42 protein-coding genes and 1 other RNA gene (1 of these 43 running past the window's edge) are annotated in these 57,671 nt (G+C 72.2%); 21 read left to right on the plus strand and 22 right to left on the minus strand.

Going from position 1 to position 57,671, the window contains the following annotated elements; genetic code table 11:
- Positions 1–126: 126 nt before the first annotated feature.
- The 5 genes from ACZ5ID_RS15170 to ACZ5ID_RS15190 are packed head-to-tail and all read right to left on the minus strand — an operon-like array spanning position 127 to position 5,586.
- Positions 127–1,437, minus strand: coding sequence for a DUF58 domain-containing protein (locus ACZ5ID_RS15170; RefSeq protein WP_468897505.1), 1,311 nt, complete (start codon positions 1,435–1,437; stop codon positions 127–129).
- Positions 1,438–1,447: 10 nt separating this feature from the next.
- The gene (locus ACZ5ID_RS15175; RefSeq protein ID WP_468897506.1) at positions 1,448–2,431 is read right to left on the minus strand and encodes an AAA family ATPase; all 984 of its coding nucleotides are present in this window, start codon (positions 2,429–2,431) and stop codon (positions 1,448–1,450) included.
- Positions 2,428–3,630 (minus strand): DUF4350 domain-containing protein, encoded by a 1,203-nt coding sequence (locus tag ACZ5ID_RS15180; protein ID WP_468897508.1) that lies wholly within the window; start codon positions 3,628–3,630, stop codon positions 2,428–2,430. The genes ACZ5ID_RS15175 and ACZ5ID_RS15180 overlap by 4 nt, the downstream gene beginning before the upstream one ends.
- Positions 3,627–4,343, minus strand: a complete 717-nt coding sequence (locus ACZ5ID_RS15185) for a DUF4129 domain-containing protein (protein WP_468897509.1) — start codon at positions 4,341–4,343, stop codon at positions 3,627–3,629. The genes ACZ5ID_RS15180 and ACZ5ID_RS15185 overlap by 4 nt, the downstream gene beginning before the upstream one ends.
- Before the next feature lie 4 nt (positions 4,344–4,347).
- Entirely contained in the window at positions 4,348–5,586 is a 1,239-nt protein-coding gene (locus ACZ5ID_RS15190; protein WP_468897511.1) for a DUF7847 domain-containing protein, read from the minus strand.
- Positions 5,587–5,740: 154 nt separating this feature from the next.
- Here ACZ5ID_RS15190 and mtnA point away from each other — a divergent pair, with 154 nt between their 5' ends.
- The 7 genes from mtnA (at position 5,741) to ACZ5ID_RS15225 (ending at position 14,397) form a co-directional block, all read left to right on the plus strand.
- A complete protein-coding gene (gene mtnA, locus ACZ5ID_RS15195) occupies positions 5,741–6,889 on the plus strand; it encodes an S-methyl-5-thioribose-1-phosphate isomerase (RefSeq protein WP_468897513.1) in 1,149 nt (382 codons plus the stop codon).
- Between the two features lie 4 nt (positions 6,890–6,893).
- Entirely contained in the window at positions 6,894–7,583 is a 690-nt protein-coding gene (gene mtrA, locus ACZ5ID_RS15200) for a two-component system response regulator MtrA (protein ID WP_188278465.1), read from the plus strand.
- 1 nt (position 7,584) lies between these two features.
- The gene (gene mtrB, locus ACZ5ID_RS15205) at positions 7,585–9,633 is read left to right on the plus strand and encodes an MtrAB system histidine kinase MtrB (RefSeq protein ID WP_468897515.1); all 2,049 of its coding nucleotides are present in this window, start codon (positions 7,585–7,587) and stop codon (positions 9,631–9,633) included.
- Complete coding sequence (locus ACZ5ID_RS15210; protein ID WP_468897517.1) at positions 9,623–11,512, plus strand: LpqB family beta-propeller domain-containing protein; 1,890 nt, start codon at positions 9,623–9,625, stop codon at positions 11,510–11,512. Before mtrB ends, ACZ5ID_RS15210 begins: the two co-directional genes overlap by 11 nt.
- 147 nt (positions 11,513–11,659) lie before the next feature.
- Entirely contained in the window at positions 11,660–12,418 is a 759-nt protein-coding gene (locus ACZ5ID_RS15215) for a ComF family protein (RefSeq protein WP_468897518.1), read from the plus strand.
- A gap of 313 nt (positions 12,419–12,731) precedes the next feature.
- Positions 12,732–13,421 (plus strand): ribosome hibernation-promoting factor, HPF/YfiA family, encoded by a 690-nt coding sequence (gene hpf / locus ACZ5ID_RS15220; RefSeq protein ID WP_468897520.1) that lies wholly within the window; start codon positions 12,732–12,734, stop codon positions 13,419–13,421.
- Between the two features lie 223 nt (positions 13,422–13,644).
- A complete protein-coding gene (locus ACZ5ID_RS15225) occupies positions 13,645–14,397 on the plus strand; it encodes a response regulator (protein WP_468897522.1) in 753 nt (250 codons plus the stop codon).
- 89 nt (positions 14,398–14,486) lie between these two features.
- On the opposite strand, the gene ACZ5ID_RS15230 is transcribed toward ACZ5ID_RS15225, so the two are convergent.
- Positions 14,487–15,656 carry a winged helix-turn-helix domain-containing protein gene (locus ACZ5ID_RS15230; protein WP_468897524.1) on the minus strand — a complete coding sequence of 390 codons (1,170 nt, stop codon included), beginning with the start codon at positions 15,654–15,656 and terminating at the stop codon, positions 14,487–14,489.
- 128 nt (positions 15,657–15,784) lie between these two features.
- Positions 15,785–16,441 carry a GNAT family N-acetyltransferase gene (locus tag ACZ5ID_RS15235; protein WP_468897525.1) on the minus strand — a complete coding sequence of 219 codons (657 nt, stop codon included), beginning with the start codon at positions 16,439–16,441 and terminating at the stop codon, positions 15,785–15,787.
- Between the two features lie 195 nt (positions 16,442–16,636).
- On the opposite strand from ACZ5ID_RS15235, the gene secA reads away from it, so the two are divergent.
- Complete coding sequence (gene secA, locus ACZ5ID_RS15240; protein WP_468897527.1) at positions 16,637–19,453, plus strand: preprotein translocase subunit SecA; 2,817 nt, start codon at positions 16,637–16,639, stop codon at positions 19,451–19,453.
- 28 nt (positions 19,454–19,481) lie between these two features.
- Here secA and ACZ5ID_RS15245 read toward each other — a convergent pair whose 3' ends face one another.
- Entirely contained in the window at positions 19,482–19,940 is a 459-nt protein-coding gene (locus tag ACZ5ID_RS15245) for an Rv3235 family protein (RefSeq protein WP_468897529.1), read from the minus strand.
- A gap of 267 nt (positions 19,941–20,207) precedes the next feature.
- Between ACZ5ID_RS15245 and ACZ5ID_RS15250 the strand changes: the two genes are divergently transcribed.
- Together ACZ5ID_RS15250 and ACZ5ID_RS15255 are read left to right on the plus strand one after the other, a co-directional pair.
- Positions 20,208–20,714, plus strand: coding sequence for a DUF6912 family protein (locus tag ACZ5ID_RS15250; protein WP_468897530.1), 507 nt, complete (start codon positions 20,208–20,210; stop codon positions 20,712–20,714).
- Between the two features lie 79 nt (positions 20,715–20,793).
- Positions 20,794–21,468 (plus strand): HAD family hydrolase, encoded by a 675-nt coding sequence (locus tag ACZ5ID_RS15255; protein WP_468897532.1) that lies wholly within the window; start codon positions 20,794–20,796, stop codon positions 21,466–21,468.
- 136 nt (positions 21,469–21,604) lie between these two features.
- Here ACZ5ID_RS15255 and ACZ5ID_RS15260 read toward each other — a convergent pair whose 3' ends face one another.
- The gene (locus tag ACZ5ID_RS15260) at positions 21,605–22,171 is read right to left on the minus strand and encodes a DJ-1/PfpI family protein (RefSeq protein ID WP_406554930.1); all 567 of its coding nucleotides are present in this window, start codon (positions 22,169–22,171) and stop codon (positions 21,605–21,607) included.
- Between the two features lie 503 nt (positions 22,172–22,674).
- On the opposite strand from ACZ5ID_RS15260, the gene ACZ5ID_RS15265 reads away from it, so the two are divergent.
- Positions 22,675–27,645 (plus strand): NAD-glutamate dehydrogenase, encoded by a 4,971-nt coding sequence (locus ACZ5ID_RS15265; protein WP_468897533.1) that lies wholly within the window; start codon positions 22,675–22,677, stop codon positions 27,643–27,645.
- A 55-nt stretch (positions 27,646–27,700) separates the two neighbouring features.
- Here ACZ5ID_RS15265 and ACZ5ID_RS15270 read toward each other — a convergent pair whose 3' ends face one another.
- The 5 genes from ACZ5ID_RS15270 to ACZ5ID_RS15290 form a co-directional block, all read right to left on the minus strand.
- On the minus strand, positions 27,701–29,503 hold the full coding sequence (locus ACZ5ID_RS15270) for a serine/threonine-protein kinase (protein WP_468897535.1): 1,803 nt from the start codon (positions 29,501–29,503) through the stop codon (positions 27,701–27,703).
- Positions 29,504–29,682: 179 nt separating this feature from the next.
- Positions 29,683–30,720, minus strand: coding sequence for a serine/threonine-protein kinase (locus ACZ5ID_RS15275; protein ID WP_468897537.1), 1,038 nt, complete (start codon positions 30,718–30,720; stop codon positions 29,683–29,685).
- 67 nt (positions 30,721–30,787) lie between these two features.
- Positions 30,788–32,044 (minus strand): glycosyltransferase 87 family protein, encoded by a 1,257-nt coding sequence (locus tag ACZ5ID_RS15280; RefSeq protein ID WP_468897538.1) that lies wholly within the window; start codon positions 32,042–32,044, stop codon positions 30,788–30,790.
- Between the two features lie 69 nt (positions 32,045–32,113).
- Positions 32,114–32,920, minus strand: a complete 807-nt coding sequence (locus ACZ5ID_RS15285) for an ABC transporter ATP-binding protein (protein WP_468897539.1) — start codon at positions 32,918–32,920, stop codon at positions 32,114–32,116.
- On the minus strand, positions 32,913–33,854 hold the full coding sequence (locus ACZ5ID_RS15290; protein ID WP_468897541.1) for an ABC transporter permease: 942 nt from the start codon (positions 33,852–33,854) through the stop codon (positions 32,913–32,915). The genes ACZ5ID_RS15285 and ACZ5ID_RS15290 overlap by 8 nt, the downstream gene beginning before the upstream one ends.
- A gap of 220 nt (positions 33,855–34,074) precedes the next feature.
- On the opposite strand from ACZ5ID_RS15290, the gene ACZ5ID_RS15295 reads away from it, so the two are divergent.
- Positions 34,075–34,701 (plus strand): TetR/AcrR family transcriptional regulator, encoded by a 627-nt coding sequence (locus ACZ5ID_RS15295; RefSeq protein ID WP_468897543.1) that lies wholly within the window; start codon positions 34,075–34,077, stop codon positions 34,699–34,701.
- 73 nt (positions 34,702–34,774) lie between these two features.
- Here the strand turns inward: ACZ5ID_RS15295 and ACZ5ID_RS15300 are convergent, their stop codons facing one another.
- The 6 genes from ACZ5ID_RS15300 to ACZ5ID_RS15325 all read right to left on the minus strand — a co-directional run bounded on the left by ACZ5ID_RS15300 (position 34,775) and on the right by ACZ5ID_RS15325 (position 46,647).
- Positions 34,775–36,346: a hypothetical protein gene (locus ACZ5ID_RS15300; protein ID WP_468897545.1), complete on the minus strand. Its 1,572-nt coding sequence runs from the start codon at positions 36,344–36,346 to the stop codon at positions 34,775–34,777.
- A gap of 58 nt (positions 36,347–36,404) precedes the next feature.
- On the minus strand, positions 36,405–38,660 hold the full coding sequence (locus tag ACZ5ID_RS15305; RefSeq protein ID WP_468897547.1) for a bifunctional glycosyltransferase/CDP-glycerol:glycerophosphate glycerophosphotransferase: 2,256 nt from the start codon (positions 38,658–38,660) through the stop codon (positions 36,405–36,407).
- A 165-nt stretch (positions 38,661–38,825) separates the two neighbouring features.
- Complete coding sequence (locus tag ACZ5ID_RS15310) at positions 38,826–39,704, minus strand: carbohydrate ABC transporter permease (RefSeq protein ID WP_468897549.1); 879 nt, start codon at positions 39,702–39,704, stop codon at positions 38,826–38,828.
- Positions 39,705–39,902: 198 nt separating this feature from the next.
- Entirely contained in the window at positions 39,903–41,282 is a 1,380-nt protein-coding gene (locus tag ACZ5ID_RS15315; RefSeq protein ID WP_468897550.1) for a carbohydrate ABC transporter permease, read from the minus strand.
- A gap of 7 nt (positions 41,283–41,289) precedes the next feature.
- Positions 41,290–42,615, minus strand: a complete 1,326-nt coding sequence (locus tag ACZ5ID_RS15320) for an ABC transporter substrate-binding protein (RefSeq protein WP_468897551.1) — start codon at positions 42,613–42,615, stop codon at positions 41,290–41,292.
- Positions 42,616–43,143: 528 nt separating this feature from the next.
- A complete protein-coding gene (locus ACZ5ID_RS15325; RefSeq protein ID WP_468897553.1) occupies positions 43,144–46,647 on the minus strand; it encodes an FtsK/SpoIIIE domain-containing protein in 3,504 nt (1,167 codons plus the stop codon).
- Positions 46,648–47,055: 408 nt separating this feature from the next.
- Here ACZ5ID_RS15325 and ACZ5ID_RS15330 point away from each other — a divergent pair, with 408 nt between their 5' ends.
- The 4 genes from ACZ5ID_RS15330 to ACZ5ID_RS15345 all read left to right on the plus strand — a co-directional run bounded on the left by ACZ5ID_RS15330 (position 47,056) and on the right by ACZ5ID_RS15345 (position 52,602).
- On the plus strand, positions 47,056–48,753 hold the full coding sequence (locus ACZ5ID_RS15330) for a serine/threonine-protein kinase (RefSeq protein WP_468897555.1): 1,698 nt from the start codon (positions 47,056–47,058) through the stop codon (positions 48,751–48,753).
- Between the two features lie 125 nt (positions 48,754–48,878).
- The gene (locus ACZ5ID_RS15335; protein ID WP_468897557.1) at positions 48,879–50,105 is read left to right on the plus strand and encodes a serine/threonine-protein kinase; all 1,227 of its coding nucleotides are present in this window, start codon (positions 48,879–48,881) and stop codon (positions 50,103–50,105) included.
- A gap of 69 nt (positions 50,106–50,174) precedes the next feature.
- Complete coding sequence (prfB, locus tag ACZ5ID_RS15340; RefSeq protein WP_358833505.1) at positions 50,175–51,278, plus strand: peptide chain release factor 2; 1,104 nt, start codon at positions 50,175–50,177, stop codon at positions 51,276–51,278.
- A 286-nt stretch (positions 51,279–51,564) separates the two neighbouring features.
- Entirely contained in the window at positions 51,565–52,602 is a 1,038-nt protein-coding gene (locus ACZ5ID_RS15345; protein ID WP_468897559.1) for a hypothetical protein, read from the plus strand.
- Between the two features lie 150 nt (positions 52,603–52,752).
- Here the strand turns inward: ACZ5ID_RS15345 and ACZ5ID_RS15350 are convergent, their stop codons facing one another.
- Entirely contained in the window at positions 52,753–52,944 is a 192-nt protein-coding gene (locus ACZ5ID_RS15350; RefSeq protein ID WP_406553190.1) for a hypothetical protein, read from the minus strand.
- Positions 52,945–53,213: 269 nt separating this feature from the next.
- Between ACZ5ID_RS15350 and ftsE the strand changes: the two genes are divergently transcribed.
- From ftsE to ssrA, 5 genes are all read left to right on the plus strand, one after another.
- Positions 53,214–53,903, plus strand: a complete 690-nt coding sequence (gene ftsE / locus ACZ5ID_RS15355; RefSeq protein ID WP_361381581.1) for a cell division ATP-binding protein FtsE — start codon at positions 53,214–53,216, stop codon at positions 53,901–53,903.
- 57 nt (positions 53,904–53,960) lie between these two features.
- Complete coding sequence (ftsX, locus tag ACZ5ID_RS15360; RefSeq protein ID WP_358833508.1) at positions 53,961–54,878, plus strand: permease-like cell division protein FtsX; 918 nt, start codon at positions 53,961–53,963, stop codon at positions 54,876–54,878.
- A gap of 89 nt (positions 54,879–54,967) precedes the next feature.
- Positions 54,968–56,140, plus strand: a complete 1,173-nt coding sequence (locus tag ACZ5ID_RS15365) for a S41 family peptidase (protein ID WP_468897560.1) — start codon at positions 54,968–54,970, stop codon at positions 56,138–56,140.
- 18 nt (positions 56,141–56,158) lie between these two features.
- On the plus strand, positions 56,159–56,656 hold the full coding sequence (smpB, locus tag ACZ5ID_RS15370) for an SsrA-binding protein SmpB (RefSeq protein WP_358833510.1): 498 nt from the start codon (positions 56,159–56,161) through the stop codon (positions 56,654–56,656).
- An 83-nt stretch (positions 56,657–56,739) separates the two neighbouring features.
- Positions 56,740–57,109: a transfer-messenger RNA gene (gene ssrA, locus ACZ5ID_RS15375) on the plus strand.
- A gap of 75 nt (positions 57,110–57,184) precedes the next feature.
- On the opposite strand, the gene ACZ5ID_RS15380 is transcribed toward ssrA, so the two are convergent.
- Positions 57,185–57,671, minus strand: the end of a protein-coding gene (locus ACZ5ID_RS15380) for an MFS transporter (protein WP_468897562.1). 803 nt of this gene lie beyond the right edge of the window; the window shows 487 of its 1,290 coding nt (coding positions 804–1,290); its start codon lies beyond the right edge, outside the window; it ends in the stop codon at positions 57,185–57,187.

Genomic DNA, 57,671 nt, shown 5'->3' on the forward strand with positions numbered 1-57,671 from the left:
CTGTGGGAGAGTAGGACGCCGCCGAACAATCTTTAGCCTCAACCCCCGTGCCCTTTTGGGCCGGGGGTTGAGGCATTTTTGCGTTCAGGACCCGATCAGGTCGCGCTCGTACCCGTGATGGCCGCGTCAGAGCCGTCCTGCGGCCTTCAGCTCCAGATAGGCATCCGCCAAAGCCGGAGCCAGCCCATCCGGGGTGGCATCCACGACGGTGGCTCCATGCCGCATCAGCTGTTCGGCCGTGTGGCGGCGCTCTTGCTGGGTGCGGCTGGCCGCAGCGGCTTCGTAGACGGCATCCACAGTGCCACGTGCCTCCGCCATTGCCTTGATACGCGGGTCTGCGATCGACGCGACCAGGACCGTATGGCGCTTGGTGAGCTGCGGCAGGACGGGCAGCAGACCTTCCTCGACCGGAGCCGCGTCCAGGCTGGTGAGCAATACGATCAGCGAACGCCGCGGGGCGTTGGCGAGGGCGGCGGCACTCAGACCTCGGGCATCCGTTTCCACGAGTTCGGGCTCAAGTGGAGCCATCGCGTTGACCAGAGCAGGCAGGAGTTCGCCGGCGGAGCGGCCCCGTACTTGGGCTCGTACGCGTCGGTCGTACGCGAGGAGGTCTACGCGGTCGCCGGCGCGGGAGGCGAGCGCCGCCAGAAGCAGCGCGGCGTCCATGGCGGCGTCCAGGCGGGGAATGTCTCCCACGCGGCCGGCCGACGTACGGCCCGTGTCGAGGACGATGAGGATGTGGCGGTCGCGCTCCGGGCGCCAGGTGCGTACGGCCACGGCGTTCTGTCTCGCGGTGGCGCGCCAGTCGATGGACCGGGTGTCATCGCCGGCGACGTACGAGCGCAGACTGTCGAACTCGGTTCCCTCGCCCCGGGTCAGCACGCTGGTGCGGCCGTCGAGTTCCCGCAACCGGGCGAGCCGCGACGGCAGGTGCTTGCGGCTGGTGAAAGGCGGCAGGACGCGCAGGGTCCAGGGGACGTGGTGGCTGCCTTGGCGGGAGACGAGGCCGAGGGGCCCGTAGGAGCGGACGGTGATCCGCTCGGAGCGGCGGTCGCCGCGGCGGGTCGGGCGCAGGGCCGTGGTGACCCGCCGGCGTTCGCCGGCCGGGACCGCCAAGGTGTGCCGGGAGGCGTCCTGTTCGGCCTGGGACGGCCAGCTGCTGGGCGGCCAGGCGTCGCGGAGCTTGGCCCGCAGCGGACGGCTTGAGGGATTGGTAACGGTGAGGACGACCTCGGCGGCGTCACCCAGTCGAACTGATGTATCACCGTTTCGGGTGAATTGAAGCTTTCGCACTGGCGCGGCGAGGGCGTAGTCGCACATCATTGCGAGTGTGAGGGGGGCGTTGACCGCGAGCATTCCCGCCCAGCTCGGGGCCCATACGCCGACAGGGACGGATCCGAAAGCAGCGAGCAGGGCAGTGCGTCCGGTGAGAGCCACGGCCGCCGCCTCAGCGGGGGACGGGGACGTGGGCGAGGACCGAGGTGATGACGGAGTCGGCGGTGACGCCCTCCATCTCCGCCTCGGGACGCAGCTGGATGCGGTGGCGCAGGGTGGGGAGGGCCAAGGCCTTCACGTCGTCGGGAGTGACATAGTCCCGGCCCGTGAGCCAGGCCCAGGCGCGAGCGGTGGAAAGCAGGGCGGTGGCGCCTCGGGGGGAGACACCGAGGCTGAGTGAGGGGGATTCACGCGTGGCACGACAGATATCGACGACATAGCCGGTGATCTCCGCCGAGACCGAGGTCTTGGCGACGGCGGCGCGGGCTGCTTCCAGATCGGCGGCTCCCGCGACGGGACGGACTCCGGCCGCCTGGAGGTCACGAGGATTGAAGCCCTCGGCGTGACGGGTCAGGACGTTGATCTCGTCCGCCCGTGAGGGCAGGGGCACCGTCAGCTTCAGCAGGAAGCGGTCCAGCTGGGCTTCCGGCAGGGGATACGTGCCCTCGTACTCAACGGGGTTCTGTGTGGCGGCGACCAGGAACGGCTCGGGAAGCGGGCGCGGCGTGCCGTCGACCGTGACCTGTCGCTCCTCCATGGCTTCGAGGAGGGAGGACTGGGTCTTCGGGGGAGTGCGGTTGATCTCGTCCGCGAGCAGCAGATTGGTGAACACCGGGCCGGCCTGGAAGGAGAACTCGGCGGTGCGGGCGTCGTAGATCAGCGAACCGGTGACATCACTGGGCATCAGATCGGGGGTGAACTGCACGCGCTTGGTGTCGAGTTCGAGTGAGGCGGCGAGCGAGCGCACCAAGAGTGTCTTGGCGACGCCGGGCACTCCTTCCAGAAGGACATGGCCGCGGCAGAGCAGGGCCACGACCAGGCCCGTCACGGCGGAGTCCTGGCCGACCACGGCCTTGGCGATCTCGGCGCGCAGGGCCTCCAGGGAGGCGCGGGCGTGATCCGGGTTCGCTGCGGTCGCCGGGGTTCGGTCGCTCATGAGGTGCGTACCTCTCTTTCGAGGGCGTCTAGTTCGTCCGCGAGGCGGACCAGTGCGGCGTCGTCGGCCGGGGCCGGGCCGAAGAGCAGGACACGCAGGTCCCGTTCGGCCGAGGGGATCCGGGCGGAGACGGCGGGGACGAGGAGTTCGGGCGCGTGCGCGGATGCGGCGGGCACGCCCAGGAGGGGGGCAAGACGGGTGCGAGCGGCCGAACGCAGGGCGTCGGACGCGCGGTCGCGGGCGTTGGCCCTGCGGTAGAGGCGGGCCCGGCCCTCGGTGGTCTCGGACGCGCGGACGGCGACCGGGAGGTGCTCGGTCACCAGCGGGCCGAGGCGTCGGGCGCGCCAGACGGCGGCGAGGACGGCCGCGAGCATGAGCTGAAGGGTGGCCCAGAGCCATCCGGACGGGACGAGGTCGAAGAAGCTGCGGTCACCGCCGTCGGTGGCCGAGACATCACCGAGCGAGGGGAGGTACCAGACCAGATGGGGGCGGGAGCCGAGGAGTTGAAGGGCGAGCGAGGCGTTGCCCTGCTTGTCGAGGCGGTGGTTGTAAAGGATGTCGGGGGCGCCGAGCAGGACGGTGTCACCGCCCTGGGCGCGAGCCGGTATCCGGAGCAGGGTCGGCAGTCCGCCCGCCGGGTAGCAGGCCTCGTCGGTCCGGTCCGGGGCGACGTAGCGGACGCCTCCGGTGTCGGCGCTTCCGGCGCGGGCTGCCACGGGCAGGGAGCAGTTCGGCTCGCGGTTGCCGACCGAGGAGGAACCCTCTTCCCGTACTCCGGGGGCGAGCACGGGAAGGGAGGGCGAGCCGGGGGCGAGCAGCACGGTTCGGCCGCCGGAGTCGGCGGCGGCGTCGTGGAGCCGGTGCTGCTGGGAGGTGGTGAGCAGATTGGGGGCGGTGACCAGGAGTGTGGTGTCCGGCCCCGTGGCCCGGGCGGCGGCGTCGAGGGTGGTGGTCACACGGGTGGAGACGCCCTGGGCCCTGAGGAGTTCCGCGACGGCGCGGCTGCCGTAGCGGTCCGCCGAGCGGGGATCGAGACGGCCGTGCTGGTCGCCGGAGCGGGTGGCGGCCAGGGCGATTCCGGCGACCAGGAGGATCACGGCGGCGAGCAGCAGTCCGCGGCTGCGCGTCCAGAGCTGACGAACCGTCGCGTCGGTGGACGTGGAGGCGGAAGAGGCGGCGGGCGCCCGGGTGCCGGTCATTCGGAGGCCGCCCGTGCAGCCGCTTGCGCCGCCGGGCGCTGGGCGAGGGCACTGAGATCCGGCTTCGTGCGTTCCAGGTCGGTGTCGAGGTCGCGCAGCCGGTCGTACGCGGCTCGGTTCGCCGTACGGCCGCCGTATGTGACGTCGTCGAACTCGCGCGCGGCGGCGCGGAGTCGGGCGGCGTGGCCGGGCAGGGAACGGCCCGCCTCGGCGGCGGCCTCGCCGGCGGTGCGGCCGGGGCGCGGGTCGAGGAGGGCGCGCTCCTCCAGGGAGCGGACGACCGCACGCATCCGTTCCTGGACGGCCTGGGTCCAGCGGCCGACGGCGGCGTGGGCCTCGGCCGTGGCGCGGTGCTCCGCCGCGCTGCGCGGACGGTCGTCGAAGACCGTGCCGAGGGTGGAGACAGCGCGCTGCGGCGTGCCCAGCCGCCACCACAGGGCGGCGATCAGGGCCAGGGCGAACACGGCGATGGCGACCAGCCCGAGCGCTCCACCCGGGGTCGCGCCCGAGGCGGCCTCGAACAGACCGCCGACCCAGTCCCAGAAGCGGTCGAGGGCGCGCTCCAGCAGGTTCGGGTCGTTCTCGTGGTACATCGGCTTGGACAGTTCGCGCCGTGCCGCCTCGCGGGCTGGCACACGTGGAATGTCCACCGGTGGTTCACCGGCCGCTCGGACCAGCAGCCGCACTGTGATCGCGCCCCCCGTCGCGGACACCGCATCAGCTCCCGGAGATCTCGTAGCCCGGCAGATTGGCGGCGCGGGCGAGGTCGAGGTCGAGGGCTTCGCGGCGGATGCGCTGGTCGATGTAGAGCAGCGCGGCCACGCCGGCGGAGATCGGGTAGGTGATCGCCGAGCCGATCACGGCGCCGATCCCGGTGATGATCAGGAAGGGCCAGCCGAAGTCGGAGGTGTTTCCGGAGAAGAGGCTGCCGGAGCCGCCGTCGTCGACGATCATTCCGGTCACGGTGAACGGGATCGCGATGATCATCGAGACGATGGACGTCAGGAGAATCGTCAGCAGTGTGATGCCGAAGATCCGCCACCAGGCGCCGCGCACCAGCTTGGCGGACCGGCGCAGGGACTTCATCAGGCTCTGGCGCTCCAGCATCAGCGCGGGCGCGGCGAGGCTGAACCGGACCAGCAGCCAGATCACGAGTACGAAGGCGGCCAGCCCGCCGAGCGCGGCCAGTGCCGCGCCGGCGTCGGACCCGATGAGCACGCCGGGCAGGACACCGACGCCGACGACCGCGCCGGCCATCAGGGGCAGCAGCACCAGCAGGCCGAGCAGGGGCAGCAGCCTCGGCCGGGCCTCGGTCCAGGCCTCCCGCAGCGTCACCGGTCGCCCCAGCACGGAGCGGCTGATGACGACGGTGAGGACCGCCGTGACGAAGAGCGTGCCGACGAGCGCGAGGGCCCCGACGGGCAGCAGGCTGAGCATGCTCGACCGCAGCGAGTCCATGGCCTGGTCGAGGGCCTCGGTGCCGGTGGCGTTCGCGTCGATCTCCGGCGGGTCCGGCAGCAGATAGCGCTGGACGAGGATGTCCGCGATCTGGGTGATCACGGCGACCGTGAGGGTCAGCCCGAGGACGGTGCGCCAGTGGGCGCGCATCGTCGACACCGCGCCGTCGAGGATCTCACCGACCCCGAGGGGGCGGAGCGGGATGACACCGGGCTTGGCGGCGGGCGCGGGGCCCCAGCCGGAGTTCCAGTGGCCGCCGGGAGCCGGAGGCGGGCCCCAGCCGCCCTGCTGGGGCCCAGGAGGGCCCGGCGGGGGCGGGGGCGTGCCCTGGCCCGGGGTGGCGGCCGGAGGCGACCACTGGCCCGCCGGAGGCTGGTTCCGGGACCACTGCGAGGACGCGCGGGCCCGGTCGGAGGGCTCGGGCTGCCCGGGCGCGCCGGTGTCCTCGCCATCGGAGGGGGCCGATCCGGGCGAAGCCCAGCCCGGAGAGTCGTTCACGGTCGTCCACCTCGTGGATTGGTCGTGGGACCAGCTCGACGAGCCGGCTCCTTGGGGTCGGCAGCCATCGTGCCATGCGGTTCCGGGCCGTGGACCGGCCCCGTATCTCGTTAGCACCTTCAATTGTCGGTGGCTCACCGGGCAGACTGGGCGGATGGCTGATCACGAGGTGCGATCCACCGTGGGCTCCGAGCCGTCGGGACTGGAACAGCTGCGCTGGGACGAGCCGCCGGAGGGGCCGGTGCTGGTGCTCCTCGACCAGACCCGGCTGCCTGCCGAGGAGGTGGAGCTGGTCTGTACGGATGTGCCGGGGCTGGTGCGCGCCATCCAGACGCTGGCCGTCCGCGGGGCGCCGCTGCTGGGTATTGCCGGGGCGTACGGGGTGGCGCTGGCCGGGGTGCGCGGCTACGACGTGCAGGAGGCCGCGGCTCTGCTGGCGGCGGCGCGGCCCACCGCGGTGAACCTCGGGTACGGGGTGCGGCTGGCGGTCGGGGCGTATCAGGCGGCGCTGGACAGGGGCGCGGGTCCCCAGGAGGCGGGGGCGGCGGCCCTGGCGGCTGCGAGGGCCCTGCATCGGGCGGACGCGGAGGCCAGTGTCAGGATGGCGGCCCACGGCTTGGCCCTGCTCGACGAGCTGCTGCCCGGCGGAAGCCACCGGGTGCTCACGCACTGTAATACCGGGCGGTTGGTCTCGGGGGGTGAGGGCACCGCGTTCGCGGTGGCGCTGGCCGCGCACCGGGCGGGCCGGCTGCGGCGGCTGTGGGTCGACGAGACGCGGCCACTGCTCCAAGGGGCCAGACTGACGGCGTACGAAGCGGCACGCAGCGGAATGGCGTACAGCTTGCTGACCGACAATGCCGCGGGGTCGCTGTTCGCGGCGGGGGAGGTGGACGCCGTGCTGGTGGGGGCGGACCGGATAGCGGCCGACGGGTCGGTGGCGAACAAGGTGGGGAGCTATCCGCTCGCGGTGCTCGCCAAGTACCACCACGTGCCGTTCATCGTGGTGGCGCCGGTCACGACGGTGGATCTGGAGACTCCCGACGGGGCGTCGATCGAGGTCGAGCAGCGTCCCGGGCAGGAGGTGACGGAGCTCACCGGACCGCAGGCTCCTGCGGCCGGGTGGGGGGCGGGTGTCGGGCTGCCCGTGGCGCCGCTGGGGACGCAGGCGTACAACCCCGCGTTCGATGTGACGCCCCCCGAGTTGGTGACGGCGATCGTCACCGAGGAAGGTGTTCTCTCACCCGTCACCGGCGGCGGTCTGAGAGAGCTGTGTGCCAGGTCACGCCAGGTAACGATTAGCTAATGGGATGATGACGTTTATGAAGGGACGCGTCCTTGTCGTCGACGACGACACCGCGCTGGCCGAGATGCTCGGCATTGTGCTGCGTGGAGAAGGTTTTGAGCCGTCGTTCGTAGCGGACGGCGACAAGGCACTGGCGGCATTCCGTGAGGCCAAGCCGGACCTGGTACTGCTGGACCTCATGCTGCCCGGACGGGACGGCATCGAGGTCTGCAGGCTGATCAGGGCCGAGTCCGGCGTGCCGATCGTGATGCTCACCGCCAAGAGCGACACGGTGGATGTGGTGGTCGGCCTGGAGTCCGGGGCGGACGACTACATCGTGAAGCCGTTCAAGCCGAAGGAGCTGGTCGCCCGTATCCGGGCGCGCCTGAGGAGGTCGGAGGAGCCGGCGCCGGAGCAGCTGGCGATCGGCGATCTGGTGATCGACGTGGCGGGTCACTCCGTGAAGCGGGACGGGCAGTCCATCGCCCTGACCCCGCTGGAGTTCGACCTGCTGGTCGCGCTGGCGCGCAAGCCGTGGCAGGTGTTCACCCGTGAGGTGCTCCTGGAGCAGGTGTGGGGGTACCGGCACGCGGCGGACACGCGGCTGGTGAATGTGCATGTGCAGCGGCTCCGCTCGAAGGTCGAGAAGGACCCCGAGCGTCCGGAGATCGTGGTGACCGTCCGTGGTGTCGGTTACAAGGCCGGACCGAGCTGACATGTCCCGCGGCGGTGCTGCTCCGAAGCCCGGGAAGCCCGGGGTCCGTGGGGGGCGGGCTGCTGGTGTGGGACGGAAGACGTCATGGGGCGGGCGGATCCTTCAGGAGGGTACGCCCGGCAGCCCCGTGCTGAGGTTGTTCGTGCGCTGGGTGCGGCGTCCGCTGCTGCCCGCGGTGCGGTTGTGGCGGCGCAACATCCAGCTGCGGGTGGTCGCCTCCACCCTGCTGATGTCGCTGGGTGTGGTGCTGCTGCTCGGGTTCGTTGTCATCGGTCAGGTGCGCAACGGGCTCCTCGTCACCAAGGAGAAGGCGTCCGAGAGCCAGTCCGCGGGCGGCTTCGCCGTGGCCAAGGACAAGGCCAGTGCCCCGGCGGCGCCGGGCGGACAGGACGACGGCGGCTCCGACGGACGGGCCGGCAGCTCGGTGACCTGGCGCAGCGAGCTGGTGACCCAGCTCGCCAGCGGTGGCCAGGGCGCGTTCTACGTGGTCGCGCTGAGCGCCGACTCCGAGGACTCGGGCTCCAGCAACCGGGGCCCGCGCGCCTCGGGCGGTGTGGACCCGGTCGCGAGCGTCCCGCAGAGCCTGCGGGAGGATGTCGACCAGGGCACGGGAGCGTACAAGACGTACGCCTCGATCAAGTACCTCGACGGCCAGGAGCCCAAGCCGGGGCTGGTCATCGGGACCAAGCTGAAGGACGTCGACGGCCAGGCCTACCAGCTGTACTACCTCTTCCCGCTGGCGCAGGAGGAGAAGACGCTGAGCCTGGTCAAGGGCACCCTCGCGACCGCCGGGCTGTTCCTGGTGGTGCTGCTGGGAGCGATCGCCTGGCTGGTGGTGCGCCAGGTCGTCACCCCGGTCCGGATGGCGGCGCAGATCGCGGAGCGGCTCTCCGCGGCCAAGCTGCAGGAACGGATGAAGGTCACCGGTGAGGACGACATCGCGCGCCTCGGCGAGGCCTTCAACAAGATGGCGCAGAACCTCCAGGTCAAGATCCAGCAGTTGGAGGAGCTGTCGCGGATGCAGCGGCGGTTCGTCTCCGATGTCTCGCACGAACTGCGGACGCCGCTGACGACCGTACGGATGGCGGCGGACGTCATCCACGAGGCGCGCGTCGACTTCGATCCGGTGACGGCGCGGTCGGCGGAGCTGCTGGCCGGGCAGCTGGACCGGTTCGAGTCGCTGCTGGCGGACCTCCTGGAGATCAGCCGGTTCGACGCGGGCGCGGCGGCCCTGGAGGCCGAGCCGATAGACCTGCGGGACGTCGTACGCCGGGTGATCGAGGGTGCCGAGCCGCTCGCCGAGCGCAAGGGCAGCCGGATACGGGTGGTCGGCGACGAGCAGCCGGTGGTGGCCGAGGCCGACGCCCGGCGGGTCGAGCGGGTGCTGCGCAACCTCGTGGTCAACGCCGTGGAGCACGGCGAGGGCCGGGACGTGGTGGTGCGTATGGGCTCGGCCGGAGGCGCGGTGGCCATCGCGGTGCGCGACTACGGAGTGGGCCTCAAGCCCGGCGAGGCGACGCGGGTGTTCAACCGCTTCTGGCGGGCCGACCCGGCCCGGGCCAGGACGACCGGGGGCACCGGTCTCGGCCTGTCGATCGCCGTCGAGGACGCCCGGCTGCACGGCGGCTGGCTCCAGGCCTGGGGCGAGCCCGGCGGCGGCTCCCAGTTCCGGCTGACGCTGCCGCGCACGGCCGACGAGCCGCTGCGCGGATCTCCGATACCGCTGGAGCCGGAGGATTCGCGGGCCGCGCGCGAGCGGGCCCGGCTGGGCGCGGCGCCCGAGCAGGGCAACGGGCTGCGGCTGGCGAGCGTGCCGGTCCAGCCCGCCGCCACCCGCTCCTCGCTGGGGGTGCCGCCCGGGCCGCCGGCCGCGCCGCGCACGTCCGGGCCGGCCGCCGATCCGACCGCGCTGCCCGGTGGCGGCGGGGCCAGGGTGGTGCCGCGGGTCACCGACGCGCGCGTGGAGGGCGAGTCCGTACCATCGCAGGCTGCTGACAGAGCGGCTGCCCCGGCAGCCGCCGACCAGGAGGAATCGTCTCGTGGGCGCTGATCGGGGGAGGGGCCGCGGCCGTCGGCTGCGGTCGGCCGCGCTGCTGGGCTGCGGCGGTGTGCTGGTGGCGGGGTGCGCGTCGATGCCCGACAGCGGTGATGTGCACGCGGTGCAGGCGTCGCAGCGCGCCGACTCGCAGGTGCAGGTGTACGCGGTGCCGCCGCGTGAGGGGGCGGCTGCCGACGAGATCGTCGACGGGTTCCTGGAGGCGATGACCAGTGACGACCCGCAGTTCGCGACGGCGCGCAAGTATCTGACGCCGCAGGCCGCGCGGGCCTGGAAGCCGGATCAGGCGACGACGGTGCTGGCCGACGGGCCGAACCCGCAGCCGAACCGGACCAGCGACAAGGGCGACAGCTCCAGCTTCACGTTCACGGTGACCGGCAAGCCGGTCGCCGTGGTGGACAAGCAGCACGCCTACCAGCCGGCCGGAGCGAAGTCGACGTACAACGAGACGATCCATCTCGTACGGCAGAACACGGCGAGCGGCAAGGAGTGGCGCATCGACACGCTGCCGGAGGGGCTGCTGCTCGGCCAGTCGGACTTCCAGCGCATCTACCGTTCCGTCAACAAGTACTACTTCGCGTCGGGTCAGGACCGGCTGGTCGCCGATCCGGTGTACGTGCGTCAGCGCAACGACCCCGAGACGCAGATGAACCTGGTCACCCAGACGGTCATGGCCGTGCTGGAGGGGCCGACCAACTGGCTGCGGCCGGTGGTGGGTTCGCGCTTCCCGAGCGGGACGGCGCTCAAGGACGGCACCAAGGCGCTCGCGTTCGACGACCGCAACGCGCTCAAGGTGCCGCTCAGCGAGCGGGCGTCCAACGTCGGCGGCGGCCAGTGCCGCAAGATGGCGGCCCAACTGCTGTTCACGCTGCGGGATCTGACCGCGACACGGGTGGGCCAGGTGGAGCTGGACCGGGCGAACGGCTCGCAGCTGTGTGTGCTCGGCGGCGACCAGGCCGAGCAGTACGCGCCGGAGCGCGCCACGCCCAAGCCCGGCCAGTACTTCCTGGACGCGCAGGGGCGGCTCGCGCGGATGCGTGCCGGTGAGGGCGCCGGCGCGGACGGCGCCGACAGTGCCGAGAGCGCCGACGGTGACGTGGTCACCGAGCTGGTCCCCGGGCCGTTCGGCCGGGCCGAGCAGCGGCTGCGTTCGGTCGCGGTGGAGCGGCGCGAGAGGCGGGCGGCGGGCGTGACGAACGACGGCCGCTCGCTGTACGTGGCACCCATCATGTCCGACGGCGAGCTGGTGAAGACGCCGGTGACGAGCCAGAGCAAGGACCCGAAGGACGGTCTCTCGGCGCCGAGTTGGGACGGCCGCGACGATCTGTGGGTGGCCGACCGGGACCCGGCCCACCCCCGGCTGCTCCACCTCGACCACGGCCAGGGACAGCCTCAGGAGGTCGATGTCGCCGGTCTGAACGGGGCGCACATCGAGCAGGTGCGGATGTCGGCGGACAGCGTGCGGATCGCGCTCCTGGTGAACGAGGGCGGCCGTACGACGCTGCGGATCGGCCGTGTGGAGCGGATCGGCGACCCGGACCATCCCCAGGTCTCCGTGGTGGAACTGCGCCCCGGAGCGCCCCAGATGGAGGATGTGACGGCCGTGTCCTGGGCCGGCCGCAGCCGCCTCGTCGTGGTCGGCAAGGAGACCGGCGGCCTCCAGCAGCAGTTGCGCTACATGCAGACGGACGGCTCGCTGTCGGCGGCGGGCAATCTGCCGGGCGCCAACCGGGTGACCGACATCGCCGCCGCGGACGACGAGCGGCTGCCGCTGGTGGCGCACTCGAAGGAGGACGGCATCGTCCGACTGCCGCCGGGCGCCAACTGGAAGACGGCGGTCAAGACGGGCTCCTCCCCGGTCTACCCGGGCTGACGACCCCGCCCGCCCCGGGCGGGCGCACGACCACCCGGGGCGGCCCGGTGCTGCCGTTCCACGGCTGGGCCGACCGGTGGCCTGCCCACCCCCGGCGGTTTTCCACAGGGGTGGCCGGGCAGCCTCGCTGTTGGCAGAGTGGGTGCCATGCGGGGATGGTGGCAGGAGATCTCCGGGCTGGTGCTGCCGGTTGCCTGCGGCGGCTGCGGCAGTCCCCGTACGGCGCTGTGCGAGCGGTGCGCGGCGGCGCTGCTCGGTGTGCGGGCGCGGCGGGTCCGGCCTGCCCCCGAGCCCGCGGGACTGCCGGTGGTGTACGCGGCGGCGGTCTACGAGGACGCCGTGCGGGCGGTGCTCCTCGCCCACAAGGAGCGGGGTGCCCTGGGGCTGGCCGGGGTCCTCGGGCAGGCGCTCGCGGGTGCGGTGCGGTTGGCCGCCGCAGCGCCCCGGGACGGGCCGCTGCTGCTCGTGCCGGTGCCGTCGGCGCGGCGTGCGGTGCGGGCGCGCGGGCATGATCCGGCGCGCCGGATCGCCCTGGCGGCGGCGGGCGAGTTGCGGCGTACGGGTACGGACGCGCGGGTGGCGGCGGTGCTGCGTCAGCGGCGTGCGGTGGCGGACCAGTCGGGGCTGAGCGCCCGGCAGCGGCTGGCGAATCTGAGCGGGGCGCTGGAGGTGTCGGCCGGTGGTGACCGGCTGCTGGAGGGCGGCCGGGTGGTCCTGGTGGACGACCTCATGACGACGGGTGCCTCGCTGGTGGAGGCGGCCCGGGCGGTCGCGTGCGCGGCCGGCGGGACGGGTGGCGCGGCGGGCCGTTTCCCGGCGCACGCGGTTCCGGGATTCGCGCAGCGGACGGCGACGGCCGCGGTCGTCGCGTCGACCCCGGCATCCTTCGAAATAAACCGGAACTGACGGGGAACCCGCATCGTTGCAGGTAGTAAGAGGCATGAAACGCCTGAATGGAGGTACGTGCTGGTAGCGGGTGCCGACATCCGTCCGAGCGAGCTATGTTCGGTTATGAGGAATGGCGAAAGCGGCCTCACGGAATGCACGGCCTCGCTTCTGGGTACTTCCCCGAACCTGAAGTCGGTGGGGTGGCGATCTTCCCCACGGGGGAGGAGGAGGTGAAAGTCGCCCAGTCCGAGACTCCGGTGCCCACCGGAGTCTGGTGCAAGAGGGAGACGCTCCGCGATTGAGTCGGAGCGATCCGGGAACGGAGTTCTGCGTGGACATCGTCGTCAAGGGCCGCAAGACCGAGGTACCCGAGCGGTTCCGCAAGCACGTGGCCGAGAAGCTGAAGCTGGAGAAGATCCAGAAGCTCGACGGCAAGGTAATCAGCCTCGACGTCGAGGTGTCCAAGGAACACAACCCGCGGCAGGCCGACCGTTCCGACCGAGTGGAGATCACGCTGCACTCGCGTGGCCCGGTGATCCGGGCGGAGGCGGCGGCTGCCGATCCGTACGCAGCCCTCGACCTGGCTCACAGCAAGCTGGAGGCGCGGCTGCGCAAGGAGCACGACAAGCGCTACACCCGCAGGGGCAACGGCCGGCTCTCGGCCGCCGAGGTGGCCGACGTGGTCCCGGGCGTGGCCGAGTTGAACGCGAACGGCGAGCCGGTGGGCGTATCGCAGGAGGACGGCGTTCCGGTCACCCGGATGGGATCGGTCGAAGTCCAGGGCGAGGGACCGCTGGTGGTCCGCGAGAAGACCCATGTCGCCGCCCCGATGACGCTCGACCAGGCGCTCTACGAGATGGAACTGGTCGGACACGACTTCTACCTCTTCGTCGACTCCGAGACGAAGCATCCCAGCGTCGTCTACCGGCGGCACGCCTACGACTACGGCGTGATCCACCTGGAGACGGACCCGCTGGCCGGTGAGGACGCGAGCGGCGCCGGCGGAGCGCTCGGCGGGTGATCTGGCGGGCGGCGCGCTGAACGAAGCCGTGCGGCGCGCCGTACCAGAGAGCGGTGGTGCCCCTGGAGCGCCTTGTGCGCCCCCAGGGGCACCACTGTGCGACCTCTGGAGCGCCGCTTGGTCGGCCGGGCATGAAATCATGGCGTCGCACACCAACCGCTGCTCCCCGGAGCATGGTTGGCAGCCACACCAACTTGGGCCATGGCCTTCAGGGGGAGGAACGATGGCAGACAGCTTCGGGCCGGTGCACGCCGGGTCGGCCCCGGACGGTTCTGACGGGGCTCCCACCGGCATGGAAGCGGCGGGTTCGCGCAAGGAGCCCATCCGGGTCCTGGTCGTGGACGACCACGCGCTGTTCCGCCGGGGCCTGGAGATCGTGCTGGCCGCGGAGGAGGACATCCAGGTCGTCGGCGAGGCGGGCGACGGGGCGGAGGCCGTGGACAAGGCGGCGGACCTGCTGCCCGACATCGTGCTGATGGACGTACGGATGCCGCGGCGCGGCGGCATCGAGGCCTGCACCTCCATCAAGGAGGTCGCCCCCAGCGCGAAGATCATCATGCTGACGATCAGCGACGAGGAGGCCGACCTCTACGACGCGATCAAGGCGGGGGCGACGGGCTACCTCCTCAAGGAGATCTCCACCGACGAGGTGGCGACCGCCATCCGGGCGGTCGCGGACGGCCAGTCGCAGATCAGCCCGTCGATGGCGTCGAAGCTTCTCACCGAGTTCAAGTCGATGATCCAGCGCACCGACGAGCGCCGGCTGGTGCCCGCGCCGAGGCTCACCGACCGTGAGCTCGAAGTGCTCAAGCTCGTGGCGACCGGGATGAACAACCGGGACATCGCCAAGGAGTTGTTCATCTCCGAGAACACCGTGAAGAACCACGTCCGGAACATCCTGGAGAAGCTTCAGCTGCACTCCCGGATGGAGGCGGTGGTGTACGCGATGCGCGAGAAGATCCTGGAGATCCGCTAGCCCGCCCCACCGGTGCGCCCTTCCACCCGGCCCGCCCGGTGCGGGACGGCGACCCGTGGCCCACGCCGGGTCAGCGCCCCGGGAAGGGCTCAGAGCGCCGCTATCGCCGCAGTCAGCTCACGGGCGAGCCCCGGAGTGTCGGCGCGCTCGATCCGTACGGCGTCGCAGTCCACCCACCGCGCCGCCTCCAGCAGGGCCTGCGCCATCGGGGCTATCGCCTTGGGCGTCTCCAGGGAGACCTGCTTGGCCACCAGGGTGCGGCCCTCGCGGGCCGGGTCGGCGCGGCCGAGCAGCCTGCCGCCCGCCAGCAGGGGCATCGCGAAGTATCCGTACACCCGCTTCGGCTTCGGGGTGTAGGCCTCCAGACGGTGGCTGAAGCCGAAGATCCGCTCGGTGCGCGCGCGGTCCCAGATCAGCGAGTCGAAGGGTGAGAGCAGCGTCGTACGGTGGCGTCCGCGCGGCTCGGTGGCCAGCGCCTGCGGGTCCGCCCAGGCCGCCTTGTCCCAGCCCTGGACGGTGACCGGCACCAGACCGGAGTCGGCGATCACCGCGTCCACCTGCTCGCCCCTGAGGCGGTGGTAGTCCGCGATGTCCGCGCGGGTGCCCACGCCGAGGGAGCGGCCCGCCAGCGCGACGAGCCGGCGCAGGCACTCGGCGTCGTCCAGCTCGTCGTGCAGATGGACGTCCGGAATGGCGCGCTCGGCCAGGTCGTACACCCGCTTCCAGCCGCGCCGTTCGACGCACACCACCTCGCCGTACATCAGCGCGCGTTCGACGGCGACCTTCGACTCCGACCAGTCCCACCACTCGCCCTTGTTCTTGGCACCGCCCAAGTCCGTCGCGGTCAGGGGGCCTTCGGCCCGCAGCTGCTTGATCACCTGCTCGTACGCCCCGTCCGGCAGGTCGTGGTGCCACTGCGGGCGGGTGCGGTAGGCGCGGCGGCGGAAGGCGAAGTGCGGCCACTCCTCCACGGGCAGGATGCAGGCGGCGTGCGACCAGTACTCGAAGGCGTGGGCGCCCGTCCAGTACGCCGACTCCACCGCTCTGCGGCCCACCGCGCCCAGACGGGCGTACGGAATCAGCTCGTGCGACCGGGCGAGGACCGAGATCGTGTCGAGCTGGACCGCGCCCAGGTGCCGCAGCACGCCCCGGACCCCGCCCTTGCGGTCGGGCGCGCCCATGAAGCCCTGGGCGCGCAGGGCGATGCGACGGGCCTCGTCGGCGGAGAGTTGGGCGGTGGGGCGCGGCAGGCTGGTCATGCTCCGCACGATAGACGGCGGCACTGACAATCCACCCGGGCGCAGGCCCCCCGGGAAGCGTCCGCGCCCGCCCCGCGCTACGGGCGGCAGGCCGTGGCTCACCCCGGCTCAGGCCCGCCGCGCTGCCCTCACGTGCGGGCCGGCAGGTACGCGCGCGTGGTGGGCAGGCCCAGGTCGCCGGGGAGGAGGCCGCCCACCCAGCTGTCGCGTCGGGTGCCGCCGTGGACGAGGCCCGCGCGCAGGGTGCCCTCCACGGTGAAGCCCGCCTTCTCGGCCACCGCGCGCGAGGCCTTGTTGCCGACCTCCGCCCGCCACTCCAGGCGCTCGACGCCGGCCGACTCGAAGGCCCAGCGGGCGGCGGCAAGGGCCGCCTCGGTCATATAGCCGCGGCCCCGGTGCTCCTTGGCCGCCCAGAACCCCAGTTCGGCGACGTTCTCGCCGCGCCGCATGAGGCCGACCATCGCCACCAGCGCGCCTTCCGTCTCCGACGTCCTTGGAGCCTCCGCTCCCTCCGCAGACACCCCGGCCCCACTGTCCCCATGGACCCCATCAGCCCCGGGGGTGACTCGCAGACGTACCGCGAAGGTGTAGTCGGAGTCGTCCCGCCAGCCGTTGGGGGCGAAGGTGCCGGTGAAGGCCTCGGCGTGCTCGCGCAGATAGGGGGAGGGGACGGTGGTCCAGCGCTGGATGTCGGGGTCCTGACAGGCCGCGTAGGTGTCCTCCGCGTCCTGCGGGCCGACGGGGCGCAGCAGCAGGCGCTCGGTGCTGAGGGTGACTGGGTCCATCGGCTGATTCTCCGTGCGGGACCTGAACGGACGCCAGGGCTTTTCGTGTTTCCCGGCACCTTCCGGGCGCCCGGTCCGTTGTCGTCATGGCAGACCTCCCGGCGCGGGCGGGTCCTCGCATACGATGGCCGTTGCCCAGAAGTAATCAACCGTACTCGACCGCGCCAGGCCCGACCGGCAAGGAGACCAACCCCCGTGTCCGTCCTTTCAAAGCTCATGCGTGCAGGCGAAGGCAAGATCCTGCGCAAGCTGCACCGCATCGCGGACCAGGTCAACTCCATCGAAGAGGACTTCGTGAACCTCTCCGACGCCGAGCTCCGTGCCCTCACCGACGAGTACAAGGAGCGGTACGCGAACGGGGAGAGCCTGGACGACCTGCTCCCGGAAGCCTTCGCCACCGTCCGCGAGGCCGCCAAGCGTGTCCTCGGCCAGCGTCACTACGACGTCCAGATGATGGGTGGCGCGGCGCTGCACCTCGGCTATGTGGCCGAGATGAAGACCGGTGAGGGCAAGACCCTCGTCGGCACCCTTCCCGCCTACCTCAACGCGCTCTCCGGCAAGGGCGTGCACCTGATCACGGTCAACGACTACCTGGCCGAGCGCGACTCCGAGATGATGGGCCGGGTGCACAAGTTCCTCGGCCTCGAGGTCGGCTGCATCCTGGCCAACATGTCGCCCGCCGAGCGCCGCGCGCAGTACGCCTGCGACATCACGTACGGAACGAACAACGAGTTCGGCTTCGACTACCTGCGCGACAACATGGCGTGGTCCCAGGAGGAGCTCGTCCAGCGCGGTCACAACTTCGCGATCGTCGACGAGGTCGACTCCATCCTGGTCGACGAGGCGCGTACGCCGCTGATCATCTCCGGCCCGGCCGACCAGGCCACCAAGTGGTACGGCGACTTCGCCAAGCTGGTCACGCGCCTCACCAAGGGCGAGGCGGGCAACCCGCTCAAGGGCATCGAGGAGACCGGCGACTACGAGGTCGACGAGAAGAAGCGCACCGTCGCCATCCACGAGCCCGGCGTCGCCAAGGTCGAGGACTGGCTGGGCATCGACAACCTCTACGAGTCGGTGAACACCCCGCTCGTCGGTTATCTGAACAACGCCATCAAGGCGAAGGAACTGTTCAAGAAGGACAAGGACTACGTCGTCATCGACGGCGAAGTCATGATCGTCGACGAGCACACCGGCCGTATCCTCGCCGGCCGCCGCTACAACGAGGGCATGCACCAGGCGATCGAGGCGAAGGAAGGGGTGGACATCAAGGACGAGAACCAGACGCTCGCCACGATCACCCTCCAGAACTTCTTCCGCCTCTACGACAAGCTCTCCGGCATGACCGGTACGGCGATGACCGAGGCCGCCGAGTTCCACCAGATCTACAAGCTGGGCGTCGTGCCGATCCCGACGAACAAGCCCATGGTCCGCAAGGACCAGTCGGACCTGATCTACCGGACCGAGGTCGCCAAGTTCGACGCGGTGGTCGACGACATCGCCGAGAAGCACGAGAAGGGCCAGCCGATCCTGGTCGGCACCACCTCGGTCGAGAAGTCCGAGTACCTCTCGCAGCAGCTCTCCAAGCGCGGCATCCAGCACGAGGTGCTGAACGCCAAGCAGCACGACCGGGAGGCGACGATCGTCGCCCAGGCCGGCCGCAAGGGCGCCGTCACCGTCGCCACGAACATGGCCGGCCGAGGCACCGACATCAAGCTCGGCGGCAACCCGGACGACCTCGCCGAGGCGGAGCTGCGCCAGCGCGGCCTGGACCCGGTCGAGCACGTCGAGGAGTGGGCGCAGGCGCTGCCCGCCGCCCTGGAGAAGGCCGAGCAGGCCGTCAAGGCGGAGTTCGAAGAGGTCAAGGAGCTCGGCGGCCTCTACGTGCTGGGCACCGAGCGCCACGAGTCGCGCCGTATCGACAACCAGCTGCGCGGTCGCTCCGGCCGTCAGGGCGACCCGGGCGAGTCCCGCTTCTACCTGTCGCTGGGCGACGACCTGATGCGCCTGTTCAAGGCGCAGATGGTCGAGCGCGTCATGTCGATGGCCAATGTGCCGGACGACGTGCCGATCGAGAACAAGATGGTGACGCGCGCGATCGCGTCGGCCCAGTCGCAGGTCGAGCAGCAGAACTTCGAGACGCGCAAGAACGTCCTGAAGTACGACGAGGTGCTCAACCGCCAGCGCGAGGTCATCTACGGCGAGCGCCGCCGCGTCCTGGAGGGCGAGGACCTGCACGAGCAGGTGCAGCACTTCATGGACGACACCATCGACGCCTACATCCAGGCGGAGACCGTCGAGGGCTTCGCCGAGGAGTGGGACCTGGACCGGCTGTGGGGCGCCTTCAAGCAGCTCTACCCGGTGAAGGTCACCGTGGAGGAGCTGGAGGAGGCGGCGGGCGACCGCGCGGGCATCACCGCCGAGTTCATCGCCGAGTCCATCAAGGACGACATCCACGAGCAGTACGCGGCGCGCGAGGAGCAGCTCGGCTCCGAGATCATGCGTGAGCTGGAGCGGCGCGTGGTCCTCTCGGTGCTCGACCGCAAGTGGCGCGAGCACCTCTACGAGATGGACTACCTCCAGGAGGGCATCGGCCTGCGGGCCATGGCGCAGAAGGACCCGCTGGTCGAGTACCAGCGCGAGGGCTTCGACATGTTCAACGCCATGATGGACGGCATCAAGGAGGAGTCCGTCGGCTACCTGTTCAACCTGGAGGTCCAGGTCGAGCAGCAGGTCGAGGAGGTGCCGGTCGAGGACGCGGCGCCGTCCGACAAGCCGTCGCTGGAGAAGGAGCCCGCCGGGGCGCGTCCGGAGATCCGGGCCAAGGGCCTGGACGCCCCGCAGCGCCCGGACCGGCTGCACTTCTCCGCGCCGACGGTGGACGGCGAGGGCGGTGTCGTCGAGGGTGACTTCGACAACGGCGACGAGCCGGCCCGCTCCGAGGCCGACGGTATGACCCGCGCGGAGCGCCGCAAGGCCCAGAAGAGCACGGGCGGCCGTCGCCGCAAGAAGTAGCGGCACCGCGCGCCCGTGAGGCGCGCGGTCACCGGATGGGGCCGGGCACCGTACGGGTGCCCGGCCCCACTTCTACGGCCGCGCACCGCCAGCGCAGGTCGGCGCCCTGCTCCAGCCGGAAGGCCATGGCGCGTACGTGGTCGCCGGCGCCGATGCGCGCGAAGGCCTCGATGACGCCAGGCCGGGGGACGTACTCGTCGCAGTGGCGCACCACCGGCCGGCACGAGGCGCGCAGCGGGCTGGCCGGGGCCAGGAGCACCAGCTGCTCGTACGCCTCGCCGACGGTGTGCCCCAGCATCCAGTGGACCGGCCGGTGGCCGCTGAGGACGGCGAGCAGGCGCTCCGCGAACCAGTAGCGCGGCAGCCGCCCGCGCCGTGTGGGGGCGGAGGCCGGGCCGGGCCTGCCGGGCCCCGCCAGGTCGCCGCGCCCCGCGGGCCGGGTCCTGTCGGTCCGCGCGGCCGTCCTCGTCCTGTCGGTCCTGTTCATCTCCGTCGCCCCCTTTGATACCGGCCAGTAGCTTTCCGTTGGGGATCTTGTACGGGGGCGGTGGCGCCGGTCGCAAGGGCGGCTGGAGGGGCGCGGTGCGGCCCGGAGGATTCACCTATCTGGGTGATGCGGGGCCCGGCGGGGCCGGTGGCGCCACGGAATCCGGCACACCGCCCCACGGGGCCGCCGACGCCGTGCGGGCAACCCGAAGGGGGACTCCCCCACGTATCCTGAGGGCGTCTTCCGACCAGAAAAGAGCGGCCTGCCATGCGCGTGTACCTCCCCCTGACCCTCCCCGGTCTCGCGACGGCGCACACCGCGGGAGAGCTCGGGCCCGGCCCGCTGACCGCCTATGCCGTCACCCCCGGCCTGCGCGAGTGGTACGTCTCGGACGACATCGAGGAGCTGGAGTACGCGGCGCTGAGCCGGGCCGCGGCGGCGTCGCTGCGGCTGCTCGCCGTCGACCCGAGGGCCCCCAGGCGCCGGGTCGTGGTCGCCGTGGACGTACCCGACGGAACCGCCTCGGCCGACCCGGACCGCGGCCTTGAGGCGAGCGCGCTGGGCGAGGTGCGGATCGCGGGGCCGGTGCCGCTGGCCAAGGCGGCGGCGGTGCACGTGGACGCGGACGACGCGGTCGGCGATGTCGCCGCGGCGGCCGACGCGCTGGGCGCGGCGGACCAGGGCGACGACGACGCCCAGTTCACGGTCGACGGTGCCGAGGACCACGAGCTGCTGTGGTTCGGGGTGCAGGAGATTCCCAACCTCATCGGCTGACGGCCGGCTGACCCGCGCTTTCGCCTCCCGTCTGGGCTCGGGCGGATCCGTTGTCAGTGGGGGTGGGTACCGTTCTGGCATGGGGAAGCGCACGACGCATCTGGTCTGGGACTGGAACGGCACACTGCTCGACGACATCGCGGCGGTCATCGAGGCGACCAACGCCGCCTTCGCGGAGCTCGGCCTCGCGCCGATCACGCTGGAGCGCTACCGCGAGCTGTACTGCGTGCCGATACCCCGCTTCTACGAGCGGCTGATGGGGCGGCTGCCGACCGACGCGGAGTGGCTCGTGATGGACGAGGCGTTCCACAAGCACTACTGGCTGCGGGCGGACGCCTGCGCGCTCACCACGGGCGCGGCCGAGCTGCTCGCCGCACGGCGGGCGGCCGGGCTCAGCCAGTCACTGCTGTCGATGGCCCCGCACGAGCACCTGGTGCCGATCGTGCGGCGGCACGGCATCACCGAGCACTTCCTGCGGGTGGACGGGCGCACCGGCCCCTCGCACGGCAGCAAGGCCGAGCACATGGTGCGGCATCTGACCTTGCTGCGCGAGGCGGGCGAGGGGATATCCCCGGACCGGATCGTGGTGATCGGGGACGCGGTGGACGACGCCGTGGCGGCTGCTCACGTGGGCGCGCGTGCGGTGCTGTACACAGGGGGATCGCACAGCCGCGCCAGCCTCGCGCTGGCGGGCGTGCCGGTGGTGGACACGCTGGCGGAAGCGGTTCGGACGGCGGAGGCGCTGGCGGGCTGAGGCCCCTTCGTACGTACACGGCGGGCCCGGGGGCGGCCCCGCCGTCCCGGGGCGCCCCGGGACGGCGCGCACGGCCTCAGGGGGCGCCCAGGCGTGCCCGGAGCCGGACCGTGCCCCGGAGCCCCCCGCCCGCCGCCTACGTCACCGGCGCCTTCGCCCGCAGCACCGTGAGGAACTCCCGCATCCAGGTGGAGTGGTCCGGCCAGGCGCGGGCGGAGACCAGGGTGCCGTCGACGACGGTTTCCGTGTCGCGGAAGCTGGCCCCGGCGGCCTGCATGTCGAGTTCGAGGGCGGGGTACGCGGTGACCCGGCGGCCACTGAGGCCGCCGACCGCCGCGGTCAGGAGGGGGCCATGACAGATCTGGGCGACCGGCTTGTCCGTGTCGAAGAAGGCCTTGAGGAGCTTGCGCAGCTCGGGGTCGTTGCGCAGGTACTCCGGCGCCCGGCCGCCCGGGATCACCAGGGCGGCGTACTGGCCGGGGTCGACCTCCGAGAACGCCAGGTCGGCCGGCCAGGTGTAGCCCGGCTTCTCGGTGTAGGTGTCGAAGCCCGGCTCGAAGTCGTGGATGACGAACTGGAGCTTCTTGCGGGCGGGGGCGGCGATATGGACGTCGTAGCCCTCCTCGCGCAGCCGCTGGTAGGGGTAGAGGACCTCCAGCGACTCCGCCGCGTCGCCGGTCACGATCAGGATCTTGGCTGCCATCGGTGCTCCCGGAGTCGACCGTGCGTGCCTGGTTCGTACAGGGTGCGCGGGGTGCTTCGTCCCGCTGTGCCTCGGGCTGTGCGCGGTGCGTCGCGCTGCGTCCCGAGGCGTACCGTGCGTACGGGGCAAACGTGCCCCGGCCCGGCCGGTTTGCCAAGAGGGCGTCAGGACGGTCCGCGTCGCTGTCCAGAGTGTCAAACTTCGGGCCCTGCTTTTGTACACATACGGCTCATGACGGTTCGGGGGGGCGGGGCGATAGCCTTGACCCGTGATCAGCGCGATATCCCGCAGGGGCACTGCCGCCCCTGCCCTGCGCCCGGAGTGCCACAGTGCCCGGGCCCTCGCTGATTCCCGTATCCCGGGCCCTTCGCCGAAAATGGCCAATAACGACCCGGGCATCTCTCATCGCGGCATAACGTCGACTCCGACCGGACACCCCGCGTCGTGGCGTTGCGCCGCTTCTACCTACGTCACGCAATGGCGCGCGACAGGAGCCAGAGGACATGCAGACCAAGCTGGACGAAGCCAAGGCCGAGCTGCTCGCACGGGCGGCCCGGGTAGCTGAGAACAGCCCGGTGGGGGGCCCCGGCGGTCTGGGGGGCGCCCCCCAGGACCGGGCAGCCACCACCGGGGCCGCGGGGGAGGAAGGTCCTGCCCGGGACGCCGTCCTCGGGTACCTCCAGCGCTACTACCTGCACACCGCTCCCGAGGACCTGGCCGACCGCGACCCGGTTGACGTCTTCGGCGCAGCCCTGTCGCACTACAGGTTGGCCGAAAATCGCCCCCAGGGCACGGCGAGCGTGCGGGTGCACACCCCGACGGTCGAGGAGAACGGCTGGACGTGCAGTCACTCGGTCGTGGAGGTCGTGACCGACGACATGCCCTTCCTGGTGGACTCGGTCACCAACGAGCTCTCCCGCCAGAACCGTGGCATCCACGTCGTGATCCATCCGCAGGTGGTGGTCCGCCGCGACGTCACCGGCAAGCTCATCGAGGTCCTGGACATCCCCGCGCAGGCCGGTGGTCTGCCGCACGACGCGCTCGTCGAGTCCTGGATCCACGTCGAGATCGACCGGGAGACCGACCGCGCCGACCTGAAGCAGATCACCGCCGACCTGCTGCGGGTGCTCTCCGACGTCCGTGAGGCCGTCGAGGACTGGGAGAAGATGCGCGACGCCTCGCTGCGCATCGCCGACGAGCTCCCCAAGGAGCCCAAGGCGGGCGACCTGCGCGACGAGGAGGTGGACGAGGCCCGGGAGCTGCTGCGCTGGCTCTCCGACGACCACTTCACCTTCCTCGGCTACCGCGAGTACGAGCTGCGCGAGGACGACTCGCTGGCGGCCGTGCCCGGCACCGGCCTCGGTATCCTGCGCTCCGACCCGCAGCACGGCGGCGACGACAGCCACCCGGTCAGCCCGTCCTTCGAGCGGCTGCCCGCCGACGCGCGCGCCAAGGCCCGCGAGCACAAGCTCCTGGTGCTCACCAAGGCCAACAGCCGGGCCACCGTGCACCGCCCCTCCTACCTCGACTACGTCGGCGTGAAGAAGTTCGACGACAACGGCAACGTGGTCGGCGAGCGCCGCTTCCTCGGCCTGTTCTCCTCGGCCGCGTACACCGAGTCGGTCCGCCGCGTCCCCGTGGTGCGCCGCAAGGTCGCCGAGGTGCTGCGCGGCGCCGGGTTCTCGCCCAACAGCCACGACGGCCGCGACCTGCTCCAGATCCTGGAGACCTACCCGCGCGACGAGCTGTTCCAGACCCCGGCCGACCAGCTGCGCTCCATCGTCACCTCGGTGCTCTACCTCCAGGAGCGGCGCCGGCTGCGCCTCTACCTGCGCCAGGACGAGTACGGGCGCTACTACTCGGCGCTGATCTACCTGCCCCGCGACCGCTACACCACGGGTGTGCGGCTTCGGCTCATCGACATCCTCAAGGAGGAGCTCGGCGGCACCAGCGTCGACTTCACCGCCTGGAACACCGAGTCGATCCTGTCCCGGCTCCACTTCGTGGTGCGGGTGCCCGCCGGCACCGAGCTGCCCGACCTCACCGACGCCGACACCGAGCGCATCGAGGCCCGGCTGGTGGACGCCGCCCGCTCCTGGGCCGACGGCTTCTCCGACGCGCTGAACGCCGAGTGCGGCGAGGAGCGCGCCGCCGAGCTGCTGCGCCGCTACGGCCACGCCTTCCCCGAGGGCTACAAGGCGGACCACTCGCCGCGCGCGGCGGTGGCCGACCTGGTCCACCTGGAGCAGCTCACCCACGGCCGCAAGGACTTCGCGCTCTCGCTGTACGAGCCGGTGGGCGCGGTCCCCGGCGAGCGCCGGTTCAAGATCTACCGCATCGGTGAGCAGGTCTCGCTCTCCGCCGTGCTGCCGGTCCTCCAGCGCCTGGGCGTGGAGGTCACCGACGAGCGCCCCTACGAGCTGCGGTGCGCCGACCGTACGCACGCGTGGATCTACGACTTCGGTCTGCGCCTGCCCAAGAAGATCATCGGCACCGGCGACTACCTCGCGGACGACGCCCGCGAGCGCTTCCAGGAGGCCTTCGCCGCCACCTGGACCGGCGCCGCCGAGAACGACGGCTTCAACTCGCTGGTGCTGCGCGCCGGGCTCAACTGGCGCCAGGCGATGGTGCTGCGCGCCTACGCCAAGTACCTGCGCCAGGCCGGTTCGACCTTCAGCCAGGACTACATGGAGGACACCCTCCGCGACAACGTCCACACCACCCGGCTGCTGGTCTCGCTCTTCGAGGCGCGGATGTCGCCCGGCCGCCAGAGCGCGGGCACCGAGCTCATCGACGGACTGCTCGAAGAGCTGGACGGGGCGCTCGACCAGGTCGCCTCGCTCGACGAGGACCGCATCCTGCGCTCCTTCCTCACCGTCATCAAGGCGACGCTCCGCACGAACTACTTCCAGAAGAACGCCCAGGGCGAGCCCCACGCGTACGTCTCGATGAAGTTCGACCCGCAGGCGATCCCCGACCTGCCGGCGCCCCGCCCGGCGTTCGAGATCTGGGTGTACTCGCCCCGCGTCGAGGGCGTCCACCTGCGCTTCGGCAAGGTCGCGCGCGGTGGGCTGCGCTGGTCCGACCGCCGTGAGGACTTCCGTACGGAGATCCTCGGCCTGGTCAAGGCGCAGATGGTGAAGAACACCGTCATCGTGCCGGTCGGCGCCAAGGGCGGCTTCGTCGCCAAGCAGCTCCCGGACCCGTCCGTGGACCGCGACGCGTGGCTGGCCGAGGGCATCGCCTCGTACAAGACGTTCATCTCGGCGCTGCTCGACATCACCGACAACCTGGTGGCCGGCGAGGTCGTGCCGCCCGCCGACGTGGTGCGCCACGACGAGGACGACACCTACCTGGTGGTCGCCGCCGACAAGGGCACCGCGACCTTCTCGGACATCGCCAACGACGTGGCGATCAGCTACGACTTCTGGCTCGGTGACGCCTTCGCCTCCGGCGGCTCCGCCGGATACGACCACAAGGGCATGGGCATCACCGCGCGCGGTGCCTGGGAGTCCGTCAAGCGGCACTTCCGCGAGCTCGGCCACGACACCCAGACCGAGGACTTCACGGTCGTCGGCGTCGGTGACATGTCCGGTGACGTGTTCGGCAACGGCATGCTGCTCTCCGAGCACATCCGCCTGGTCGCCGCCTTCGACCACCGCCACATCTTCATCGACCCCAGCCCGGACGCGGCCGTCTCCTACGCCGAGCGCCGCCGGCTCTTCGACCTGCCGCGCAGCTCCTGGGCGGACTACAACAAGGAGCTGCTGTCCGTCGGCGGCGGCATCCACCCGCGTACGGCCAAGTCGATCCCGGTCAACGCGCAGATGCGCGCGGCCCTGGGCATCGAGGGCGGCGTCACCAAGCTGACGCCCGCCGAGCTGATGCAGGCGATCCTGAAGTCGCCGGTGGACCTGCTGTGGAACGGCGGCATCGGTACGTATGTGAAGTCCACCGCCGAGTCCAACGCGGACGTCGGTGACAAGGCCAACGACGCGATCCGCGTCAACGGCGAGGACCTGCGGGTCAAGGTCGTCGGCGAGGGCGGCAACCTGGGGCTGACCCAGCTCGGCCGGATCGAGTTCGACCGCAACGGCGGCAAGGTCAACACCGACGCGATCGACAACAGCGCGGGCGTGGACACCTCCGACCACGAGGTGAACATCAAGATCCTGCTCAACGGTCTGGTCACGGACGGCGACATGACCGTCAAGCAGCGCAACAAGATCCTCGCCCAGATGACGGACGAGGTCGGCCACCTGGTGCTGCGCAACAACTACGCGCAGAACACCGCCCTGGCCAACGCGGTCGCGCAGTCGCCCTCACTGCTCCACGCCCACCAGCGGTTCATGCGCCGCCTCGGGCGCGACGGCCACCTGGACCGGGCGCTGGAGTTCCTGCCGACCGACCGCCAGATCCGCGAGCTGCTGAACAACGGGCGCGGACTCAGCCAGCCCGAGCTCGCCGTGCTGCTCGCCTACACCAAGATCACGGTGGCCGACGAGCTGATCCACACGGATCTGCCGGACGACCCGTACCTGCAGAAGCTGCTGCACGCGTACTTCCCGAAGCAGCTGCGCGAGAAGTTCCCCGAGGCCATCGACGGCCACGCGCTGCGCCGCGAGATCGTCACGACGGTCCTGGTCAACGACACGGTGAACACCGGCGGTTCGACCTTCCTGCACCGGCTGCGGGAGGAGACCGGCGCGTCCATGGAGGAGATCGTCCGGGCGCAGACCGCGGCCCGCGAGATCTTCGGTCTGAGCGCGGTGTGGGACGCGGTGGAGGCGCTGGACAACCAGGTCGACGCCGACGTCCAGACCCGGATCAGGCTCCACTCGCGCCGGCTCGTCGAGCGCGGCACGCGCTGGCTGCTCAACAACCGGCCGCAGCCGCTCCAGATCGCCGAGACCATCACGGACTTCACCGAGGGCGTCGAGAAGGTCTGGGGCGAGCTGGCGAACCTGCTCAAGGGCGCGGACCTGGAGTGGTACCAGTCGATCCTGGACGAGCTCACCGAGGCCGGGGTGCCGGACGAGCTCGCGCGCCGGGTCGCCGGGTTCTCCTCCGCGTTCCCCTCGCTCGACGTGGTGGCGATCTCGGGCCGCACCGGCAAGGACCCGCTGGCGGTCGCCGAGGTGTACTACGACCTCGCGGACCGGCTGCGGATCACCCAGCTGATGGACCGGATCATCGAGCTGCCGCGGGCCGACCGCTGGCAGTCCATGGCCCGTGCCTCCATCCGCGAGGACCTGTACGCGGCGCACGCGGGGCTCACCCAGGACGTGCTCGCGGCCGGTGACGGTGTCGCGTCGCCGGAGCAGCGCTTCAAGGCCTGGGAGGAGAAGAACGCGGCGATCCTCGGCCGCGCCCGCACCACCCTGGAGGAGATCCAGGGCTCGGACGCCTTCGACCTGGCGAACCTGTCGGTCGCGATGCGGACCATGCGGACGCTGCTGCGCACGCACAGCTAGAAGCTCCCCGGTGAAAGGGGGCGCCCACCACCAGGTGGGCGCCCCCTTTCCGTTGTCAGCGCGTGGCTTTCCAGAGGGTGACCGTGCCCTCGAACGTGGGGATGTTCTTGTCCGTGGACGGCGTCACCTTGGTGATCTTCCACATGGCCAGATTGCCCTTGGTGGTCACCGAGCACATGGTGTCGCCCGCCTTGATCAGGTGGTCGTCGTTGAGCGCCTGCGCCGAGGCGGAGTTGGGCAGCGGGTTCTGCAGCGCTCCGTCACGGCACTCCTGCGGCGTGGTGCCGTTGGCCTTGCCGAGGGCCTGCCGGAAGTCCAGCCGGTCGTCGCGCGCCTCGAACTCGGTGTTGTCGTAGGCGAGTTTGCCCGTCGGGTCCACGGCCGGCACATCGAAGTCGATCTGCGTGGTGGAGAGCGACTCCGGCGTGCGCACGGTGATCGGCTTGTCCTGGAAGATCACCGTGTACGTGACGTTGGCGGGCGGCACCGAACTGTCCTCGCTCGGGGTGTCCGAGGGCGTGGCCACGACCGGGGACTGCTTCGGCGGGTTCGTGCCGACGGGCGAGGACGAGGAGCCGCCGCCCTTGGCCTGGCCGCCGTCGCCGTCCCCGTCCTTCTTGGTGAGCCAGACCGCGGCGGCGGCGCCCGCGCCGACCGCGAGGACCAGGGTGGCCGCCATGAGGACGGTACGGAGCCGGCGCTTCGGCTTCTTCTGCGGCGCTGTCGGCGCCGGGGCGGGGGTCTGGGCGTGAGCGGCCTGGCCCGGGGCGGGGATGGAGGGCTGCTGCGCCGTGCCGGGACCCGGCCCGTACCCCGTGTCGTACGGGGCGCGGTAGCCTGCGCCGTACCCCGGCACCGGACCGCTCTGGGGGCCTGTCTGCGGGCCTGTGTGCGGGGCGGTGGTCGGCGGCGTGTGGGTGGCCGGGGGCGGTGCCTGGGGCGCCCGAGGGGCCGTATAGGGCGGGGCCGGGGGCATCGCCGGGGACGCCGGGGCCGTGGTGGGCGGCAGCGGGGGCTGCGCCGGGGTGGGCTTCGGCGGCGTCGCGGCGGCCTGCTCGCTGCGGGCGATCTCTGCCGCCACCGCCTGGGGCAGCCACCCCTCGAAGTCGCGCAGGGCGCGCCCCGACGCCTGCTCGCAGAGCGGGGCGAGGTCGGCCGGGGTGATGCGCCGCGCCGGATCGGCGGTCAGCGTGCACTCCAGCAGGGGGCGCAGCTCCGCCGGGTAGCCGCTCAGGTCCGGCGGCCGGTGCGCGGAGTTGGCGATCTGCGCGGCCACGGTGATGGCGCCGCCGTCGCCGTACGGATGGCGTCCGGTGGCCGCGACCGCCGCGATCAGACCGAGCGAGAACACGTCGGTGGCGGGCGTCAGGGGCTCGCCCAGCGCGTGCTCGGGCGACATGTACTGCGGCGTGCCGATCATGCCGCCGCTGGCGGTGAGCTGGGTGGCGTCGGCGGCGCGCGCGATACCGAAGTCGATCACGTAGGGGCCGCCGGAGCCGAGCAGGACGTTGCTGGGCTTCAGATCGCGGTGGATCACCCCGGCGGCGTGGACGGCGGTCAGCGCCTGGGCCGCACAGCCGACGAGCTGGAAGACGGCCGCCAGGGGGAGCGGGCCGAACGAGGTCAGCGCGTCGTGCAGGGAGAGGCCCGGCACGTACTGGGTGGCGAGCCAGGGCTGGGCGCCGCTGGTGTCGTGGTCCACCACCGGAACGATGTGGTAGCCCTGCACCCGGCGGGCGGCCTGCACCTCCTGCTCGAAGCGGCGCCGGAAGTCGGCGTCCTGGCCGTACTCCCTGCGGATCACCTTGAGCGCGACGGGCTGTCCGCCGCGGGTGTGCGAAAGGTAGACCGTGCCCATGCCGCCTTCGCCGATCCGGGCGAGGAGCTGGTAGCCGGCGGTCTCGCGCGGGTCCTCGGGTCCCAGTGGCCTGAGTGTTTCACCGGTTCTGCTGATGGTTCCTCCCCCGGTCGCGGCACCCGACGTGCCGTCAACTGCTGCTGCGGGCGCAGAGCCTACGCGCGCGGCAGCCGCCATAACTACTCAGCTCCGGAACGCCTGCTCCCGCGCACCCGCCGGATGAATTCGGCCGCGTCGGCGTCGCGCACGGTGAGCGGCGCGGTCGGGGGCAGCGCCGGGACCGTCGGCGCGTCCGGCAGCGCCATCCGCAGCCGGGCCGCCGCCTCGGTCGCGGTGATCGCGGCCAGATGCGGCGCGGGCAGCCAGTCCGCGAAGTCCAGCGGTCCGCGGCCGGACAGCCGGCGGCACAGCGACGCCAACTCGGCCGCAGCGGGCCGCTCTTCGGGCCGGGCGGCCAGACAGAGCCGCAGCACCCCGCGCAGCGGCTCGGGGTACGGAGAGAGGTCGGGCGGCTCGCGGTCGGTGCCCGCGATGCGCGCGGCGACGGCGAGGGCGCTGCCCCGTCCGTACGGATGCTGCCCGGTGGCGGCGAGGCCCGCGAGCAGCCCGAGCGCGAACACATCGGCCGCGGGGGTGAGTTCGCGACCGAGGGCGTGCTCGGGCGACATGTACTTCGGGGTGCCCACCAGCCGTCCGGTGGTGGTGAGCCGGACCGCCCCGGCGGCCCTGGCTATGCCGAAGTCGAGCAGCCAGGGCCCGTCGGCGGCGAGCAGCAGGTTGCCGGGCTTCACATCGCGGTGGATCACCCCGGCGTGGTGCACGGAGTCCAGCGCGCGGGCGGCGCAGGCCAGCAGGTGCAGGACGGCTGCGGGCGGCAGCGGTCCGTGCTCCTCAAGGGCGTCGTCCAGCGGGACGCCCGGGATGTAGCGGGTGGCGAGCCAGGGGCGCGGGCCCTGCGCCGAGTGGTCCAGGACGGGGGCGACATGCGCCCCGTACACCCGCTGGGCGGCCTCGACCTCGCGTGCGAAGCGGCGGCGGAACTCCTCGTTCTCCGCGTACTCCCTGCGGATCAGTTTCAGGGCCACCGGCTGGCTGCCCCGGGTGCGGGAGAGGTAGGCCGTGCCCATGCCGCCCTCGCCTATGCGGGCTTCCAGGACATAGCCGGAGACCTGGCGCGGGTCGTCCGCGCGCAGCGGCGGAAAAAGGGTGCCTGGCACCTCGATCCCCCTTCCCCCAGGGCCTCTTGCGGTGCTGCCGAGGCCTTCGTGCCGATGGGGAAGGAGACTATCGCGGCCCACTGACAACGGGCCCCGCGGTCGTCGCGGTCCACAGCCTGCGGCACGAGAGCAGCGCGGCGCCGAGCAGCAGCGCGTTGCGCAGGACCATCAGCGAGGTGCCGACCGCGGTCCCGGCCATGACCTGGCCGTACAGGGTCGGGAAGGCGAGGGCGCTCAGGGCCGCGGCGGGCAGCATCAGGAGCGCGACGGGCCGCTGGCTGGTCTGCCGGGAGGCCAGGCACACGGCGGCCAGGCCGAGCAGCCAGACCAGGTACTGCGGGCTGATCACCCGGCTGGTCACGGTGAAGAGCAGGACCGCGCACAGCGCCGCGTCCGCCGGGGTGGCCGCCGTCCAGCGGCGCGCCCTGAGCCGCCACAGGAGCAGCCAGCAGAACGCCAGCACGGTCAGGGCGAGGGCGAGCCGGGCCACCGAGGAGACGTACGGGCCGGTGAACTCCATGGCGCCGTACCGGTAGACGACCCGGCCCGGCCAGTGCGCGAGGAGGTGGGCGAGCTGGAGGCCGGTGCCGCCGAGGGACTCGATCTGCACGCCCCGGCTGCCCTGCTGGCGCAGGAAGTCCAGGGTGTGGGTAAAGCCGAGGGCGAGGACGGCGAGCAGGGCGGTGGCGGCGCCGAGCGCCGCCGTCCAAGACGCGCGCGTGGTGCGACCGCGCGGGGTGCCGATCAGGGTCAGCGCGGGCCACACCTTGACCAGCGCGCCGACCCCGGCGAGCGCCCCGCCCAGGCGCGGTCTGCGCCGTACGCAGAGCAGGGCGGCCACGGCCGGGGCGGTGACCAGGACGTCGTAGCGTCCGTAGGGAAGGTGGAGCAGCAGCGGCAGACCGCCCACCCAGGTCCAGGCGCCCGCCGCGCTGCCGCCGGGCCGTGACCCGGCCCGTACGAGCGCGACGGTGATCAGCGCGTCGGCGGCCAGGGTGAGTGCCACGAACGCCTGGAAGAAGGTGAGGAACGGCAGCAGCGCGGGCGCGAGGATCACCGCTCCCGCGCCCGGCGGGTACTGCCAGGTGGGGTCGCCGTACGGGAAGTGGCCGGCGGTCAGCTGCCCGTACCACTGGCGGTACAGGACGTACACCTCGCCGCTCACCCCGCCGACGCCGAGGGAGTCGTCGACGAGGAGGAAGAGCATCAGCGCGCGCGTGGCGAGCCAGGTGGCGGCGAGGGCGGCGTACCGGGTGCGGCGGTCCGCGGCGCCCGGGTCATGGGCGAGGGGCGGGGCGGGGACAGGCAGCTGCTGGGTCGTCATCGCCCAGAAGTTTAGTCCGGTTTGAGATATTTATTCGTATCGGTGTGACCCTATTTTTTCCGGTTGTGGTTATTTCTTCCCGGTGTGCTCCTCGTACGCCTCGACGACCTCGTCGGCCGGACCGTCCATCCGCAGGACGCCCGACTCCAGCCAGATGGCCCGGTCGCAGGTCTGCTTGATGGTGCCGTTGCTGTGGCTGACCAGGAAGACGGTCCCTGCCTCGGCGCGCAGCTCCTCGATCCGCTCCTGGCTGCGCCGCTGGAAGCGGGCGTCACCGGTGGAGAGCGCCTCGTCGATCAGCAGGACGTCGTGGGACTTGGCGGCGGCGATGGAGAACCGCAGACGGGCGCCCATGCCGGAGGAGTAGGTGCGCATCGGGAGCGAGATGAAGTCGCCCTTCTCGTTGATCCCGGAGAACTCGACGATGTCGTCGTAACGGTCCCGGACCTCTTCGCGGGACATGCCCATGGCGAGGCCGCCGAGGGTGACGTTGCGCTCCCCGGTGAGATCGTTCATCAGCGCCGCGTTGACGCCGAGCAGGGAGGGCTGGCCCTGGGTGAAGATCCGGCCCCGCGCGGTCGGGAGCAGGCCCGCGACGGCCTTCAGGAGGGTCGACTTGCCCGAGCCGTTGGAGCCGATCAGCCCGATCGCCTCACCCTTGCGGGCGACGAAGCTGACGCCCTTGACGGCGTGCACCTCGCGGATGCCCGGGACGGTCCTTCGGGAGGCGATCCGGCTGAGCGCGGAGGTCGCGCTGCCCCTTCCCCCGGTGGAGCCGCCGTTCACCTTGTAGACGATGTGGACGTCGTCGGCGATCACGGTGGGAGCGCCGAGCGCGGTGGGGGCGCCGGTCACGGCGGGAGTGCTGTCAGCCACGGCCGTACTTCTCCTCTGCCTTCCAGAAGTAGATGAACCCGGCGACCAGGGCGAGGAGCGCCCAGCCGCCCGCGACGGCCCAGACATGCGCCGGGAGCTGCTTCGCCTTGAAGCTGTGGATCAGGGCGAAGCGCATCAGGTCGATGTAGACGGCCGCCGGGTTGTACTGGAGGACCTTCACCAGGCCGTGCGGCAGCGAGCTGCGGGTCATCAGCTGCGGCAGGCTCCACATGACGCCCGAGACGTACATCCAGGTGCGCAGGACGAACGGCATCAGCTGCGACACGTCCGGGGTCTTGCTGGCGACCCGGGCCATGGCGAGCGAGAGGCCGGTGTTGAACATGGCCTGAAGGATCAGCGCGGGCACGGCGATCAGCCAGGAGAGCGCCGGGTAGACGCCGACGGCGAGCAGGATCATGGCGAGCGCGGCGATGGAGAACAGCAGTTGCTGGAGCTGCTGGAGCGCGAGCGCGATGGGCAGGGACGCGCGCGGGAAGTGCAGGGCGCGCACCAGGCCCATGTTGCCGGTGATCGCGCGCGTGCCCGACATGATCGAGTTGGCGGTGAAGGTCCACACGAAGACACCGGTGACCAGGAACGGGATGTAGTCCGGGACGCCCTGCTTGGTGCCCATCAGGATGCCGAAGATGAAGTAGTAGACCGTCGCGTTGAGCAGCGGTGTCATCAGCTGCCAGATCTGGCCGAGCTTCGCCTCGCTGTACTGCGCGGTGAGCTTGGCGGTGGCGAACGCCGAGATGAAGTGGCGGCGCTCCCAGAGCTGGTGGACGTACTCCTTCAGCGTCGGCCGGGCGCCGCTCACCGTCAGGCCGTACTTGGCGGCCAGTTCGGCGGCGCCCAGGCCCTGGTCGGGGTCGGCGGGCCGGGTGTCCTGCGCGGGGGCCGGCGGGGCCGGCGGGGCTGCGGTCTGGCTCACAACGATCGCTTTCGACGTGGCTTCGCGGGCGGGCGGGCGGTCCGGGCAGGGAGGCATGGCTCGGCCCGGCGCGGGTCCGGATCGGGTGCTCCGGAACCCGCGGGTGGCCGGGTGGTGAACCTGCGGTTACGACGGGACGGGTCCGTATCGTCGTAACGGTGAGAGTAGGACGCCACTACGTCGCAACGCAACCGTCTCGTCCTATCGCTATGCTCAAGACATGACCAACTCGGACGCCCCGGCCCCCGCCGAACCCCAGCGCCGCGCCCCGGCCGGTGCCGCCGTGCTGCGCTCGGACGTGACCGAGGCCATCCGCAAGGCCGTGTTCGAGGAGCTGGCGGCGGTCGGGTTCGCCCGGATGTCGATCGAGGGCATCGCGCGCCGCGCCGGAGTGGGCAAGACGGCCGTGTACCGCCGCTGGAAGTCCAAGCTGAGCCTGGTCCTCGACCTGGTGTCCGCGTTCGCCGCCCAGGGCCTCCCGGTGCCCCACACGGGCTCGCTGTACGGGGACATCCGGGCGCTGCTGGCGGTGGCGTCGCTCGCCCTGCGCCACCCGGTCGCCTCCCAGGTGATCCCGGACCTGCTGGTCGAGTCCGTCCGGCACCCCGAGATCGCCGACGCCATCAAGGAGGCGCTGCTCGACGGGCAGAAGGGCGTCGCGGCGGTCGTCGTACGGGAGGCCGTGGAGCGCGGCGAGCTCGCCGAGGGCGCCGACCCGGACCGTGCCCTCGACCTGATCGTGGGGCCGCTGTACTGGCGGCTGGTGGTGGTCCGGGGCGATCTGCCGAAGGGCTACCTGGACGATCTGGCGACCTCGGCGGTGGCGGCCCTGAAGGCGACGGGCTGAGCCTTCCCCCGGGCGCGGGCCGCACGCCCCGCCCCGGACGGTCCCCGGACGGCCGCCCCCTGCGGCGGACCGCTCAGTACGCCACCCGGGCCAGCACCTCTCCGCTGCGCGGGCTGAACGCGACCACCACCGCCTCCTCGGGGAGGTGCTCCCGCGGCGTGAGCAGCAGCCAGCGCACTCCGTAGCGCCGGGCGATGGCCGCGCGCGCGTGGCGGGACGTCGACGGGGACAGATAGCGCGTCACGTCCGCCTTGCGGCGCAGCCGTTCGGACTCCGCGAGCGCCGGATCGGGCCAGACCGGCGCCACCAGGAAGGGCCCGTACCCGGGCAGCGAACGCACTACGTAGTACCCGTCCGCCAGAACCGTCTCACCGGGCGGGATGTGCTGGGCGGCCCAGCCGTACGTGGCCCAGTTCGGCGGGCGCTCCACGCCCCGCACGCCCAGACCCGGCGCCACCGCGCCCGCCTGGGCCCAGACGAACCCGAGGCACGCCCCGGCCGCCGCGAGCGGGGCCAGCACGCGCCGCGCCACCGGCCACGGGCGCGGCCGGGCCAGTTCGACGGCGAGCGCGACCTGCGCGGGCACCGGGGCGACGGCGAGCAGCCGGCCGTACGTGTAGTGGCCGCTGACCCAGCCGTACAGGACGACCAGCGCGAACAGCAGCGTCATCAGGGCCAGTGCGTCGCGCCGGTCGCGGCGCAGGCGCAGCAGCAGGGCGGGCCCGCCGAGCAGGGCCGCCAGCCAGTAACGCCCGGTCAGATTTTCATACAGGGCCCTGTGCATGGAATCGATGCCGGTGTCGCCGACGAGTGTGAAGATGTCGCAGTACGGCCAGGTCACCGCCACCGCCAGCGCGCCCGCCCCCGCCAGCGCCCAGTGGACGGCCGCCGCGCGGCTCCACGCCCCCTTCCGCGCGAGGACGAGCCCGGCCGTGCCGATCACCGCGGCGATCGCGGTGATCGGATGGATGAGGACCACCACGCCGGTGAGCACGCCGAGCGCGGTGTACTCCAGCGGGGCCGCCCGCCACCGCGCAGTCCGGGAAGAACGTTCCGTCAGCCGGCCCGCCAGGGCCCAGATGTGAAAGGTGAGCCCGATGGCGAACGTGCTCGGGTAGGACAGGTTGCCGGTCATCGACAGCAGGCCGAGGAACCCGCTCCACCAGGTCACCGCGGTGCCCCACAGCACCGCCGAGAAGACCAGCGCGAACACCGGCGCCCACGCGCGCGAGGAGAACAGCCGGGTGAAGCGGCCGAGCCCGGTGATCAGGACCAGCAGGTTGACCGGCCCGAAGAGCCGCACCACCACCCGGCCGGGCAGCTCGGTGAGGTGCGCGAACAGACCCTGGACCACGGAGTAGGGCGAGAAGTACGGGCTGCCCGCGCCCGGCAGGTCCGCCATCGGGTGGGCGGGGGCCAGCAGATCGGCCCTCAACCGCTCCACCACGGCGGCGTGCGTGCCCAGGTCGCAGCAGAACGGCACCCGCCAGGCCGCCGCCGACATCACGACCCAGAACACCCCGCCGAGCACGAAGTACGGCGTGACGCGCCAGGCGGGCCTCGGCGACGGCGCGTCGGCGGGACGGGCGGCGACGCGCCGGGGTGCCGGAAGCCGGGCGGGACCGGGCGGAGGAAAGGTGCGCACGGATCATCGGTTCCGTGGGGGTGGTGATCCGCACCGGCATCCCGTCGCGATCACCCGATCAGCAGCCCGTCGTCAGCCGGTCGACGACCCGGGCCGCCGGGGGCGCGGGGCGGCGGTCCGCCGGCGGGACCACCGGCGGCCGGTCGGCGTCCTGGCCCAGGAAGACCCGGCGCACCACCCGCTCCGCCGCGTGCCCGTCGTCGTACGGACAGAACCTGGCCCGGAACGCGGCCCTCAGCTGCGCCGAGCGGGAGCCGCGCCAGTGGCTGGTGGAGAAGATGTCGATCAGCTCGTCCTCGGTGCGGGCGACCGCGCCCGGGGGGAAGGCCCGCACGTCGAAGTAGGTGCCGCGGGCCGCCTCGTAGGCCTCCCAGTCGTCGGCGTGGATGACGATCGGACGGTCCAGGTTGGCGTAGTCGAACATCACCGAGGAGTAGTCGGTGACCAGCGCGTCGGCGGCCAGGCACAGCTGCTCGACCGACGGGTGCCCGCTCACGTCGATGATCCGCGGGTGCGCGTCCTCGGCCAGTGGCGCGCCGTACCTGAAGTGGGCGCGGGTGAGCAGCACGTACTCGGGGCCGAGGGCGCGGGCCACCCGCTCCAGGTCCAGCGGGCGGTGCTGGCCGCGCCGGTAGTCGCGGTGCGTCGGCGCGTACAGGACGGCGGTGGCTCCGGCGGGGATGCCCAGACCGTCGCGGAGCCGGGCCACGTCGGCGGCGCCCGCCCGGTGGAAGACGTCGTTGCGCGGATGGCCGTATTCGAGTGTGGTGCAGCCCGAAGGGCGGGCGCGCTCCCAGACGAGGGTGGAGTGGAGGTTGGCGGAGAGGCGGTAGTCCCATGTGTTGCTGCGGTCGAGCAGTTCGGCGAAGTCGGTGTCCCCGGCCGCCGCCGGGCGGTCCATCAGGTCCAGGCCCATGGTCTTGAGCGGGGTGCCGTGATGGGTCTGGAGCAGCACCTGACCCGCCCGCTTGACCAGCCGGCCGTCGAACTCCACATTGCTGACCAGGTACTTGGCACGGGCCAGCGCCGTCCAGTACGCGAAGGTGCCCGGCGCCACCTTCCTGGTCGCGGGCGGCACGGTGTGCAGGTGGGCGGGCGCCGCCACCCAGGTGGTGCGCACCCGGGGCACCAGCTCGCGCACCGTCGCCTCGATCGCGGCCGGGTTGCAGGCGTACCCCCCGTATCCGTACGCGCTGAAGACCGCCTCCTCCCGTACCGGCAGACAGAGCTGCGTCCGGTAGTGCAGTTGAAGCACTCCGGAGCGCACGGAGCGGCCGAGCGCGCGCAGCGAGCGTCCCGCGCGGGCGCGCACGGTGCTGAGCGCCCCCAGCGCGAGAAAGGTGCGGCGGGCGCCGAGCCGGACCAGGCCGTGCCGCACCCGGACGCCGAGGGGGCGCGGGCCACCGCCGGGGGAGCGGTGGCGGCGGTACTGGGCGCGCGCACGCCGGAAGAACTCGGCGCGGCTGCCGCGCGGCAGCCGTACCCGGGAGGTGAAAACGGCCAGGAAGTGGTCGGCCATCTTCCGGAAGATCAGCGGGTGCAGCGGAGCCAGTTCGGGGCGCGTGTCGAGGAACGCGAACACCCTCTCGTACTGCTCGAAGAGGTCGAAGTGGCGGCGGCCGGCGGTGGACAGGACGCCGCCCCGGCGGCGCCGGCGGTAGTGGACGCAGACCCGGTCCAGGGTGGCGAGGGACTCGGCGGCCATCAGCGCCGTACAGGTCCAGGGCACGTTCTCGTAGCAGCCGGCGTGGAAGCCGAAGCCCTGCTCCTCGATGAACTCGCGGCGGTACGCCTGGTTCCCCACTGCGCTCGGCAGGCCGAGCAGCCCCGGCCGGTCCAAGAGCCGGAAGGTGGCGGGACCGGCCTCGGTGAGCCGGAGGGTGGCGGGACCGGTCTCGGTGAGCCGGGCGGCGGCCGTGTCGCGGACCCGCTCGCCCGACCAGGACGTCCGCGCGTAGTCGTAGACCAGCACGTCCGGGTCGCCGGTCTCCTTGAGCCGGTCCGCGACGGCCCGCAGGGCGCCCGGGGTGAGCGTGTCGTCGCCGTCGAGGAAGAGCACGTAGTCGCCGGTGGCGCGGGCGAGCCCGGCGTTGCGGGCGGGGCCCGGGCCCACGGTGGTGTCCAGGCGCACGGCACGCACGCGGCGGTCGCGGGCGGCGTGTTCGTCGATGATCGCGCCGCACGCGTCCGGCGAGCGGTCGTCCACCACGATCAGTTCCAGATCGTCGTACGACTGGTCGAGCACCGAGCTCAGACAGTCGTGGAGATAGGCCTGGACCTCGTACACGGGAACGATCACGCTGAACCGGGGCATGGCCCGTAGAACGGCGGACTGCGCGAACGGGTTACGCCATGGGGGTGGCCGGGGTGAAGCCGCGGCGCACGCTTGACGTGGCCTCTGACCTGCGTCGCGGCAGTCCTTGCGGACCATGCTTCCGGGCTGCCCTTCCGGACCGCCCTTCCGTGCTGTTCCGGCGGGCTACTTGACGGCGCCCGCCATCACTCCCGACACGAACTGCCGCTGGAAGGCGAAGAAGACGGCCAGCGGGATGACCATGGAGACGAAGGCGCCGGGAGCCAGGACGTCGATGTTGTTGCCGAACTGCCGTACCTGCTGCTGGAGGGCGACCGTGATCGGCGGGTGCTTGGAGTCCGCGAAGATCAGCGCCACCAGCATGTCGTTCCACACCCACAGGAACTGGAAGATGCCGAGCGAGGCGATCGCCGGGCCGCCCAGCGGCAGGACGACCCGGGTGAACAGCCGTACCTCGCCCGCCCCGTCGAGCCGCGCGGCCTCCAGGAGCTCCCGGGGGATCTCCGCGAAGAAGTTCCGCAGCAGGAAGATCGCGAAGGGCAGGCCGAAGGCGACGTGGAAGGTGATCACGCCGACCGTCGTCTCGAAGATGCCGATCTTGCCGAAGAGCTTGGCGACGGGGACGAGGGCGACCTGGACGGGGACGACGAGCAGACTCACCACGACCATGAACCACCAGTCGCGGCCCGGGAAGTCCATCCACGCGAAGGCGTATCCGGCGAACGAGCCGATGACGACGACCAGGACGGTCGCGGGCACGGTGATCATCACGGTGGACAGCAGCGAGTCGGTGATCGTGCTGTTGTCCAGGAGGCTGGAGTAGTTGTGGAAGGTCAGCTGGGACGGCTCGGTGAAGACCTTCCACCAGCCGCTGGCGGCGATGTCCGAGGAGCCGCGCAGCGAGGACAGCAGCAGCCCGACGGTCGGCATCAGCCAGAACAGCCCCACCAGGACCAGGAAGACACGCAGCGCGCCGCCTCCGGCCCGGGAGGCGAGCCGGGCGGGCAGGGACTGCTTGGCCTTGACGACCCCCACGACTGTCATCGCCTGGCCTCCCGCCGGATCCTGCGAATGTTGCTGTGCTGTCCCGGGGGGCGACCCCCGGACCCCCGGCAGGGGCTGGTCCCGGCGCGGTCGGTCCTCATCGCCTGGCCTCCCGCCGCATCCTGCGAATGTTGCTGTGCTGTCCCGGGGGGCGACCCCCGGACCCCCGGCAGGGGCTGGTCCCGGCGCGGTCGGTCCTCATCGCCTGGCCTCCCGCCGCATCCTGCGGATGTTGAAGAGCATCACCGGTATGACCAGGACGAGCAGCAGGACCGCGATCGCGCTGCCGACGCCGAGGTCCGCGTCCGTGCCGAACGAGGAGCGGTAGAGCTGGAGCGCCAGTACGTTCGCGTCGTCCTGGCTGGAGCCGGGCGCGATGATGAAGATCAGGTCGAAGATCTTGAGCACGTTGATCATCAGGGTGACCAGGACCACGGCGAGGACGGGCGCGAGCAGCGGCACGGTCACCCGCCGGAACACCTGCCACTCGTTGGCCCCGTCCACCCGTGCCGCCTCCAGGAGTTCGCGCGGCAGTCCCGCGAGCCCCGCCGCGATGAGCACCATCGCGAACCCGGCCCACATCCAGATGTACGAGCCGATGATGGCGGGGGTGACGAGGGCCGGGCCGAGCCAGTTCACGCCGTTGTACGGCTCGCGGAAGTTGCTCCGGGGCAGCCGCAGCCGGGCGCCGTCCGCCTTGGCGGGCAGGGTGAAGGTCCCGTCCGCTCGGGCGGTGGTGCTCGCCACGACCCGGCCGTCCCGTACGGCTTCGATCTTGAGGCCCTTGAGGCCCAGCTCCTTGGAGTCGACGGTGTTTGGGGCGCCGCCGCCTCCTTTGGTGAAGTCGAGCCAGGCGGTACCGGTGATCTCGCCGGGCTCGGCGGCGGCGGGCCTCGCCGGCTTCGCGGACGACGGCATCTTCTCGGCGGCCACCCCGACGAGCGGCAGCAGGGCGCTCTGCCCGGCGTGGACGGCGTCCTTCGTCACGAAGGTGCCGTCGCCGCCGGGCCGCAGCGGGGCGGCGGGCAGCGGACGGGCCCGGGGGAAACCCGCCGACTCGGCGAAGGTGTCGTGCACCCCCACCCAGACGGCGTTGGCGACGCCCCGGTCCGGGTCCTGTTCGTACACCAGCCGGAAGATGATCCCCGCGGCGAGCATCGAGATCACCATGGGCATGAAGACGATCAGCTTGAACGCCGTTCCCCAGCGCACCCGTTCGGTCAGTACGGCGAAGACGAGGCCGAGGACGGTGGCGATCGTGGGGGCGCAGACCACCCAGATCGCGTTGTTCTCGACGGCCTTCAGGATGGTGTCGTCGGTGAAGAGCGTCTTGTAGTTGTCGATCCCGGCGAAGCCGTCCCCGGACCGGTCGAAGAACGAGCGGTAGACGGAGTACCCGATCGGATACACCACCAGCGCGCCCAGCAGGACGAGCGCGGGCAGCAGGAACCCGGCGGCGAGATAGACACGCGTACCGGTGACGCTCCTGAGGCTCCTGCGGCCGGGCGGGGCGGACGGGGCGGGGGGTGACGGTGGTGACGGGGGTGAGGCGGGTGACGGAACCGGCGCGGTGGTCATGGCCGGATCAGTTCTTGTACGCCGCAGCCGCGTCGGCCTCCAGCCTGGCCTGGGCGCCGCCGACGTCCTTGGGGTTCTTCAGGAAGTCCTGGAGGTCCTTCCACTCGCCCTTGCCCGGCGTACCGCCGAAGGACTGCGGTGCCTGGTCGGACAGGTCGAACCGCACATCGTCCCCGGCCGCGATCAGCGCCTTGGCGATGTCGCGCTGGACGTCGTTGGGGTACGCGGCGAGGTCGGTGGCCTTGTTGGGCGAGATGTACCCGCCCGCCGCGGCCCAGACCTTGGCGGCGTCCGGGGAGGCCAGCCAGGTCAGCAGGGCCTGGGCGCCCTTGGTGTCCTTGAGCGCGACGGCCGCGTCCCCGCCGGTGACGACGGGTGCCTTGGCGCCGACGGCGGGGAACGGGAAGACCTTCGCGTCCGTACCGATCTTGGCGCTGGTCTGCGCGATGTTGATGCCGACGAAGTCGCCCTCGAAGACCATGCCGGCCTTGGGCTGGTCGCCGCCGGTGAAGGTCTGGGTGACGGAGGCGGGGAACTCGGTCTGCAGGGCGCCGGTCGCGCCGCCCGCGATGAGGTCGGGCTTGCCGAAGAGCTGGCCGAGGGTGGTCAGGGCGTCCTTCACGGACGGGTCGGTCCACTTCAGCTGGTGCTTGGCCAGTTGGTCGTACTTCTCCGGGCCCGCCTGGGAGAGGTAGATGTTCTCGAACCAGTCGGTGAGGGTCCAGCCGTCGGCGCCGCCTACGGAGACCGGGGTGACGCCGGACGCGGAGATGGTGTCGGCGGTGGCCAGGAAGTCCTTCCAGGTCTTGGGGACCTGGGCGCCGGCGGTGTCGAAGACCTTGGTGTTGTACCAGACCAGGGACTTGTTGGCGGCCTTGAAGTACACGGCGTACTGGGTGCCGTCGACCGCGCCCAGGTCCTGCCAGACCTTGCTGTAGTTCTTGGCGAGCTGGGCCTTGGCCTCCGGGCCGACGGGCTTGACCCACTTCTTCTGCACGGCCTGCTGAATGGCGCCGACCTGGGGCAGCATGGCCACGTCCGGCGGGCTGCCGCCGGCGATCTTGGTGCCGAGGAAGTTGACGATGGGGTCCTGGGCGGGGACGAAGGTGACGGTGGCGCCGGTACGGCTCTCGAACTCCTTCAGCACCTTGACGAAGTTGGCCTGTTCGGGTCCGGTCCACACGGCGGCCACTTCGATCTTCTGCCCGTCCAGGCGGGGGAGGGCGACGGTGGCCGCCGTGCCGGACTTGCTGGGCCCCGGCTTCTCCTCGGCGTGCTTCTTGTCGTCCCCGCAGGCGGTGGCGGTGAGGGCGAGCGCCCCGACGATGGCCATTCCGACCAACTTCCGTCCCGTACGCATGAGTTTGCCGCCTCCCGCTCGCCGAGGTCGTCCCGTCCGGACAGTCCTACGCCGGGTGCGGGGGGCCCGCAATAGCGCGATCGGTGTCAAGTGGGTGATCGTGATGGGGTCGTGACGTCAGGTCAGGTCGCGGGGGGTGGGGTGGGGTGGGGTGGCTTTGGCCCGGGGTTCGTCTGCGGGCGGGTGGTGGCTGGTCGCGCAGTTCCTCGCGCCCCTTCAGGGTCCGGTGGTCGTCTGCGGGTCGTCTGTGGGTGGTCGCGCAGTTCCTCGCGCCCCTGAAGGCGCCTGCGGCGCCCGGGGCGGGACAGGGGTCGCAGGCCCCGACCCCCCAGGGGCGCGGGGAACTGCGCGAGCAACCCAGCACGGTCCGCGGACGAATGAAGGCAGCCCGGGGCGCAGCCCCGAGGAGTCCGGGCGCAGCCCGTGGGGTGGTGGGCCGGGGCGCAGTCCCGAGGGGGATCGGGGTGCGGCTCCGACAAGGGGGCGGGGGCGGCCCCGGGGCTACAGTCCCGCCGGGGCCGTCGCCTGTACCACCCGCCCCGCCCTCTCCAACGCACTCGCCAGCAACGCCAGATCCGTGGGCCCGTTCCCCAGCTCCCGGACCGGACGCCGGGCCGGCGGATCACCCATCCGCTCCCACTCCAGCGGCACCACCGTCGGCCGCAGCGTCGCCGTGCGGGGTATCCGGCCGGTGACCCGGCCGCCCTGGAACGGCGTCACCGAGCCGTCCGCGCCGAACAGCCGCCCCCGCCCCGGCGACGGCTCCTCCGGCGAGGGGACGGGCGGGGGCGCGTCCAGCCGCACCACCTGCCGGGCCCTGCGCGCCAGCTCCGTCTCCGCCGTACGCTCCGGGCGCGCCGACGTCGCCACCAGGTGGACCCCCAGCCGCTCCCCGTCCCGCGCCACCGCCTCCAGCGCCCGCACCACCGACCCCGCGGCGGGCCGCCCGGGGCTGCCCAGAGCGGGCGCGAGCAGCGCGTCGAAGTCGTCGACCAGGACGACGAGGCGCGCGAGCGGCGGCGGCCCCGCCTCCGTGCGCGTACGCCCCAGCGGGCGCAGCCGCAGCGTGCTCGTGGACTGGGTGTCCCCCTCGGCCTGCTGCTCACCGGGGGCCGGCGGCCGGGGGCTCACCACCCGCCCCGCCACCTCCTCGGACTCCTGCCCCGGCTCCTGCCGCGCGAGCCACTCGGTGAATCCCAGCTCCCCCAGCAGCTCCGACCGCCGCTTCAGCTCCGCCCCCAGCGCCTGCGCGAACTCCCGCATCCGGACCGGGTCCGAGGCCACCAAGTAGGTGGAGACATGGGGGAGTTCGGTGCAGGGGCGCAGCCCCTCGCCGCGCTCGCCGCCCGCCCCGTCGACCAGGACGAGCGCCAGCCGGTCCGGCCGTGCCCCCGCCGCCAGCGACGCGGCGACCGCCCGCAGCAGCTCCGTACGCCCGCTGCCCGCCGGGCCCTCGACCAGCAGATGCGGTCCGTCGGAGACGAGGTCGACGCCGACCGGGCCGCGCGGCCCGGCGCCGAGCACCGCGGCGCCGTCCGGCGCCGACTCCCAGCGCGCCATCAGGGATGCCGGGGTGGCCCGCGCCAGCCCCAGCTCGTCGAGGAGCCGGGACGAGGGCGGCAGCGCGACCGGGGGCCGGCCGGGCGCCGTCGTGCCGTCGCCCGCCCGCAGCGGCGCAAGCGCTCGCGCGAAGCGCTCCGCCCAGGCCACCGACACCGCGTCCACCACCGCCAGCGTGCCGTGCCCGGCCGGACGCCCGCCCGCTGTGCGCAGCAGCCGCAGCGCCGTCGCCACGTCCCCGCTGAGCAGCGCCGCCGCCCCGCACTCGCGGAACGGGAGCGAGACCGCGCACGCCGACTCGTACGTCGCCTCCACCGGCGATACGGGCGAGGCGGCCGGCGTCTCGGCCAGGCAGAGCAGATGGATGCCGGCCGCGCCCCCGGCGCAGGCGAGCCGGGCCGTCGTCTCGCGCAGCACGGACGAGCCGGGATCGCCGTCGACGATCACCACCGTGTACGGACCCGAGTAGCGGCGGGTGGCGTCGGCGACGGCCTCCGCGTCGGCGGACGCCCAGCCGGGCCCCAGCGGGCTGTCGTCCAGGCGCCGGACCAGCTCGGTCGTACGGGCGGTGGCCTGCTCGCGGTCGTACGCCAGGAGCAGCCGGCAGTCCTGGCCGTGCCCGGGGCGCACATGCGGGAGCCAGCCGAGCCAACCCCACTCCGCCGTGCGCGTCTGGAGGCTGCGGCCACGCTCCGTACTGATGAGGACGATCTCCAGGTCCGTCGGCGCGTGCAGCGCGGCGAGCTGGGCCACGGCCGCCCTCGCCAGCCCGTTCAGCCGCGCGCGGGGCCCGGCGAGCCCGAGCGAGCCCGCCTCCCGCAGCCCGACGGTCACCGGCACGGCCGCCAGCTCGCCGCGGTCCGCCGTGCCGACCCGGATCGCCAGCTCCTCCGGGTGCCCGGGGCGGCGCTCCCACAGCCTCGGCCCGGGGCCGAGCGCGGTCAGCAGCAGCGCGGCCGGGTCGGGCCATCGCTCGGGCGCGGGCGGGGCGCTGCCCGGCAGGGCAGCGGCGGCGGCCTCGGGCGGCGCCGGTTCGTACCCGGACTCGGGCCGGCCGCCGGTCAGCCGCCGCGCCCAGGCCCCGATCCCGCCGCGCCGCCGGGACGCTGCCCCGTCGTCCGCGCGCGCGTGCTCGACGTCCTCGGGCAGCCGCGTCCCCCGGGGCGGCGTCCCGACCCGCCGACTGGCAGCGGGCCCGGGCCCGCGCCCATAGACCTCACTGCCCGGCCCGGGCCCGTACGTCTCACTGCCCGGTTCACTGCCCGGTCCGGGTCCGTAGGCCTCATTCCCCGGTCCAGGTCCGTACGTCCCATTCCCCTGCCCGGGGCCGTACGCCTGAGTGGTCGGCCCGGGTGCGTACGCCTCAGTGCCCGGACCGGGTCCGTACGCCTCAGCCCCCGGCCCCTGGCCGTAACCCTGGCCCCCGGGCCCGGAGCCGTACGTCTCACCACCCGGACCAGGGCCGTAACCCTGACCCCCCGCCGGGGCATGGCCCCGGGCCGGGCCCTCACCGCCCACAACCCCGGACGCACCGCCATACGTACCGAAGCCGCCTTCCGTACGCCCCGGTCCCGGTTCCCGGAAAGTCTCGTCGGCGCCCCGCGCGTGCGGCAGCCCGCCGCTCTCCATGGAGGCAGCGGGACCGTGGCCGTGCGGCACGGGTGCGCTTCCGGTGCCGTGGGTCGTCGGGCCGGGCACGGCGGGGCCGGGCTCGCTCGACGCGCGCGGGGACGGCACCCTGGCGGCGGAGCCCGGGCCGGGCGCGGCCGGGGCGGGCTCCGGCGAGGCCAGCGGGGTCACCCGGATGTGGCCCTCCCCGTCCGGCGTCGTGGGCAGCGGCTGCGGGGACGGCGCCCCGGTGCTCAGGCGCAGCGCGGACTCCCCGAGGCGCAGCAGCGCGCCCACCGGCAGCCGCACCGGATGCGGGCCGACCGGGGCGCCGTCCACGCGCGTGCCGTTCGTCGAGCCCAGGTCGGCCACCGAGACCCGGCCGCCCTCGCCGACGGTGACCGCGCAGTGCAGCCGGGAGACGTCCGGGTCGTCCAGCGGGACGTCCGCGTCCGCCGAGCGGCCGACGCGGATCTGGCCGCCGTGCAGCAGATGGACACCGCCCGCGTCCGGCCCCGCCACCACGCACAGGCGCGCCCGGGCGGCCTCCTCGTGCTCCTCGTAGGCGTACGTCGAGGAGTCGGCCGGGGCGGAGAGGGACAGCACCGCGCCGTCCACCAGGGGCGGTTCGCCCAGGACGCGGCGCTGGGGGTCGAGCCGCTCGCGGCCCGCGTAGAGCACGACCGTGCTCGACACCTCGGAGCCGGACGCGGCCGTGGCGAGGCCCGAGGCGACGGCCGCGAGGGCGGTCCCGGCGGGCGCGGTCACGAGCACGTCGCAGGCGCGCGCCGCAGCGTGGCCGCTGCGCGGCGCGAGGACGGTCAGCCGGATCTGCATCGCCTCGGCGGTCCCTTCTGCGCGGGGGTGCCGGGCACGGAGGGAAAGGCCCTTGTGATTCCCCCCACCAGGCACACATGTCGTGCTGAGGGCATCCTCGCACCTGCCACTGACAACACGCCCGCCACCCACCTCCAAGTGATCTTGAATGATCGGCTCTCGACGCAAATGTGGCCGCAAAGTGGCCGGTTGCGCACCCCGGTGGAATCGTTCGCCCCACTTCGGCACGGAGGTTTCGGCAACCTTCCGTACGACGCCGGCGTCTTCCCTTCGAACAGCGGGAGCGTGCGGGCCCGCGCCGCCACGGCCGCGGCCGAAGCCGTGGTGACAGCCGTCGGCACTACAGTGGGCGGCTCGGGGGACACCCGAGGAGACCCGGATCAGCCAGACCAGCAGGGAGCGCATGACGTGCGGCCGGTAGGCAGCAAGTACTTGCTCGAGGAGCCGCTCGGACGCGGTGCCACGGGTACCGTCTGGCGCGCCCGCCAGCGTGAGGCGGCGGGCGCCGAGGCGGCCGTGGCCGGCCAGCCCGGCGAGACCGTCGCGATCAAGGTCCTGAAGGAGGAGCTCGCCAACGACGCCGACGTCGTGATGCGGTTCCTGCGCGAGCGGTCGGTGCTGCTGCGCCTGACGCACCCCAACATCGTGCGCACCCGCGACCTCGTCGTCGAGGGCGATCTGCTCGCCCTGGTCATGGACCTGGTCGACGGACCCGACCTGCACCGCTATCTGCGCGAGAACGGGCCCTTCACGCCGGTCGCCGCGTCCCTGCTCACCGCGCAGATCGCCGACGCGCTCGCCGCGAGCCACGCCGACGGGGTGGTCCACCGCGACCTGAAGCCCGCCAACGTCCTGCTCGACGAGCGCGACGGCGCCATGCACCCGATGCTGACCGACTTCGGCATCGCGCGCCTCGCGGACTCCCCGGGCCTGACCCGTACGCACGAGTTCGTGGGCACGCCCGCGTATGTGGCGCCGGAGTCCGCCGAGGGCCGCCCGCAGACCTCCGCCGTCGATGTCTACGGCGCCGGAATCCTGATGTACGAGCTGGTCACCGGGCGTCCGCCGTTCGCCGGGGGCACGGCTCTGGAGGTGCTGCACCGGCATCTGAGCGAGGAGGCGCGCCGCCCCACCACCGTGCCCGCCCCGCTGTGGACGGTCATCGAGCGCTGTCTGCGCAAGAACCCGGACGAGCGGCCGAGCGCGGAGAACCTCGCGCGCGCCCTGCGCGTGGTGGCCGACGGCATCGGGGTGCACTCCACCCCGGCCCAGGTCGAGGCGGCCGACGGCGTCGGTGTGCTGCTCGCGCCCGACCCGGCGCCCGCGCCCGTCCCCGAGACGCCCGGCGCGGCCGACCCGACCCAGGTGCTGCCCACCAACACGGGCTCGTACGACCCGAACGCCGCCACCTCGTACCTGCCGAACACCCCCGGAGCCGCGGACCCGACCGCCGTCCTGCCGGGCCGGGGCGCGCCCGATCCGACGGCCGTGCTGCCGCCGGTGGGGCAGGGCCAGAACCGGTTCGGCCCCCAGGGCGGCCCCGACCGGCCCGAGGAGCCGCACCCCTGGCAGTCCCAGCTCCAGGCGGCCCGCGACCGCAACGAGCAGACGCAGGTGCAGTACCTGGACCCGGAGCAGGACCCGCTGCGCCGCCGCCCGCACCGCCAGGCACAGCAGCCCCAGCCCCAGCAGCGTCCCCAGCAGCAACACCCCCAGCAGTACGCACCCCAGCAGCCCCAGCAGTACCGGCAGCCGCAGCAGCACCAGCCGTACGCGCAGCCCCCGCAGCACCAGCAGTACGCGCCGCCGCCCCAGCACCAGCAGCGCCAGCAGTACGCGCCGCCGCAGCCCCAGCAGCCGCAGGCCCCCGCGCCGCGCGAGCCCCGTGAGCCGCGCCGGCGCACCGCCAACCCCATGCGAATCCCGGGTCTCGGCTGCCTCAAGGGCTGTCTGTTCACCCTGGTCCTGCTGTTCGTGGCGGGCTGGCTGGTCTGGGAGCTCACCCCGCTCCAGGACTGGGTGGCGGAGGGCAAGAGCTACTGGCAGGCGATCGGCGACGCCATCGACAAGGTGTCGGGCTGGATCGGCAAACTCGGCGGCAAGTAAGGCGTTCCGACCACCGACTTCATGGATTTGTCGACTTCCAGGGGGTGAATTCCCCCTCGGAAGTGAAGGTTGCCCCCCGGGCCGCGTAGCCTCGGCGTGCACAGCCAGCCGCTGAGGGAGCAGTCTTGGCACGGAATATCGGCAGCCGGTACACCGCCCACCAGATCCTGGGGCGGGGCAGCGCCGGCACGGTGTGGCTCGGCGAGGGCCCGGACGGGCCCGTCGCCATCAAGCTGCTGCGCGAGGACCTCGCCGCCGACCAGGAGCTGGTCGGCCGTTTCGTCCAGGAGCGCACCGCGCTGCTCGGCCTCGACCATCCGAACGTCGTGGGCGTACGCGACCTGGTCGTCGACGGCAACGACCTCGCCCTGGTCATGGACCTGGTCAGGGGCACGGACGTACGCACCCGGCTCGACCGGGAGCGCCGGCTCGCGCCCGAGGCGGCGGTGGCCATCGTCGCGGACGTGGCCGACGGTCTGGCCGCCGCGCACGCGGCCGGGATCGTGCACCGCGACGTCAAGCCCGAGAACATCCTTCTGGACATGCAGGGGCCGCTCGGCCCCGGCGGCGCGCACCCCGCGCTCCTCACCGACTTCGGTGTGGCGAAGCTGATCGACACCCCGCGCCGCACCAAGGCCACCCGCATCATCGGCACGCCCGACTACCTCGCCCCCGAGATCGTCGAGGGCCTGCCGCCGAGGGCGGCCGTCGACATCTACGCCCTGGCGACCGTCCTGTACGAGCTCCTGGCGGGCTTCACCCCCTTCGGCGGCGGCCACCCCGGCGCGGTCCTGCGCCGCCACGTCACCGAGACCGTGGTGCCGCTGCCCGGCATCCCGGACGAGCTGTGGCAGCTGATGGTCCAGTGCCTGGCCAAGGCCCCGGCCTCCCGGCTGCGCGCCTCCGAGCTCTCCGCCCGGCTGCGCGAGCTGCTGCCACTGGTGGCGGGGATGCCGCCGCTGGACGTGGACGAGCCGGACTCCGAGGAGCCCGAGGAGTCGGTGTACGAGGAGCCCGCGGCCCCCTCCGGCAGACCCCGCCGGGGCGCGGTGCCGCTGGTCCCGGGCGCCCCGCTGGACTCCAACCGCGACACCCACACCAGCATGCGTGTCCCCGGCCCCGACGAACTGGCCGGCGGCCCCCTCGGCACCGCCCGCGCCCCGCGCCCGGCGGGCACCCCGCGCCCGGGCTCGGCCCGGCACCGGGCGGACCAGCTGCGCCGCCGACGGCTCATCCTGGGCGCCTCGGCGGTGGTGCTGACGGCCGCGGTGGCCGTCGGCGGCTGGCTCGCCACCTCGGGCGGCGACGACAAGCCCCCGCAGGACTCCAAGCACTCGGCTCCGGCCCCGTAGCCCCGGGCCCGTCAGCCCGTGGCACGGCGCGGGGGAAACGTCCTTGCGCACAGCCGTTACGCTGGACCCGTGGCAGTCGTCGATGTATCCGAAGAGCTGAAGTCCCTCTCCTCGACCATGGGGTCGATCGAGGCCGTCCTGGACCTCGACAAGCTGAGGGCAGACATTGCCGTGCTTGAGGAGCAGGCCGCCGCGCCGTCCCTGTGGGACGACCCGGAGGCCGCCCAGAAGATCACGAGCAAGCTTTCGCACCTCCAGGCCGAGGTCCGCAAGACCGAGACGCTGCGCGGCCGGATCGACGACCTCAGCGTGCTCTTCGAGCTCGCCGAGGAGATGGACGACGCGGATACCCTCGCGGAGGCGGAGGCCGAGCTGGTCTCGGTGCGCAAGGCGCTGGACGAGATGGAGGTCAGGACGCTCCTGTCCGGCGAGTACGCCGAGCGCGAGGCCCTGGTCAACATCCGTGCCGAGGCCGGCGGCGTCGACGCCTCGGACTTCGCCGAGCGCCTCCAGCGCATGTACCTGCGCTGGGCCGAGCGCCACGGCTACTCGACCGAGGTCTACGAGACGTCGTACGCGGAGGAGGCCGGCATCAAGTCGACCACCTTCGTGGTGAAGGCGCCGTACGCGTACGGCACGCTCTCCGTCGAGCAGGGCACCCACCGCCTGGTGCGGATCTCGCCCTTCGACAACCAGGGCCGCCGCCAGACCTCGTTCGCGGGCGTCGAGGTGCTGCCGGTCGTCGAGTCCAGCGACCACGTCGAGATCGACGAGGGCGAGCTGCGCATCGACGTGTACCGCGCCTCCGGCCCCGGCGGCCAGGGCGTCAACACGACCGACTCCGCGGTCCGCATCACGCACCTGCCGACCGGCATCGTCGTCTCCTGCCAGAACGAGCGCTCGCAGATCCAGAACAAGGCCAGCGCCATGAACGTCCTCCAGGCCAAGCTCCTTGAGCGCCGCCGCCAGGAGGAGCAGGCCAAGATGGACGCCCTCAAGGACGGCGGCAGCTCCTGGGGCAACCAGATGCGCTCGTACGTCCTGCACCCGTACCAGATGGTCAAGGACCTGCGCACCGAGTTCGAGGTCGGCAACCCGCAGGCCGTTCTGGACGGCGAGATCGACGGATTCCTCGAAGCGGGAATTCGCTGGCGCAAGCAGCAGGAGAAGTAATCGACCGCCCTTTCGGGGCTTTGTCGACAAGGGAACTGCCGTTCACTGAGCGGCAGTTCCCTTTTTACGTCACAGTCGCAACTCCGTACGACGGGCAAGTCACGCCATTCCGGGCATTCCGTACGCAACGGCCTTGACGTCATTCTCGGAAGTGCGGAAGGGTGACGCGCGGCATGCGTATTTCCGGGGCGCGTGTGGCGGGGGCGACGGAGAAACGTATCCCCCCGGTCCCCGCGGCCCCCGGACGCTGCTCCATGACACTTGAGCTACTGGGGGTAGCAGCCAGATGACGAAAATGACGCGGGTCCGCTTTGCACGGATAGCCGCGGGCGCGGTGATCGCGGCGGGCGCGTCCCTGACCGCCGCGGGGGCGGCCCAGGCCGTCGGTGTCGACGTCAACATCGGCGGCATCAGCGCCAAGGCCGAGGCCGACAAGAGCGGTGTGGACGTCGGCCTCGGCGTCCAGGGCGAGTCCGAGGGCACCACCGGCACGGTGGGTGGCATCGGCGGCGCCGACACGGGTGGTTCCTCCACCAGTGGTTCGTCCTCCTCGGGCGGTTCCTCGACCACCGGCGGCACCACGTCCACGGGTGGCTCGTCCGCCACGGGCGGTTCCTCGTCCACGGGCGGTACGTCCTCCACGGGCGGCACCAGCTCCACGGGCGGTACGTCGTCCACGGGCGGGACCTCCTCCACCGGTGGCATCGGCGGCGCCGACATCGGCGGCTCGTCCGGCTCCACCACGTCGACCGGCGGCAGCTCGTCCACCGGCGGCTCGTCCGCCACGGGCGGCTCCTCGTCCACGGGCGGTACGTCCTCCACGGGCGGCTCGACCACCACCTCGGGCGGTTCCTCGTCCACCGGTGGCTCCTCCTCCACGGGCGGCAGCAGCACCACGGGTGGCTCCTCCTCGACCGGTGGCAGCTCGTCCACCGGTGGTTCCTCCACCACGGGCGGCTCGTCCGCCACGGGCGGTTCCTCGTCCACCGGCGGCTCCTCGGCCACCGGCGGCAGCTCCACCGGCGGCTCGTCCGCCACGGGCGGCTCCACCGGCGGCTCCTCCGCCACCGGCGGCTCCAGCAGCACCGGTGGCAGCACCGGCGGCACCTGCACCGTCTCCCTCGACGGGGCCAGCTGCCCGGACAACACCACCCCGGACAGCGGTGGCTCCAAGCCGGTCGAGCAGGGCAAGCCCAAGGAGGAGCTCGCCGAGACCGGTGCGGGCGAGACCACGTTCCTGCTGCTCGGTGCCGCGACGATGATCGCCGGCGGCGTCGGCTTCCGCTTCATGCCGCGGCTGGTCGGTGGCCGTAACATCGCCTAGGCGTCACGCACGGTAGTCGTCACGTAGAACGACAGTGGGGCCCGGGGTGCATCTCGCACCCCGGGCCCCACTGCGTAAAGCCGTAAAACCGTGAGCCGTAAAACCGTAAAGCCGTGAACCCTCAAAGCTGTGAGGCTCCGGGCCGTGACGTCACACGGTCTGGTGGGCCAGCAGCGCCAACGCGGCCACCAGCACCACGAGCAGCGTCACCAGGGCGGCCGGGCTCAGGCCGCCCCAGGGGCCCTCCTGCTGGAGCCGCGCGCGGTTGGCCCGGCATACGGGGCAACGGCCCTCGCTGACCGGCGCCGCGCAGTTCGCGCACACCAAGCGGTCGTAGGTCATGCGCTTTCCTCCTCCCGCGCGGCGGAGCCGCTGTAGGCACCTACTGCTCCGCACAACGCTCAGGGAAACGCAACCGTTCCCCCTACCACTGTGCCAGCTCGCGCGCGTTTCGGCGCGCCCCGCCGGATTCTGCCCCCGTGAGGGGGTCCGGAGGCCGCCGTCAACAGGACATAAGGCGCATCCCCGGAACATCCCCGAACGGTGCCTGCACGGCCAAGGCCGGTTCGCGTAGTGTCACGCACACCTATTCCCGGCGACCGTGGTGCACCGTGATCCGATTCGACAACGTCTCCAAGACATATCCCAAGCAGAGCCACCCCGCTCTGCGGGACGTCTCCCTCGACATCGAGAAGGGCGAGTTCGTCTTCCTCGTCGGTTCTTCCGGCTCCGGAAAGTCGACCTTCCTTCGACTCGTCCTGCGCGAGGAGCGCGCCAGCCAGGGGCAGGTGCACGTCCTCGGCAAGGACCTGGCCCGGCTCTCCAACTGGAAGGTGCCGCACATGCGGCGCCAGCTCGGGACCGTCTTCCAGGACTTCCGCCTCCTCCCCAACAAGACCGTGGCCGAGAACGTCGCCTTCGCCCAGGAGGTCATCGGCAAGCCGCGCGGGGAGATCAGGAAGGCCGTGCCCCAGGTGCTCGACCTGGTCGGACTCGGCGGCAAGGAGGACCGGCGCCCCGGTGAGCTCTCCGGCGGTGAGCAGCAGCGCGTCGCCATCGCGCGGGCCTTCGTCAACCGGCCGATGCTGCTGATCGCGGACGAGCCGACCGGCAACCTCGACCCGCAGACCTCCGTGGGCATCATGAAGCTCCTGGACCGGATCAACCGGACCGGGACGACCGTCATCATGGCGACCCACGACCAGAACATCGTCGACCAGATGCGCAAGCGTGTTATCGAGCTCGAAAAGGGCCGTCTCGTGCGTGACCAGGCGCGCGGCGTCTACGGCTACCAGCACTGATGCGCTGAGCATCGAGCTCGGAAGCACGACCAGCACGGAAAGGCCCAACCAGTCGCCATGCGCGCGCAGTTCGTACTCTCGGAGATCGGCGTCGGTCTCCGCCGCAACCTGACCATGACGTTCGCCGTCATCGTCTCCGTGGCCCTGTCCCTGGCCCTGTTCGGCGGTTCGCTGCTGATGCGGGACCAGGTCAACAACATGAAGGGCTACTGGTACGACAAGGTCAACGTCTCGATCTTCCTCTGCAACAAGGCCGACGCCGAGTCCGTCGCCAAGTGCTCCAAGGGCGCCGTCACCGCCCAGCAGAAGAAGGACATCGAGGCCGACCTGAAGAAGCTCGACATCGTCGAGACCGTCACGTACGAGTCCGCGGACCAGGCGTTCAAGCACTACAAGGAGCAGTTCGGCGACTCGCCGATGGCCGGCTCGATCACGCCGGACCAGATGCAGGAGTCGTTCCGGGTCAAGCTCAAGGACCCGGAGAAGTTCAAGGTGGTCGCCACCGCCTTCGCCGGGCGCGACGGTGTGCAGTCCGTCCAGGACCAGAAGGGCATCCTGGAGAACCTGTTCAGCCTGCTCGGCGGGATGAACGTGGCCGCGGTCCTGGTCATGGCGGTGATGCTGGTCGTGGCGCTGATGCTGATCGTCAACACGGTCCGGGTCTCGGCGTTCAGCCGACGCCGTGAGACGGGCATCATGCGCCTGGTCGGCGCTTCGAGCTTCTACATCCAGGCGCCGTTCATCATGGAGGCCGCGTTCGCCGGGGTGCTCGGCGGCATCGCCGCCTCGGGGATGCTGATCGTCGGCCGCTACTTCATGATCGACCACGGTCTCGACCTGTCGCACAAGCTGAATCTGATCAACTTCATCGGCTGGGACGCGGTCCTCGCCAAGCTGCCGCTGGTGCTCGCCGCGAGTGTGCTGATGCCCTCGCTGGCCGCGTTCTTCGCGCTGCGCAAGTACCTGAAGGTGTGACGCGGGTTCGTCGGAGTGTGAGATGCGCCCCGGGCGCCGTGGGAGCAACAGCCCCTGCGGCGCCCTCGCGTTGTCCTAGACTCGACGCCATGTCAGGTCCGGACAGCTGTCCCAGGTCCCGCGGAGTACGCCGCGGGGCGACTCTGACCTTGGTCTTCGTCTCGGTCCTGGCGACCGCCGCGGTGACCGGCTCGCTGCCGCAGGCCGAGGAGCGCCGCCCCCCGCTGCACGCCCTGCCCGCCTCCGCCGTCGAGCCCCGCGACCGCGCCGCTGACGTGGCACGGGCCGCCGCCCAGGCGGTGGCCGACGGCAAGTCCGGCACCCAGGCGGCGGCCGAGGCCGTCAGCCGCAGCGGCGACCGCTGGGGCGCGGTGTACGACCCGAGCGCGTACGAGCAGTTCGAGAACGCCCTCGACGGCCGCTACACCGGTGTCGGCCTGTGGGCGAGGCGCACCGCCGACGGCCGCGTCGAGGTGACCCGCCTCCAGCCGGGCGGCCCGGCGGCCCGCGCCGGGATCAGGGCGGGCGACCGGCTCGTCACGATCGACGGCCGCGCGCTCGACGCGCTGCCGGTCACCGAGGTCGTCGCCCTGCTGCGCGGCGACCGCGCGTCCGCCGGCAGCCGGGTCGTGCTCGGCCTCGACCGGGCCGGGCGGACCTGGACCGAGTCGCTGCGCAGGGCCGAGCTCACCACCGAGACCGTGACGGTGAGCGCGCTGCCGGGCGGCGATGTGATGATCAAGGTGGCGGCCTTCACCAAGGGCTCCGGCGAGCGGGTGCGCAGGGCGGTCCGCGCGGTCCCCGGCGGCGCCGGCGTCCTCCTCGACCTGCGGGGCAACACCGGCGGCCTGGTCACCGAGGCCGCCTCGGCCGCCTCCGCCTTCCTCGACGGCGGCCTGGTCGCCACGTACGACGTGCACGGCCGCCAGCGCGCGCTCTACGCGGACCGGGCCGGCGCCGCCGCCCGCCCGCTGGTCGTCCTGGTCGACAGCGGCACCATGAGCGCGGCCGAGCTGCTGACCGGCGCCCTCCAGGACCGGGGCCGGGCCGTCACGGTCGGCTCCCGCACCTTCGGCAAGGGCTCGGTCCAGATGCCGACCGAGCTGCCGGACGGCTCGGTGGCCGAGCTGACCGTCGGCCACTACCGCACCCCGGCCGGCCACGCGGTCGACGGGAAGGGCATCACTCCGGACGTACCGGTCACCGAGCGGGCCCAGGAGCGGGCCGAGGCGGTATTGAGTGGCCTCGGGGGGCGGTCGTAGTGCGAAAATGGCCGCACTATGGCTAAGGCAAAAGAGAAGGACAAGGGCAACGGGCGCAAGCTCGTCGCGCAGAACAAGAAGGCGCGGCACGACTACCTCATCATCGACACCTACGAGTGCGGTCTCGTGCTCACCGGCACCGAGGTGAAGTCACTGCGCCAGGGGCGGGCGTCGCTGGTCGACGGGTTCGTCCAGATCGACCAGGGTGAGGCCTGGCTGCACAACGTCCATGTGCCGGAGTACGCCCAGGGCACCTGGACCAACCACAGCGCGCGGCGCAAGCGGAAGCTGCTGCTGCACCGCGCCGAGATCGACAAGCTGGCGAGCAAGTCGCAGGAGTCGGGTCACACGATCGTGCCCCTCGTCCTGTACTTCAAGGAGGGCCGGGCGAAGATCGAGATCGCGCTGGCGAAGGGCAAGAAGGAGTACGACAAGCGCCAGACGCTGCGGGAGAAGCAGGACACCCGGGAGACCAACCGTGCCGTCGCGGCGGCCCGGCGGCGGCAGCGGGCGTAAATGTCCTGGCGAGCCACGGTCCGCGTCGCGTACCATGGCATCAGCGCCGCCCCCCGGGGCGGAGCACCTTGTTAACAAAACATGGGGATGATCGGTTTCGACAGCGGATGTCGGAGCAGGGGAAGCGTGTCGAGGAAGCGGCAATGATCTCGTTAACCATATGTCGCAACCAATAATCGCCAACACCAAGCGCGATTCCTTCGCCCTCGCTGCCTAAGTAGCGACTTGCGAAGTGTCAGCCCGGGGGTGATCCCGACCCGGATCCTGGCATCATCAAGGGATCTAAACTTCTGAGCCCGGCCACGGGACCCAGAAGGAAATCAAACAGTGGCTGAGCCCGTCGGAGACTTGTTCGCGTGATCTCCGGGGCCGAGAAAAGCGCAGCGAACTGCACACGGAGAAGCCCTGATTCAGCACCGTTGGACGCGGGTTCGATTCCCGCCATCTCCACTTTCCCATGTTGAGGCGAAGGCCCGGCCGCGTTGAGCGGCCGGGCCCTCGTCGTTTTCCGGTACGGACCGCTCCCCCTCAGCGCCGCCGCGCCGGGCCCGCCGCGCACGCCACCAGCGCGAGACCCGCCGCGCAGACCGGGGCGAGGTACGCCGTCGTTGCCGAGGCGTGGTCGGTCAGCCAGCCGCCCGTCGCCGAGCCGGCCGCGATACCGCCCAGGATCGCGGTGACCGCGAGGGTCATCCCCTCGTTCAGCCGGCCCTCGGGCGTGAGCCGCTGGACCAGGGTCATCCCGGTGACCATGGTCGGCGCGGTCGCCGCCCCGGCCGCCAGCAGCGCGCCGGCCAGTACGGCCAGCGAACCGGTGGTCGCCGCCAGGAGCGGCAGGCACATCAGGGCCGTCATCGCGCCCACGCACACCAGCAGCCGCCGGGCGACCGAACGCGCCGGCCGCACCGAGCCGTAGACCAGCCCGGCCGCCCCCGACCCGGCCGCCTGGAGCGCGAGCACCGCCCCGCCCGAGGGGCCGTGGCCGAGCCCCGACGCGTACGCCAGGGTCACCACC

The sequence above is a fragment of the Streptomyces sp. NPDC031670 genome (assembly GCF_055580545.1).

Coding starts and splice junctions, on each gene's coding strand:
- ACZ5ID_RS15175 (WP_468897506.1), bottom strand. CDS start 2,431: ATGAGCGACCGAACCCCGGCGACCGCAGCGAACCCGGATCACGCCCGC.
- ACZ5ID_RS15180 (WP_468897508.1), bottom strand. CDS start 3,630: ATGACCGGCACCCGGGCGCCCGCCGCCTCTTCCGCCTCCACGTCCACC.
- mtnA (WP_468897513.1), top strand. CDS start 5,741: ATGGCTGATCACGAGGTGCGATCCACCGTGGGCTCCGAGCCGTCGGGA.
- mtrA (WP_188278465.1), top strand. CDS start 6,894: ATGATGACGTTTATGAAGGGACGCGTCCTTGTCGTCGACGACGACACC.
- mtrB (WP_468897515.1), top strand. CDS start 7,585: ATGTCCCGCGGCGGTGCTGCTCCGAAGCCCGGGAAGCCCGGGGTCCGT.
- ACZ5ID_RS15215 (WP_468897518.1), top strand. CDS start 11,660: ATGCGGGGATGGTGGCAGGAGATCTCCGGGCTGGTGCTGCCGGTTGCC.
- ACZ5ID_RS15225 (WP_468897522.1), top strand. CDS start 13,645: ATGGCAGACAGCTTCGGGCCGGTGCACGCCGGGTCGGCCCCGGACGGT.
- ACZ5ID_RS15230 (WP_468897524.1), bottom strand. CDS start 15,656: ATGACCAGCCTGCCGCGCCCCACCGCCCAACTCTCCGCCGACGAGGCC.
- ACZ5ID_RS15235 (WP_468897525.1), bottom strand. CDS start 16,441: ATGGACCCAGTCACCCTCAGCACCGAGCGCCTGCTGCTGCGCCCCGTC.
- ACZ5ID_RS15245 (WP_468897529.1), bottom strand. CDS start 19,940: ATGAACAGGACCGACAGGACGAGGACGGCCGCGCGGACCGACAGGACC.
- ACZ5ID_RS15250 (WP_468897530.1), top strand. CDS start 20,208: ATGCGCGTGTACCTCCCCCTGACCCTCCCCGGTCTCGCGACGGCGCAC.
- ACZ5ID_RS15255 (WP_468897532.1), top strand. CDS start 20,794: ATGGGGAAGCGCACGACGCATCTGGTCTGGGACTGGAACGGCACACTG.
- ACZ5ID_RS15260 (WP_406554930.1), bottom strand. CDS start 22,171: ATGGCAGCCAAGATCCTGATCGTGACCGGCGACGCGGCGGAGTCGCTG.
- ACZ5ID_RS15265 (WP_468897533.1), top strand. CDS start 22,675: ATGCAGACCAAGCTGGACGAAGCCAAGGCCGAGCTGCTCGCACGGGCG.
- ACZ5ID_RS15270 (WP_468897535.1), bottom strand. CDS start 29,503: ATGGGCACGGTCTACCTTTCGCACACCCGCGGCGGACAGCCCGTCGCG.
- ACZ5ID_RS15280 (WP_468897538.1), bottom strand. CDS start 32,044: ATGACGACCCAGCAGCTGCCTGTCCCCGCCCCGCCCCTCGCCCATGAC.
- ACZ5ID_RS15295 (WP_468897543.1), top strand. CDS start 34,075: ATGACCAACTCGGACGCCCCGGCCCCCGCCGAACCCCAGCGCCGCGCC.
- ACZ5ID_RS15305 (WP_468897547.1), bottom strand. CDS start 38,660: ATGCCCCGGTTCAGCGTGATCGTTCCCGTGTACGAGGTCCAGGCCTAT.
- ACZ5ID_RS15310 (WP_468897549.1), bottom strand. CDS start 39,704: ATGACAGTCGTGGGGGTCGTCAAGGCCAAGCAGTCCCTGCCCGCCCGG.
- ACZ5ID_RS15315 (WP_468897550.1), bottom strand. CDS start 41,282: ATGACCACCGCGCCGGTTCCGTCACCCGCCTCACCCCCGTCACCACCG.
- ACZ5ID_RS15320 (WP_468897551.1), bottom strand. CDS start 42,615: ATGGCCATCGTCGGGGCGCTCGCCCTCACCGCCACCGCCTGCGGGGAC.
- ACZ5ID_RS15325 (WP_468897553.1), bottom strand. CDS start 46,647: ATGCAGATCCGGCTGACCGTCCTCGCGCCGCGCAGCGGCCACGCTGCG.
- ACZ5ID_RS15345 (WP_468897559.1), top strand. CDS start 51,565: ATGACGAAAATGACGCGGGTCCGCTTTGCACGGATAGCCGCGGGCGCG.
- ACZ5ID_RS15350 (WP_406553190.1), bottom strand. CDS start 52,944: ATGACCTACGACCGCTTGGTGTGCGCGAACTGCGCGGCGCCGGTCAGC.
- ftsX (WP_358833508.1), top strand. CDS start 53,961: ATGCGCGCGCAGTTCGTACTCTCGGAGATCGGCGTCGGTCTCCGCCGC.
- ACZ5ID_RS15365 (WP_468897560.1), top strand. CDS start 54,968: ATGTCAGGTCCGGACAGCTGTCCCAGGTCCCGCGGAGTACGCCGCGGG.
- smpB (WP_358833510.1), top strand. CDS start 56,159: ATGGCTAAGGCAAAAGAGAAGGACAAGGGCAACGGGCGCAAGCTCGTC.